We start from the raw sequence: 49804 nt of genomic DNA, 5'->3' as shown, positions 1-49804 counted from the left end.
GAAGCAAGGGCGGTCATAGAGGAGCTTGTAGGCGCGATAAATAAGCTACCTGTATCGAGACGCCTGAGCGCGAGGACGCTTATGTGGCGGTACGCCAGATAGCGGATAATGCGCGTTTTGAGATACCGCAGAGCAAAACCCAGGAGTGGTTTGATGTGGTGCGGGATTTTTAAAATTTATCCGAAGCGGCGCATGGTTGAAATTTATCCGAAGCACAGCGCGGTTTAAATTTATCTAAAAAGCGACGCCGTACGGCAAAGCCCACGCTTTTGCCGCTTTGAGCGTATTTTGCTTTCTTGAGCTAAAATTTAGAGAAAGCCAGCGATCGGCTCAGACTGCAAAAAGGCGAATAAATTTGCGAACATTTTGCAATTCGCCTGCTTCAATGCAGATTGAGCTTTGCACGGCTGCGGCAAGTGCTTCGCCCGTCCGCCGTAAATTTTAAAATCTACGCGCCAAGCTTTTCGTATCTATGAAAGACACTTTGCCAGCCAGCTCAAAAGCCTGCCTATAGCGCGGTTTCATTCATATTTTTAGTCTTATATTGCCTCGCTTCTATTTTCATGCTCTTGCTACTTAAATTTAACGTCTAGTGTCTTAAAATTCTCGCTGCACGCCGAAATTTATACGCATATCTCTAGCTTTCGCGGTTAAATTTTAAATTTCATCCCCGTTTATCTCATCCGCAAGTTTTAAAATTTTAGCCTGTACCGCCTCAGGAGCGTAGATATTCATCCACTCTATCCCATTCGAAGCGCTAAAAAGTACGGCGATCTGTCTATCGCTCATCGCGCGCTTGGCAAGCTTGGTCGCCGCTGGGCTGTTGCCCATATTTGGCGTTTCGTCTATGCTTATCTCGGCGCAGCGGCGTAAAATAGGTGCCAAATCAAACTCTCCCTCGAGCAAAATAATAACCGAGCCTCGCCTAAAACTGCAAGCGTTCCAAAATATTTCGGCGCCGTTTACGCATTCTCGCGAGAGATCGAGGCGAAATTTACCCCGCTCGCGCACGAGAAAACTAAACTCGCTCAAGTTTAGCGGGTGCTCCACGCTACCGAATGCCCCCACGATGCTATCTTTGCGGCCGTTATAGACGTAGGCGGCGAGCGCATTTTGCAGTAGCGGCGCGATGATCTGATCGTGCGCGCTCGTATGGTCGTCATCTCTGGCGCGGTCTGGGATCTTTACGAAAAACGGTTTGAAATACTCCATAAACGCTCCTTGAGCCTATAAAATTTGCTCGCTTTTGCTTTTAAATTTAGCGCTTGCAGCGGTTAAATTTAGCCTGCCGTCGCCGCATTTTCGGCTCGTTTTCAGCCGTCTCCGTTTTAAATTTTAAAATTTACGCAGGCTTTAGCAGGCAAAATTTTTAAGTGCTGTTTTTCTAAAATTTTAACGCGTTTTTTAGAACGCTGTGCGTTTAAATTTACCGCCCTAAAATTTCAAATTTATCGCCGTGCACCGCGATCGCTTCGGCGTTATTTATCGGCACCAATTTTAACTTGCCGCCGTAAATTTTTAAAATTTCAGCCGTGCTTTGCACGAAGGGCTCCTCGCCGTAGTGTACTACTGGATAGAATTTAACAAGATCTAGCCCGGTTTGCGTTGCTACTGATTCACTACCACTCGCATTGTCCATCGCGCTCGCGTACTCCACGCTGGGAGCCGCGATCATCGCGCCTGCCGACTCACCCACGTACACGAGCTCGCCGCTTCGGACGCGATCTGCGATGAGGGTTGCTAGACCTTTCTTTTTAAGCTCGCGCAAAAGATAAAAGGTGTTGCCGCCGCTTACGTAAAGCACCTGCGCTGCGCCGATCTTTGCCTTGGCTTCGGCCTCGCTTGCCTTGGAAACGTCTAAAATTTGAACCTCAAAGCCCATTTTGGCAAATGCCTCTTTCGCCTCGTCCACGTAGTCTCGGTACTCCTCGACGTTTGCGGCGGTCGGGATAAAAAGCACCTCTTTAGCGCGGATATTTTGCCCGGCATAGTCCTCAAAAAGCGTCGCCGCACCCGCAAAATAGGAGCATAAAAACATCTCTATCATTGTTTTTCCTCTCAAAAGGCCGAAATTTTGCGCTATTTTAGCTTAAATTTTATAAAATCACCGAAAATTTAAACGAAGGAGCGAGCGTGAAAAAAATGTGGGAGGGGCGCTTTAGCGAGGCGAGTTCGGCGCTTTTGGAGGAGTTTAACGCCTCGATCGGCTTTGATAGGGCGCTTTGGCAGGAGGATATTGCAGGCAGTAAGGCGCACGCTCGGATGCTCGGCGCCTGTGGGATTTTAAAGGCTGAGGAGAGCGAAAAGATCATCGCCGGGCTTGACGCCGTGTTTGAAGAGATAAAAAGCGGTAAATTTGAGTTTAAAACCGCCGACGAGGACATCCACATGGCGGTCGAAAAGCGCCTAAGCGAGCTCATCGGAAGCGATCTTGGCGGTAGGCTGCACACCGCGCGCAGCAGAAACGATCAGGTCGCGCTTGATTTTCGCCTCTACGTGCTTAAAAGCGGCACTCAGGTTGCCGAAAAAATCCGCGAGCTAGTAGAGGCTCTGCGAGATATAGCTAGCAAGCACGCAGACACGCTGATGCCCGGCTACACGCACCTTCAGCACGCCCAGCCCGTGAGCCTTGCCTATCATTTGCTAGCTTACGCGTTTATGTTTCGCCGCGACTACGAGCGCTTTGCTAGCTCACGCGAGCGAAACAACCTCTGTCCGCTGGGCTCCGCCGCGCTTGCCGGCACGCCGCATCCGATAAACCGCGAGCTGGTCGCGCAGCAGCTGGGGTTTGCGGGAGTGACGCCAAACGCGATGGACAGCGTCAGCGACCGCGACTTCGCGCTGGAGATTTTGTTTAACGTAAGCGTGCTGATGACGCATGCGTCGCGCCTGTGCGAGGAGCTCATCTTGTGGAGTTCGCAGGAGTTTGGATTCATCACGATCAGCGACGCGTACAGCACGGGCAGCTCGATCATGCCGCAGAAGAAAAACCCCGACGTCGCCGAACTCATCCGCGGCAAAACGGGGCGCGTAAACGGCAATCTCGTCGCGCTGCTAACGGTGATGAAGGGCTTGCCGCTAGCTTACAACAAGGATATGCAAGAGGACAAGGAGGGCGTTTTTGATAGCGTCGCCACTGCGCTTGCGAGCCTTGAAATTTTAAAACAGATGTTAAAAACGGCTAAATTTAACGAGCAAAATATGCTCGCGATGACCAGGTGCGGGCACCTCACGGCAACTGATCTGGCTGATTATCTCGTGCGGGAGAAAAACGTGCCGTTTCGCCGGGCGCACTTCATCACGGGCAAAGCCGTGGCGTTTGCGGAAAATTTGGGCCTAGATTTGAGCGAGCTAAACGCGCAGCAGCTTGCTAGCGTGGATGAGAGCTTGGACGCGGACGCGGTTAAATTTCTTGATCTAAACGCTTCTAAGGAGGCGCGCAAGTCGCAAGGAGGCACGGCAAATGAGAGCGTGGCGGCACAGATTGAAATTTTAAACGAGTGGCTGAAAGGGTAAATTTAAGAGCCTAAGAGCGGCGAAATTTTAAAATTTAGCGCTCGTAGCTTTGAAATTTCGTAGCCGCAACTTTAAATTTTAAAATTCGGCGAGCTCGACGATCTGTGCGGACACATACACGGGCTGGGCGGGATTGGCAAGCGGTGGCGTGTTAGCTGTGCGCGGAACGGGCTTTGTGACGAGATTTCGAAATTTCAGTCGCAGACTGCAAAGTAAAATTTCAAAAGCAGGGCTCGAACAAAGCGATGAATTTAAATTTGACGCTTCGCCTGCGAGATAAAATTTTAAAAAATGTGCCGCCGCTAAGCTGCCTAAACGCAACTAAAAAGCGCGAGCAGACTTTGCGGGCGAGTTTTTTTAATCGGCGTCGAGGGCGGCGCGGAGTAGAATTGAATTTGAACTCAAAGATTAATTACGGCGGATCGGATTTTTTCGAGAGCGGAATTTAATCGAAGCAAATTTAAACATGGAGGGCGTTTTGATATATTTGGTGTCTAATACGAGATTTGATCATCCGCAGGTGAGGCAGCTTGTGGTCTGCAAGATAGAATTTCTCAAATTTAGCCTGCCTGCGCAGACGGGCGCGCTAATTTTTACCTCCAAAAATGCGGTGGCGGCGATAAAATTTAATGAAATTTCGCCTGATTTAGATACGCCCGTTTACGCTATCGGTGAGCCGTGCGCTGCGGCTGCGCGCGAGTTTGGATTTCGCGATATCTACACGGCGCAGCACGGGCACGGAAATGAGTTTGCCGCGGAGATCGCGCCGCTCCTGCAAGGCGCAGACGCGCTGTATCTGCGCGCGAGGCAGACGGTATCGAAGCTGGAGCAGATCCTGTCTAGCGCCGGCGTGTGGCTGCAAAGCGTGATCGCCTATGAAAATTGCGTCCTTGGCCTGCCTGCCGCCGCAAAGCCGCCGCAAGGCAGCACGCTGATTTTTACCTCGCCTAAAAACGTGCGCGGATTTACCGCAAATTTCGGCTGGGACGGGAGCTACAAGGTGATCTGTATCGGCAAGACGACGGCGAGCGTTTTGAGCGAGTTTTGCGAGCCGATAATCTGCGAAAGAATGTCGATAAAATCCTGCGTCGATCTGGCGCTTTTGCCATAGTTTAAGCAAATTTAGACTATAATTTTGCCCAAGCCTGGGTGAAGCGAGAGCGTTTTATATGAGGGTTCAACATATTTGTATAAGCGACGACGTGAGAGGTCCGTGTGACGCGGCTCGGCTCGAGCTTTTTTAAAGTTACGGGTTGCGACCTAGAGATTTTTCCTAGTTGCAAGATTGGCTTTGTTTGAGCCGATTCTTTTTACGCAACGCTCACTTGGGTTTTTTACGTTACGGAGGCTTCATTGAATATCCTAATAATCGGCGGCGGCGGTAGAGAATACGCGATCGGGCTAAGACTTCGCGAGGATAAAAACGTTTTAAATCTGTATTTTGCTCCGGGAAACGGCGCTACAAAGGCGCTCGGTAAAAATTTAGATTTAAAAGATTTTAATGAACTCGCACTTTTTGCTAAAAACAACGACGTAGCCCTTACCGTCGTAGGCGCCGAAGAGCCGCTTACAAAAGGTATCGTGGATATTTTCAAAGCGCAAGGCCTCGCGATATTCGGTCCCAGCGCTACTGCGGCGAAGCTTGAGGGCTCTAAAGCCTATATGAAGGACTTTCTGGCGCGAAATCATATTAAAACCGCAAAATTTCTAAGCAGCGACGATCTCTCCGAAATTTCAAAATTTATCGATACTCTAAACGGCCGCGTAGTGGTCAAAGCGGACGGCTTGTGCGCGGGCAAAGGCGTCATAATCGCAAATTCCAAAGATGAAGCTAAAAAAGCCGCTGCGGATATGCTAAGCGGCGAAAGCTTCGGCGAAGCGGGTAAGCGCGTTGTCGTGGAGGAGTTTTTAGAGGGCTTCGAGCTGAGCTTTTTTGCAATCTGCGACGGGGAGAATTTCGTAAGTCTGCCCGTAGCGCAGGACCACAAAAAATTGCTTGACGGCGATCTGGGCCCGAACACCGGCGGCATGGGAGCCTATGCGCCAAGCCAGCTAGCGGATGCCGCGCTGATAAAAAGAGTGCAGAGCGAGATCGTAGCACCCACGCTAAAAGGGATGAAGCAGCAGGGCGCGCCCTTTTGCGGCGTGCTGTTCGTGGGGCTTATGATCGTGGGCGGCGAGCCTTACGTACTGGAGTACAACGTCCGCTTCGGCGATCCGGAGTGCGAGGTTTTGATGCCGCTAATTGACGGAAATTTGAGCGAAATTTTATACAACGCCGCCGTAGGCAAGCTAAGTAGCATAAGTTTAAAAGAGCGATTCGCGGTGGGCGTCGTGATGGCTAGCGAGCGCTACCCTTACGGTTCTTCGCAGCCTGCTTTGATCGAAGTCGGCGAAATTCCCGCGAGCGCGCATATCTGCTACGCGGGCGTGAGCGAGCGGGAGGGGCAGATTTACGCTAGCGGCGGGCGCGTTTTGGTAAGCGTGGGCGTCGCGCAGAGCCTAAAGCAGGCGCGCGATGCGGCTTACGCGCTGTGCGAAAATATAAAATTTAGCGGCGCGCAGTATAGGCGCGATATCGCGCACCAAGCCTTAAGAGATAAAATTTGATCGTCGCTCCGCTTAGCAAGCGCGTAATCGCGTTTAGTATTGACGAAGCGGTGAGCGTAACGCTTTTTGTGGTTGTGCTATTTGCTATCGACGAGCCAGAGCTTGTCGCAGCGGCGCAGAGCGGAAGCAATCTTGAGGTACAAAAGATCGTGTCGAAATTCATTTTGCATTACGCGATAATAAAATTTTTATATCAGGCGATTTTTGTCTATCTATACGGCGCGACGCTAGGCAAGCTTGCGGTTAAAATTTATTGTGTCCGCGCTGACGGCAGCTCTATGGATATCGCTACTGCAGCGATCCGCGCGGCGGTTAGGTTGATAAGCGAGATGATCTTTTATATGGGATTTTTGGTAGCGCTTTTTACGAACTCGCGTCAGAGCCTGCATGATATGGCGGCGAAAACATTGGTGGTAGAGATTGAAAAAGAGTAAAAAATTTAAAATTCTAGCGCTTAGTTTTAGCGCTCTTTTAGCAAGTAGTGCGAGCGCAAAGGTCCAAGACGTCGAGCTTATAGCAGATAATGTCGAGAAAAACGGCTTTTTGACGGAGGCGAGCGGCAACGTAACGGTGTATTCGCAGGACTACTTTATCACCGCCGATCGCGCTACATACGACGAACAAAACGGCATCATCGAGCTTTTCGGCAACGTCAATGCGATGCGCGGCAGCAGCGAGACTACGCGCGCGCAGCATGTCAAAATCGATCTGAAAAACGATAAGCAGCAAGCCGACGTAAATTTTATGATGGACAAGGACTCTGAGCTTTGGATGCAAAACGACGCGAGCTGCAGCGATAGTGAGTATTACCGCGTGGAGGGCTCCAGCGTATCTAGCTGCAACGTTACCGATCCTGATTGGCGCATTAAATTTAGTAGCGGCATGCTCAATAAAGATAGCAAATTCCTCCATCTTTTCAATCCAAGATTTTACGTAGGTGATGTGCCGGTGCTCTATCTGCCGTATTTCGGCTTCCCGACCGACCGTACGCGTCGCACGGGCTCGCTGCCTCCCGAGGCCGGCTACATCAGCAAGGAAGGGATTTACTACAAGCAACCGATCTATTTTGCGCCTTACGATAGCTGGGATTTTCAGCTCGATCCGCAGGTGCGCAGCAGAAGGGGCTTTGGCGTATACGGGACATTTCGATTTACGGAGTCGCCGTATTCTTACGGCGAGATTAGAGGCGGAGTTTTCGATAACTTCTCGAGAGCGCAAAAGCGCCTCGAATACAAAAACGAGCGCCATCACGGCTTTGAAGTTCAATACGATCGCAGCAAGCTCGCGACCTATCTGCTAGACGGCGATCTGCGCGAAAATTTATGGATCGACTTTACTCAGCTAAACGACCTTGAATACTACGATCTGAAGGCAAAGGGAGGTCTTGGCAACGATGCGGATAATTCGCTCGTAACTTCACGGCTGAATTATTATTTGACCGGTGACGAGCACTATTTTGGCGCTTACGGACGCTACTATATCGATACAAGCAAGCTAAACGCCGATAATACCTTCCGCAACGAAGATACCGTCCAAGAGCTTCCGACGCTGCAATATCATAAATTTAGCAATGATTTGGGGCTGCCAAATTTGATCTATTCGCTTGATGCAAAAGCGCGTAATTACACCAGATGGGAGGGCGCGACTGCTCGCCAATATGAGTTTGACGTACCGATTAGTATAAGTACGCCGCTACTGGCGGATTATTTAAATTTCGCCTTTACCGAGCGAGTGTATATGACCAATATCGATTGGCACGATAAATTTTACTACGCAAACGGAGATCTTGGCGAGGATAAAAGCACTTTCTACGCTAATCAATACACCGAGCTTTCGCTCTACACCGACGTAGCCAGGGCTTACGATAGCTTGTATCACACTATGAGCTGGAGGGCGGATTTTAGAATTCCAAGCTGGCAGCAAGGCGACATCGAGGATAGAATTTTAAAGTATCATCAGTATAAATACGACCTTGCTCGCGGCGCAGTAGATCGCTCACGGCTGGGTAACTTGCAAGACTCGCTTTATTGGGAGGATAACTTCTTAAGCGAGCTTAGTGACGAATACACCCACGAAAATGCAGCTTTAAGTATGACGCAGTTTTTTTATAATGAAGACGGACGTAAATTCTTACGCCATAGTGTCAAGCAGCGGTATGACTTCGACGATCATGAGTTCGATGATTTAGAACACCGCATCGATGCATATTTTGCAAATGGGCTAAATATCGGAAACCGCTTTACCTACTCGCATAAATATAAAAGCTTCGATAAGGTCTATACCTACGCCAACTACTCCAACGACGACTTTAGCTTTGGACTTAGTCACGCTTACGAATATGAAAAACTTAGCATGGAGCCTAAACGCTATACGAAAGATAACTACGGCATCGTAAACGCTTCGGTAAATTTGCCTAGGAATAATAAAATTTTTGGGCGTTGGGATTACGACTTGGAGCGATCTTATTCTAAAATGTGGCGCGTGGGACTTTCTCATACGCGCAAGTGTTGGAATTACTCTTTTGTGTATCAAGAGGATATTGAGCCTAAAAATACCAGTACTACGGGCTACAGCAAAGCAAGCAAGGAGCGCGGAATTTACTTTCTCGTAAATTTCTATCCGTTCGGCGGAGTAGGGTATGATTTTTCAGTAGATAGCGAATACGGAAGCGAAAAATAATGACGCCTAGAGCTGAGCTGATGTTTGAAAGCCAAATCAACGCCGCGATGAAACTCGCAGAAATTTTACCCGCTACCGTGATCAAAAACGAAAATTTTCTGATAATCGCTCAATCCCTGGAGTCGCTTCCTATCGCAAACCATCTTGCTCTAAAACTAGGGCTTGCTTATGAGTTTTTATTCACAGAGCCAGTTTTGGCACCCAATAATCCGGAATGCGCGATCGCGTGCGTAAGCGAAACCCAAGAGATCGTGATGGTAGATGAGCTCGTGCGAAGCTTCGGCATCAGCCTGGATTACGTTTACGGGCAGGCGAACAGACTTTATGAGGAGAAAATTTTAAAAAACATGTATAAATTTCGCAAGGGCGAGCTTTTGGGAAATTTGGAGAAAAAAAACGTTATCTTGGTAGATGAAGGGTGTGAGAGCGGGCTGACCGCGCTTACTTGCATAAAGACGCTCGTAAGCTTAAACGCCAAAGCGATCTTTTACGCCACGCCCGTTATCGGCAGCGATAATGCAGACGAGATCGCAATGCTAGTAGATGGAATTTATACTGTTCACAAGATCAGAGATTTTGTGAACGTGGATTTTTATTACAAAGAAAAAACGCTCTCAAGCGCGGAGGAGATAATGCAAATTTTAAACAAATGCCCGCTTTATCTGCCGTTTCACGAGACTAACAAAAACAAGGAGAAAATTAATGCAGTGCAAAATTGAAGTAAATGGCAATACCGAAATTTTCGATATCGACAAAGTTGCGAAACAAGCCGCGGGCGCGGCGCTTTTGCGCGTGAAAAATACCGTCGTGCTGGCTACCGTAGCGCGCGAAGAGACGCAGGTGCAGGAGGACTTTTTGCCCCTTACCGTGCAGTATATCGAGAAGATGTACGCGGCGGGCAGAATCCCCGGAGGCTACATCAAGCGCGAGACCAAGCCGGGCGATTTTGAGACGCTAACCAGCCGCATCATAGATCGCTCGCTGCGCCCGCTCTTTCCAAAAGGCTATGCATATCCGACGCAGATCGTAGTTTACGTGCTATCGGCAGATCCCGAAGTCGATCTGCAAGTCGTCGCTCTTAATGCGGCGTCCGCGGCGCTATATCTTAGTGACATCCCGATTAAAGCGCCCGTTTGCGGCGTGCGCATAGGCTATCAAAACGGAAATTTCATCTTAAATCCGAGCAACTCCGCGCTTAAAGCTAGCGCGCTCGATCTTTACGTAGCCGGCGTCGGCGATGAGCTTTTGATGATCGAGATGCGCTCCCTGCCGCAGATTAATGGCGGCGCGCAGCAGATGAATGAATTTAGCGAAAATCTGATGGTAGATGCGATCGATTTTGCCGCAAAGGCGATAAGTGCTGGCTCAAACGCTTACGAAGAGGCCTTTTTGCCGCTTAAAAAGCCCGATGCAAGCCTGGAGTACAAGCCCGAGATCGAGGATGAGGATATCGCGGATTTTATCGACGCAAACTACAAAGACGCCGTCAAAGCGGCGATCAATCAGATGGCAAAGAGCGAACGCGCTACCGAACTAAACAAAATCGTGGATCAAATTTTAACCACCGAGGCTGCGGCGCAAAACGAGTGGAGCAAAGAGGTGATCTCTAGCGTCATCGGCAAGTATAAGCGCGGCATCATCCGTACGCAAATCATCGAAGATCGCCGCAGAGCCGACGGACGCGCGCTTGATGAGGTGCGCCCGATCAGTATCGAGACCAATATCCTGCCGTGCGCGCATGGAAGCTGCCTATTTACGCGCGGGCAGACGCAAGCTCTTGTCGTTACCACACTGGGTGGCGATAGCGATGCGCAGCTAAGCGACAGCCTAACGCAGCTCGAGCCGATCAGCGATAGATTTATGTTTAACTACAACTTCCCGGGCTTTTGCGTAGGCGAAGCAAGCCCGCTTAAAAGCCCGGGCAGACGCGAGCTGGGACATGGAAATTTAGCCAAAAGAGCGCTATATCCGAGCATCGATCTAAACTCGCCGCAGTCTATCCGCGTGGTGAGCGAAATTTTAGAGAGCAACGGCTCAAGCTCGATGGCTTCGGTCTGCGGCGGCGCGCTATCGCTTCGGGCGGCGGGCGTGCCTACGCTAAAGCTCGTCGCGGGCGTCGCGATGGGCTTGATTTTTGAGGGCGAAAAACACGCCGTACTAACCGACATAATGGGACTTGAGGATCACGACGGCGATATGGATTTTAAGGTCGCGGGCACCCATGAGGGCATCACCGCGCTTCAGATGGATATCAAGCTCGGCGGCATCAGCCTGGAGGTTTTAAAAGAGGCTCTAGCGCAGGCAAAGCAGGCTCGCGCGCATATTTTGGGTCTTATGGAGCAGGCGGACGCGGCGATCGTCATAAATGAAGATGTGCTTCCGAAGCTTGAAATTTTTAGTGTCGAGGCGAGCAAAATCCCCGACATCATCGGCCAGGGTGGCAAGGTCATCAAAGAGATCACCGAAAGCTTCGGCGTAAATATCAATCTGGATCGCGAAAAGGGCGAGGTCAAGATCCAGGGTGCCAAAGCTAGCGCCGTATCGGGCGCGAAAGAGAAAATTTTATCGATAGTTTCAAATTCTCGCGATTTTCGCAAGCCGCGCGGTGAACGCAAAGAGGTAAAATTTCAGATCGGCGAGGAGTTTGACGGCGTGGTGCAAAGCGTGCTGGATTTCGGTACCTTCATATCGCTACGAGACGGCGTGGACGGGCTACTGCGCGCTAAATTTATCACGACGCCTTACAAGGCGGGCGATGTGGTGCGAGTGCGCGTGACCGATCAGAAAGGCACTAAAATTTCACTGGAATTAGCTTAAAATTTTAATAGGAGCGTAAAGATGCAGCTTAAAAAGATTTTTTTCCCTATCGGCGGCGGCGAGGAGCTAGCCGAGCGCATACACGGAGCGCTGCTCGTGAATAAATTTTTCGGTACGCACATCAACATAATGGCGTGCCAGCTCGATCCTAAGATGATCTACAATGTCCGTATGACGCTAAAAGGCGGCGTACTGATGGAGGAATTTTTAAAATCAGCGGGCGATGAGATGAGGGCCGAGCGCGAGGAGATCAGGGCGATCTTCGACGCCGAATGCGCTAAGCTCGATTTGGATCAAAACGACGACGATCACGTCCCAAATAGCGCCGCTTTGAGGCATATGGTGGGCATTCGCTCCGAGCTGGTCGAGAAATACTCCAAATATTGCGATTTGGTGCTGGTTTCGGTGCCGCCTACGGGCTCTATTACCGGCACGTTCGAGGCGGCGGTCACCAAAAGCGGCAAGCCTTGCATCGTCATACCGCGCAAGCTGAAGGAGTTTAGGGCGGATAAAATTTTGGTCTCGCTTACCGGTACTGCGGCCTCTGCGCGAGCGCTTGATAATTGGCTGGAGCTTTTGCAGCGCGCCAAGTCCGTCACCGTCATCACCGCAAACCACTACCTCCAAGAGGGCATCCCCGAAACAAAGCGCCGAATAAGCGATTATTTGGCTCTGCACGACGTTAATATCGATGCTTTCGAGACGCTAAACGCAGACGGCAAGATCCCGGGGCAGGTGCTGCTAGAGTACGCCGACGCGGGCGATTTCGACCTCATCGTCGCGGGCTTGCACTCAGACAGCGGCATCAAGGAGATCTTCTTAGGCGGCGCGTCGAAATACTTCCTGCAAAAGACCAAAATTCCGGTTCTAATGTAGCTTGAAGCTTAGACGCCGTATCGCGGCATATCGCCGCACCGCGTCTAGGCTTAAGTCGGCTTTTAAGCGCCGCAAGCTAAAGCTTAATTTTAATCGGCTCGTCGTGACTTTGCTAGCCCGCCCGCAGATCGCGCGGTTTGTCATTTTGCGGATGGGTTGAGATTAATTTTGCCGCTAGCTTTGCTGACGAGCCGCGTTTGCTTTGCTACGGCTAGAGAGCAAGTATATCCGCAGCGAGCGGAGTTAGCGGTCGCAGCAAGCGCGCCGGTCTATCTTTAAGCGCGGCGAGTTTGGAATTTCTATGCTTGCCGTTTTCGGCTGCGTCGCTAAATTTTGCATAAAATTTGAACTTGAAATTTCTGCTTGCACGCTAAATTTTAAATCTCAAGGAGCGTAGATGGCATTTGAAAATGCAATCATCACCAAAGAGGATGATGAGAAGTATGGATTGAGGGAAATTTACTACAAATATAATCCATACTATGAGACTTTTATTAATGAGCTCGATTGGACTATTGATCGAAATGCAGATTGTTGGCTAATGCCAGTATATAGTTTTCCTGATCCAGACTATGATCATGCAAGCCTTGCTAAAGGCATTTGGATTTTATATCATAAAGGTGAAATTATTGAAGTCACATTGGATTATATATTTGATGAAGGTAAAAAGCTTCATCGAATTTGGCAACTTTTGGAATTGACTCCAAAAACCACAAATACTCTTTCTAAAAAGGATATAGTAGCTTTACTATTCAAAATTTTGAAAGTTTATGGCTATGCCGGAACATGGCAAAAAGAAAACTACACTATGGAACTCCAAGACTTAACCAATCGCGGTGCAAAATAGAGCTTTAAATTTAACTTCATTTTAGTCCCGCATAAAATCAAATTTCATAGAATTCTAAAATTTCGCAGAAATTTGAAATTCTAAAATTCCAAAATCCTATAATTTCAAAATTTTAAAATTCCCGCCCTAAAATTTCTTGTAAATAAAATTTATCAAAATCATCGACGCGAGCGCCTCTATGAGCGAGGCGATGATCATCGCGAAGTATATCTCTTGCGATATCGCGGCGGTGGAGTAAAAAAGCGTCGCCGTGGCGATGACGAGGGTTAACGGCATAGATAACGATAGCGCGAAAAGCACCGCACCTTTGCGCCCCAGAGTGCTTAAAAACGTAGCGCTCGCAAGCAGTCTGATACCAAACATCAGCGCCGCTAGGCTTACGGCAAAGCTCATCACTCCGGGCATAAGAAGCGCCTCCAGCTTGATCACGGCTCCGGTGTGTATGAAAAATATCGGCACCAAAAAGCCAAAGCCGAACGACGATAGTTTCTCGATGAGGTCGTCCTTGTGAGAGAAAAAGGTCGGCAGAAATGTGCCTGCGATGAAGGCGCCGATGACGACCTCAAGCCCCAAAAGCATCACTCCGGCGCAGATGAGGCAAAACAGCGCCATCGCAAATCGCACGTCCTTTTCGTTTTTGTCGTATTTGGGCATGATGACCGTTTTTAGCGCGGGGAACCACCAAAATAAAATTTCAAGCCCTTTAAAAACCGCCAAGGCTGCCACGGAAAAGCCCAAAAGCGCGCCGATATGAAGCGCCATCTCCACGCCGAAGCCGTTTTTAAGGTAGATGCCGCCCACTGTGAGGGCGGCGATGCTGATGAGCTCGCCGATCACGCCCGCGGGCATCGCGAGATTGAGCCACGCTTGATCCTTGCCGTATTCCTTATACAGCGCCGAAAGCAGCCCGACGCTCATCAGAGGTGCGGCGATGATAAGCATCTGCGGCAGTTCAAACACCCAAACCGCAAGCGCGCTTAGGATATAAAGTAGCGCCAAAAAGATTAGGATTAGCCGCAAAATTTTGCGCGGCATCGCAAGCAGCGCGCGGAAATCCACCTCGCAGCCCGCCAAAAACATAAGGTAGCAAAAGCCGATCTGAGCGGCTAGATCGAAGGTCGCACTTGGCGGCAAAAGCCCTAAATTTGCGGCTATGATGCCAAGCATTATCTCCATGGGCGAGAGCGGAATTCTAGCTAAGCTAGCCAAAAAGGGCGAAGCAAAAATCAAAAACGATAGCGCGATTAGGACGTAAATTTCATTCATAAGCTTTGGCCTCGCATCCTTTTAGATTTTCTCCGCACTGTTTTAGAATTTTTTCGCATCTTTCTAGCATTTTCTCTGGCTGCCCAGGGGCTTTTCGTATCATTTTAAGACTTCCTTTCGGGCGCTTTATAGTTCTTTGCGTTGCGAACGGAGACGAAATATGCGCAATTTCCGCTCTTGCACCACAACACAGGCAAATCGAAAAGCCGCTTTTTGCGCCCGCAAATCTCGCCCGGATTTAGCACGAGCACGCCGTTTTTATCCACCGCCGCGGCGAAAAAGTGAGTGTGGCCGTAAATTTTGATGGTTGAAATTTTATCCGCGCCGCGCTCGCACGGACCCCGATTTTTACCTTCGCCGCTTGCGTTAGGGCCAGAATTTGCGGTCAAATTTGAGTTCAAGTTTGGTGTGGCTAAATTTGCGCTCAAGTTCGGCGTGGATAAATTTACATTTAAACTCGGCGCCGTTAAATTTGCTGCGCGATCCGCACCGGAGCTTGCTTTTGAGTTCATATCCGAGCCCATATTGGCGGCCAAATTCGCGCTTGCATTTGAGTTTAAATTTGCGTTCGAGCACGAAGCGGGACCCGTGCCTAAATCTAAGTCTAAATTTGCATTTGAGTTCACATCTGCGCCCGCATTCAAGCCCAAGCTCGCATTTAGACTTGCGGACTGCCTACTTTTTAAATTTGCGCTCGCGCTACCTATGTTTTTAAAATTCGCATCTGTACGGTGCGTGCCATTTAAAATTTTATCATCGTCCGCAGCATTAAAATTTGAGTTTAAATTTGCCGAGCAACCCGCTGCTTTAGAATTTGTGATTAAAATTTCCTCGCGATCCGCTCCGCGGGTTGAGCCTAAATTTACGCCGCAGCTTACTTCGTCGTTAAAGCTAAAATTTTTGGCTAAGCCTGTGCCAAAATCCCTGCGAAAATTTACAGAGCGATCCGCACCCGCGTTTAAATTTAACTCGCTTGTTTCGTTTGGCGCCGCGGGCTCCTCGTCAAAGAGATAAAACGGATGGTACATTATTTTTAGTCGCAGCCCGGCAAACTCCGTGCAAAATGGCTCATCGTGCAGGTTAAACTCATTTTTTAGCTTCGCAAGCGCCTCGTCGTTGTTGCCAAGAACTGCGAAGTAGGGCTTGCCGCTTTGCTGCAAAAGCCTCAGCGTCTCGCTCTCGACGATGCCCTCTGCGTGCACGAGCAGATCCGCTCCGCGCGCGAGCAGCCACGCTATGGCGCTCGCAGCGACCTTTGTTTCGCGATGAGAGTCCGAGATGACGCCTATTATCAATCGATCTCTTCTTTAAGCTTGCACTGCGGGCACTCGGCAAAATTGCCTTTTTTCAGCTCTTTGCGGAGCATGTATGAGTTGCCGCACTGCGGGCATGCGCGCGCGATCGGCGCGTAGTTGCTCACAAAGCCGCATTTAGGGTAGTTCGTGCAGCCGTAGAATTTGCCGCGTCTGGAGAAGCGCTCGACGATCTCGCCAGTGCCGCAGCTCGGGCATTTAACGCCCGTGGAGACGAGCGGCTTTTTCTCCTTCGCCGCGCCCTCGATTTTGCGCGAGTATTTGCACTTCGGATAGCCCTCGCAAGCGATAAACTCGCCGTATCTGCCCTTGCGTTTGATCAAATTTTTACCGCATTGCGGGCATTTTTCATCCAGTACTTCGGGCGCCGCCTTCTCCTCGCTCGCCCCCTCGGCGCTAGCGTCCGCGTTTCGCGAGTATTTGCATTTCGGATAGTTCGAGCAAGCGATGAACTCGCCGAATCTACCCTGGCGCTTAAGTAGCTCGCCGCCGCAGTTCGGGCATGCTTCGCCGATCTTTTCGGCTAGCTTTTGGCTTGCGATCGAGGTTTTTCCTTTGGCGATCTCGTCCATAAAAGGGTAGTAAAAATCCGCTAAAATTTGCTGCCAGTCCGCTTTGTTTTCGGCGATGTCGTCGAGTTTTTCCTCCATTTTGGAGGTAAACTCGCTATCGACGATATTTTTAAAATTTTGCTCCAGCATCTCGGTGATCTTAAAGGCGATCTCGCTCGGCACCAGGTGCTTTTGCTCGATATTTACGTAGTTGCGCGCAGTAAGCAGCGAGATGGTAGGCGCATAGGTCGAGGGCCTGCCGATGCCGAGGCTTTCGAGCTTTTTGATGAGGCTCGCTTCCGAATAGCGCGCCGGCGGCTCAGTAAAGTGCTGCTGCGAGCTTAGGCTTTGTAGGCTCATCGCGTCGCCCGCGCTAAGGCTTGGTAAAATTTTATCTTTATCCAGATCGCCGTAAGCCTTGTAAAATCCGTCAAATTCTACCTTGCGTCCGCTGATCTTAAATGCGCCCGCTTCGCCGCGTACGATGATCGTTTGGATCTGCGAGACGCTAGGGCTCATCTGCGAGGCTACGAAGCGGTTATAGATGAGCGCGTAAAGGCGGTATTCGTCGCGAGGCAGGATTTTTTGCGCGAGCTCGGGGGTAAGCTTCAGATCAGTAGGCCTTATCGCTTCGTGCGCCTCCTGCGCGCCTTTACTTTTGGTGGCGTATGAGTTCGCGCTTTTCGGCAGATATTTTTCGCCGAAGCGCTCGCCGATTAGCTCGCGAGCCGCCGCGATCGCTTCTTTGGCGATATTTAGCGAGTCGGTTCGCATATAGGTGATCGCGCCGCCGTTTTTGGTATTGACGCCTTCGTAAAGGCTCTGCGCGAGGCTCATCGTTTTGCGCGGATTAAAGCCCAGAGCCGTGCTCGCCGCCTGCTGTAGCGTCGAGGTCATAAACGGCGGGTAGGGGTTTGTTTTGCGCGACTTGCTTTCAATACTCTCTACGCTAAATTTGTCTTTTTGCAGCGTCAGGACGATCTCGCTAGCTTGCGCCGCGTTTTTAACCGAGAGCTTTTCCATCTTTTTGCCGCGAAATTCCACGAGCTCGGCTTCCAAGTCCTTCTTAAAAACCGCGTCGATGCTGTGAAATTCTACCGGTTTAAAATTTAAAATTTCACGCTCGCGATCGACGACGATCTTGAGCGCGGCGCTTTGGACGCGACCCGCGCTTAAGCCGCGCTGGATCTTTAAATTTAAAAGCGGACTTAGTTTATAGCCCACGATGCGATCGAGCAGGCGACGCGCTTGTTGGGCGTTTACGCTTGCGATATTAAGCTTGCGCGGCGAGCTTAGCGCGTTTGAGATCGCGCTTTTGGTGATCTCGTGAAATACGATGCGCGGCAGATCCTCCGCCTGCTTGCCGATCGAAGCTGCGATATGATAGGCGATCGCCTCGCCCTCGCGGTCCTCGTCCGTCGCGAGGTAAATTTGATCCGCCTTTTTGGCGAGCGTCTTTATCTGCTTTACGATCTGATCGTGATCGGCGCTGATTTCGTATTCGGGCTCGAAGCTTTTATCTTTGATTTTGATGCCGAAGCGTTTTTTAGGAAGGTCGCGGATATGACCTTTAGACGCGATTACGTCGTAATCGGCGCCTAAGAAATTTTTGATAGTTTTGGCTTTCGCGGGGGATTCTACGATGATTAAATTTTTCATTGCTTAATCCTTTAGAATTCTAGGCAGCGTAATGCCCTTTTGGCTTTGGTATTTGCCCTTTTTGTCGCAGTAGCTCACCTCGCACGGCTCATCTCCTTGCAAAAACAAAACCTGCGCGATGCCTTCATTCGCGTAAATTTTTGCAGGCAGCGGCGTGGTGTTGGAGATTTCAATCGTGATATGTCCTTCAAAGCCCGGCTCAAAGGGCGTTACGTTTACGATGATGCCGCAGCGCGCGTAGGTGCTTTTGCCCAGGCAGATCGCAAGCACGTCGCGCGGCATTTTGAAGTATTCGATGGTGCGCGCTAACGCGAAGGAATTCGGCGGCACGATGCAGACATCGCCCTCAAAATCCACGACGTTTTTTGCGTCGAAATTTTTAGGATCGACGACCGTTCCGCCGACGTTTGTAAAAATTTTAAATTCGCGCGCTACGCGTATGTCGTATCCATAGCTCGAAAGCCCATAGCTAACGACGCCGCGGCCGATATTTTCCTCGCAAAAGGGCGCTATCATATCGTACTGCTGCGACATCTGTCTGATCCATTTATCGCTTTTTAGTCCCATAAAATTTCCTTAAAATAATCAAAATTTTTCGCGCATTATAGCAGCAAAATAAAATATAATAAAAATTTTATGCTAGAATTTTGCTTAAATTATAAAAATTTTATCACTTTTTAAGGAGCAACTATGGGACTACTCAAGAAATTTGCGTTTATTACGTTTTTTATCGCGTCATCTTTGGCTGCTGCGAAGCCAAATATTTATATTTTAGCTACCGGCGGTACGATCGCGGGAAGCAGCGCAAGTGCCACGGAGGGCAACTATACCGCAGGCTCTAAGGGTGTAGAAGATATCTTATCGGCAGTGCCGCAACTGGGGGATTTAGCTACGATTAAAAGCGAGCAAATTTCAAATATCGGCTCGCAGGAGATGAACGATGAAATTTGGCTCAAGCTTGCAAACCGCGTAAGCGAGCTGCTTACTAAAAACGACGTCGATGGAGTCGTCATCGTGCACGGAACCGATACGATGGAGGAGACGGCGTATTTTTTAAGCCTGGTAGTAAAATCTAAAAAACCGATCGTTTTGGTGGGCGCGATGCGAAACGCCGATTCGATGAGCGCGGACGGCCCTTTGAATATCTATAACGCCGTAAGCGTCGCGGCAGATAAAAACGCTCGCGAAAAGGGCGCTCTTGTAGTAATGAACGACGAAATCCACGCCGCGCGCGAGGTTACGAAAACAAATACTACTAACGTTGCGGCTTTTGCCTCGCCGAATTCCGGCAAGATCGGCACCGTAAATTATGGCGTCATAAATTTCTATATGGCGCCGCTTCGCAAACACACCGTCGCAAGCGAGTTTAATATCAAGGACCTCAAAGCCTTGCCGCGCGTCGATATCATCTATGGACACGCGCAAGATAGCGGCGATTTGGTCGATGCAGCGGTGCAAAAGGGCGCTAAGGGTATCGTAGTCGCCGGCATGGGAAACGGAAATTTATACCCCGATACGGAGGCTGCGCTTGCAAAAGCTAGCGAAGCGGGCGTGATAGTCGTGCGCTCAAGCCGCACCGGTAGCGGCTCAACTAGCGTAGGCTCAGAGGTGGACGACGCTAAGCTCGGCTTTTTAACCGCCGATAATCTAAATCCGCAAAAGGCGCGCGTGCTGCTGATGCTGGCTCTTAGCAAAACGAGCGATAAAGCGAAAATTCAGAGCTTTTTTGCGACACATTAACACATAGGGCTTCGCGTGGATAGAATTTCGGCGTGAGGCTTTAAAATAATATTTCGGTATAAAATTTTAAAGAAAAGCAAGGCACGGAATTTTCGCGCTCGGGACTTGGGCGTAGAATTTCGGTCGTAAAATTAAGTGCTAAATTTAAAGGATTTAAAATCATCCTGCGCTCTTACGGCAAAATTTCGTGTTTCGCTTGCGAAGTTCGAGCTTAAAATGGACGAGGCAAATCTCGCTCCGTAAATCCTTAAAATCAGCCCGCAAATTCTGTCGTAAATTTCGCTTTGCACTTCTTAAAAGTCCCGCAAAAATCCATTTAAAGAAACAATTATAAAAATTTAGCTAAAATTTCGCAAATTTTTTCAGGAGAAATTTATGACAAAAGCAGAAATCAAAGAGTTAATGGACTTTTTCGGCGAAAAGCAAGGCATTAACGAGCTAAAAATTAAAGATAAAGATTTTGAGATCGAGATAAAAAAATATGGCCCATGCGGTGGGAGCACGCCTCAGCTCGCCGCACCGGCACCTGCCCCGCAACTTGCTGCGCCTTCGGTAAACGTGCTCGTGGGCGATAAGCCCGCCTCAAAAGGCGCGATGGATACGATCGACAGCCCGATGGTAGGTACTTTTTATAAAGCGCCAAGTCCCGGTGCGGCAGAGTTCGTAAGCGTGGGCCAGGTCGTGCATAAGGGTGATACAATCGGCATAATAGAAGCGATGAAGATTATGAACGAGATCGAGGCGGAATTCGACTGCCGCATCAAAAAAGCTCTCGTCGAGGACGGACAGCCCGTCGAGTACGCTATGGCGCTGTTTGAGGTCGAGAAGCTATGAGGGAGCTTAAAAAAATTCTAATCGCAAATCGTGGCGAGATCGCTCTGCGCGCGCTTCGCACGATCCAAGAGATGGGCAAGCAAGCCATCGTCGTGCACTCTACCGCCGATCAGGACGCGCTTTACGTCAAATACGCCGACGCGTCGGTCTGTATAGGCGGACCACGCAGTAGCGATAGTTACCTAAATATCCCCGCGATCATCACGGCGTGTGAGCTAACGGAAGCCGACGCGATATTTCCGGGATACGGCTTTTTGAGCGAAAGTCAAAATTTCGTCGAAATTTGCGCCAAGCATGGCATTAAATTTATCGGCCCGAGCGTCGAGGCGATGACCTTGATGAGCGATAAGAGCAAGGCTAAGCAAGTGATGATGCGCGCGGGCATTCCTGTAGTGCCTGGCAGCGACGGCGCGATCGCAAGCGTCGAAGAGGCACGCAAGCTAGCCGCCGAAATCGGCTATCCGGTCATCATTAAAGCCGCAGCCGGTGGCGGTGGGCGCGGAATGCGCGTGGTCGAGCGCGAAGAGGATATCGAAAAGCTCTTTTGGTCGGCAGAGAGCGAAGCGATGAGCGCGTTCGGCGACGGCACGATGTATATGGAAAAATATATCACAAACCCCCGCCACATCGAGGTTCAAGTCTTAGGCGACGAGCATGGACACGTCGTGCATATCGGCGAGCGCGACTGCTCGATGCAGCGCCGCCATCAAAAGCTAATCGAAGAGAGCCCAGCCGTAATCTTGGATGAGCCGACGCGAAAAAGCCTGCACGAAACGGCGGTTCGAGCAGCTAAGGCGATCGGATACGCAAGCGCGGGAACGTTTGAGTTTTTATACGATAGCAAGGATAAGAAATTCTATTTCATCGAGATGAATACCCGTCTGCAGGTAGAACACACCGTAAGCGAGATGCGAAGCGGGCTCGATCTGATCGAGTGGATGATCCGCATCGCGCAGGGCGAGAAGCTACTGCCTCAAAGCGAGATAAAATTTAGCGGGCATGCGCTTGAGTGCCGCATCACCGCCGAGGACTCCAAAAGCTTTATGCCAAACCCCGGCAAAATCACAAAATACGTCGCTCCGGGCGGCAGAAACGTGCGCATGGATAGCCACGTCTATGAGGGCTACTCGGTGCCGCCTTACTACGACAGCATGATCGGCAAGCTCATCGTCCACGACAGGGACCGCGAGCGCGCGATTGCGAAGATGAAGGTCGCGCTAGACGAGCTCATCATCGGCGGCATAAAATCGACGCGCGATTTTCACCTGATGATGATGAACAACCCCGATTTCTTGAGCAACAACTACGATACGAACTACCTAGCCAGGCATTAAATTTAAAATTCCGAGGGATGAAATTCTCTTGGAATTTTAAAGTTTTATTTGAAATTCTACATTTAAAATTCCGCTTTAAATTTTACATTTAAAAATCTACTTGCAATTTTGTTTTAAAATTCTATCGCGATATGCTTTAAATTTTGCTATTAAATTTGCCGCTAAATCTAGGTGAAGATGCGCGAGATACATCGTCGCACGTGTTTTACGGCTATATAAATGCTGGACTCGGTTTAAATTTTACATTCCGCGGCGGTTGAAATTTAGACGTATGTTTCGCTGCCGCAAACGCTCGTTTTCGTCTGCGCAATTTAGCGTTGATTGCGCCGCTATAGTATTTTGCTTTCATCCACACTGACCGAGTTAAAATTTAATGCCATGCACGCGCTCTATTATCTATTTCGGTGATCGGCTATCGCTGCGTGCGAGAGCGGTATAAAATTTACCGCACGAGCCATCAATGCACGTTCTGCATAAATTTTATCGCGCTCGCCGTTGAGAGTATGAAAAAAGTAGTATCGAGCCATAGAGTTTCGATCATCGCGCCGCATGCGCTTGAGAAATAGCGCCCTGCTTTACGAGCGTAGCGCGCTAGGCCTTTAAACCGTCAAATTTCAACTCCCGAATTCCTCGTAAAATTTATTTAGATAATCAGCGTAATAGAAGTTTTGATTTCTAGCATCAAATTTGCCCGCCAGCTCCAAAGCCGTCTTGTAGTCGTTCTCATCGCCAAATGCGCTAACGGCGATGAAAAATCGTAGGTCGTTTAGATCGTCGTTGCTATCGAGTATGGCGTGCGAGTGTTTACGAGCTAAGCTTAGAGCCATCTCGCGCTCATCCAGCCTAACGGCGATCTCGATTAGCGGTGCGATCTGATTTATAACGCGAGGATTTGATTCGATTGTCGCCGCGGCTTTTGGCAGCAGGATTTTTGCCTCCTCTATCTTGCCCGTCTTTATCATGCTAAAAAGTATCGGCGCGTAGGTTATGTGCGGCACCTCGGAGCAGGTTAGCTCGCCCGAGAGTATCGGCGCGGCAAGCTCAAGCGCCGCTTCGTGCTCGCCTGCAAAATTTAAATACGCGATCTCATCGCTGGCCTCGCACGCCTCGCAATCACCCATGTCGTCTTTGGCGAGCTTTTTCCACAGCTCATAGTTTGCCTTCGCCTCCCTGGCATCGCCCATATCGATGCTTTGGTTCATCAAAGCCTTGTAGTATGAGGCCGGCGAGAGCTCCAAGCGCTCGTAGTAAAACAGCATCGCCTCGTTCACCTCGTCTATGAGCTCTTTTTCGATCATGGAGCTTTTGGCGACGCCCGAGACGATCCATTTAAATTTCCACAGGCAGTCCGTAAAGTCGTTAAAATTCGGGTATTCGCTTTCTTTTAAATTTTGCGCGATGTAGCCCGTGAGCCACATTAGCGCCCTCGTTCTTAAAACCGCGCCGAATTTTTCAAATTCATCGTTTAGCACAAAGTCGCAAATTTGCGCGGCAAAGTCAAAATTTTCCGCCTCGATGGCGCCCTTTATCGCATCAAACAGATACTCCTCTTTATCCGCCAGCCTATCAAATTGCCTTAGCTTTTCATAAAGCCCCTCTAGCGAGCCCTGTTCCATCCTTGCTCCTCATTAAATTTTGCGATAATTATATCCGTTTAGTCTGAAGTTAAGCAGGCGCGTCGCGATTTTAAAGCCTAAAAGGCAAAATGAAATTTAAACGCTATTTTAAAACAGCTCTGCTCGCGCCGTTTTAGCGCCCTATTTGCCGCCGCGATAGATAAATTTCAGCTTTGTTATATAAATTTAATATTAAAATGCCGTATTCATAAATTTTTTAAAGAAGGGGATTTATGGACATAAACATGCAGCGCCTTAAAAGCGAGTTCGAGCAGATAAGCCGCTTTGGGGCTTTGGCGGGCGGCGGGCTTACGCGGCTTGCATTTTCGCGCGAGGATAAAGAGGTGCGCGACTTCCTCATATCGCTACTTCAAAAAGAAAATTTCAAGATCAAAATCGACGATGCGGGCAATATTTTCGCTAAATTTAGCGGCGTTAAAAATCCCGATCTGCCGCCCGTAAGTGCTGGCTCGCATATCGATAGCGTGCCGCAGGGCGGCTTTTACGACGGCACGCTAGGCGTCATGGCCGCTTTGGAGGCGATCCGCACGGTGCGAGATAGCGGAGAGAGGCTTGCGCGACCGCTGGAGCTCATCGTCTTTGTTTGCGAGGAATCAAGCCGCTTTAAAATGGCGACCGTAGGCAGCAAGATAATTAGCGGCAAGCTCTCGCAAGAGCGGCTAGGCGAGCTGAAGGATGGGGACGGAATTTCGCTGTTTGACGCCATGGAGGCTTTCGGGTTAAATCCCGCAAATTTAAAAAGCTGCGTCCTGCCCAAATCCAGCTTTCATAGCTATATCGAGCTTCATATCGAGCAGGGGCCGGTATTGCAGCGACGCGGCATCCCAGTAGGCATCGTCACGGGTATCGCCGCGCCCGTGCGATACGAGCTGCGGATCGAGGGCAGAGCCGATCATAGCGGCGCTACGCCGATGGATATGCGCTGCGACGCCCTAGTTTGCGCTAGCGAGATCATTTTAAGCGCGGAGAGGATCGCAAAGGAGGGCAAAACCACGGTCGCGACGACGGGCTATGCAAACGCGCTTCCCGGCGTGCTAAACGTGATCCCGGGCTCCTGCACGCTAGGTCTTGACATACGCGATATAGATGGGGATGCGCTCAGGGCAGCGGACGATCGAATTTGCGCCGCGATAGATGAAATTTGCGCTCGCAGAGGGTGCAGATTTGAACTAAAAAATCTCATCAAAGATCGCCCCGTAAAGCTAAGCGAGGAGATGATAGATCTGCTTGAGAGCTGCGCCGGCGAGCTTAAAATTCCAAGCCTAAGGCTTCCTAGCGGCGCGGGACACGACGCGATGAATATGACGGAGCTTGCAGATCGCGTGGGGATGCTTTTCGTGCCGTGCAAGGACGGCATCAGCCACAACGTAAACGAAAGCATAAACTGGAACGACGCCTTCGCCGCTACGAAGGTTTTAGCCGCGGCGATGTTAAACTTAGCCAAAAAATAAAGGAGAGAAGATGGATGCTATCGCACAAAAAGTAGAGGCGCTCAAAGGCGAGATGATCGGGGATCGCAGGTTTTTTCACTCGCATCCCGAGACGGGCTGGTTTACCTTTTTTACGACCGCGGTTATCGCAGATCGAATGCAGCGCTTGGGCTATGAGATAAAGCTCGGTCGTGAAGTGGTAAATGCTGAAGCCAGGCAGGGCGTAGGTAGCAAGGACGCCTGCGAGAAGGCGAAGCAGCGCGCCAAAGAGTTGCTAAACGCAGATCAGATGAAATTTCTTGATGCGATGGAAGATGGGCTAACGGGCCTAGTGGCACAGATCGACACGGGGTGCGCGGGCAAGACGGTCGCTTTTAGATTTGATATCGACGGCGTGGACGTGACCGAGAGCACGGACGCGGATCACCGCCCTTTTAAGGAGGGCTTTCGCTCTGATATTAGCGGCATCACGCACGCGTGCGGGCACGACGGGCATATCACGATGGGGCTTGCTTTAGCAAAGCTGATCGCGCAGAATTTGAATGATTTTAGCGGTAAATTTAGATTTATCTTTCAAACCGCCGAGGAGGGTACCAGGGGCGCCGTAGGTATGGAAGCTGCGGGCGTCACCAAGGGCGTGGATTATCTGCTGGGCGGTCATATCGGCTTTCAGGCGACCACTATGAGAGGCATCATCTGCGGTACCAAAAAGCTGCTTGCGACCACTAAATTTGACGTAAATTTAAAGGGTAAGTCCGCTCACGCCGCGGGCGCGCCGCAAAACGGAGCCAATGCTCTGCTTGCCGCAGCCGAGATGGCGCTTGATATGCACGGCATCACGAGGCACGCAGACGGCGTCACGCGTATCAACGTCGGCGTACTGCGCGCGGGCGAAGGACGCAACGTCATCGCGCCCAACGGCTATCTTGCGTGCGAGACGCGCGGCGAGAGCACGGAGCTGAATGAGTTTATGAAGGCTAAGTGCATGGACATAGTGGAGGGCGTTTCTAAAATTTACGGCGTCAGCTACGACGTGCAGGTCACGGGCGGTACCGCAGGCGGCGATAGCGACGAGACCACCACGCAGCTTTACGAGGATGCGGCGAAGGCATCGCCGTTTATCGACGATGATAAAATCGTAAGGGAGCTAAATTTCGGTGCGTGCGAGGACTTCGCGCACTTTATGCGCTCGGTGCAGGATGCGGGCGGCAAGAGCGGATATCTGATGATCGGCACTACGCTTGCGGCGGGACATCACAACGGTAAATTCGACTTCGACGAGGATTCGCTACTTGCGGGAGTGGACGTTTATCTGCGCTGCGCGTATAAGCTAAACGGCAAAGTTTAAGGAAGGCGGTATGAAAAGAGCACTACTTCTAAGCGCTTCTAGTTACAAAGACAGCGGCTATCTGAACCACTGCAAGGGGTGGATCAAGGAATTTTTAGGAAGTCTTTGGGAGGATGAAATTTTATTCATTCCGTTTGCTGGCGTTAGGCGCACAAGCGAGCAATACGAGCAGAAGGTCGCAGACTGCTTGGAGAGTAACAATATCAGATCGATCCACCGATTCGCCGATATGAAAGCCGCCGTCAAAAATGCCAAATCGATCTGCATCGGCGGCGGCAATACCTTCGTGCTGCTAAATGAGCTTTACAAATTTGATCTTTTAGGCGCGATCAAAGATGCCGTGGACGGCGGTACGCCGTATTTTGGCTGGTCTGCTGGCGCAAACGTCGCGGGCAAGACGATGATGACTACCAACGACATGCCGATCGTCTTCCCGCCCTCGCCGGTAGCTCTGGGGATCTTTCCGTATCAGATCAATCCGCATTTCATAAGCGGTAAAATTTCAAACCACAACGGCGAGAGCAGGGAGGAGCGGCTGGAGGAGTTTTTGATCGTCAATCAAAACGACAGCGTCTATGCTATGCCCGAGGGTAGCGCGTTTTTGATAAACGGAAACGAGTGCGAGGTGATGGGATATGCGGACGTGCTGAAATTCGAGTATAAAAAAGAGATCTCGCGCATCGCCGTGGGAAGTAAATTTAAAATTTAAAAGGAGTTATCGTGGAGACACTTAGGTTACTTTTGGCGCTTGCGGGCATCGTCGCAGTCGTCGCTTTGCTAATCATGAAAAAGGAGACCAAAACCGTGCTTATCGGCGTGGGTTTGGTGCTGTGCGTGCTTTGTCTAAAGCCGCTGGACGGGCTGGGCGCCTTTACCTCGTATATGACTAAAGCAGGTCTTATTAAGGCGATCTGCGCCAGCATGGGTTTTGCCTTCGTGATGAAATTTACCGGCTGCGACCGCGCGCTCGTAAATTTACTAACCAGACCTCTTGGAAATATCGGATTTTTATTGATCCCTATCGTCGTGGCGCTTACGTATTTCATTAATATTGCGATCCCCTCCGCTGCGGGCTGCTCGGCTGCGGTTGGCGCTACGCTGATCCCCGTGATGATGGCTGCAGGCGTTAAGCCTGAGATGGCGGGCGCGGCGGTGTTTGCGGGAACTTTCGGTAGCGTTTTAAGCCCGGGCTCGGCGCACAACGTATTTGTCGCCGATATGGTAAAGGCGCACAACCCATCCTATACGGTTCAAGACGTCATCGGGGTGCAGTTTTCTAGCGCGATTACCGCTTTGATCGTGGTTTTGATCGTAATGAGTATAACGGCGATAGTTTGCAAAGACTACACTAAGGGGGTGAATTATCTCGCACAAAAGGAGGGCGACGCAAATTCCGCCGCGTCAAATTCCGCCGACGGTTCAAATTTAGACTCGCAGCCTCAGAAGCTAAACGTCTTGCACGCGCTTATGCCGCTAGTGCCTTTGGTGATCTTAATCATCGGCGGTACGTCCAAGCTCAACACGATCTCCTTTCTTAAATGGACCAAGATGGGCGTCGCCGAGGCGATGCTACTGGGCGCTATCCTCACCATCGCCGTTACTCTAACCGATCCTCAAAAAATTACGAAAGAATTTTTCAAAGGTATGGGTAGCGCGTATGCCGATATCATGGGTATCATCATCGCAGCGGGCGTCTTCGTCGCGGGTCTTAGCGCGTGCGGGGCGATCGATTTCGTAATCGAGTGGCTGAAGGGCGAGCAGGGCTACGTAAAATTCGGCGGCACCTTCGTGCCGTTTTTTATGGGTGTCGTGACAGGCTCGGGAGATGCGGCGTCGATGGCGTTTAACACCGCCGTGACAGTGCACGCCGACGCGTTAGGTTTTGAGCAAGATAAGCTCGGTATGGCGGTTGCGATAAGCGGCGCGCTAGGCAGGAGCGCATCGCCGATCGCGGGCGCTTGCATCGTTTGCGCGGGACTTGCGATGGTAAGCCCTATTCAGATCGCTAAAAGAACGGCTCTAGGGATGTTTCTATCCGTCTGCGTCATCGCATTTGTCATTTTATAAAAGGCTCATTTGTGGATATTGTGCAGAGGTTTTTAAACTACACCAAAATTAACACCACCACGAATAGGGTCGCGGGTGCGGCGGGCATAATGCCCTCAAACCCCAAGGAGCTTGAGCTTGCAGAGCTCATAAAAAGCGAGCTCGAAGCTCTGGGCATAAAAAATATAAGCCTTAGCGAGAGGTCGATTTTGATCGCTAAAATTCCCTCAAATTTAGACACGCCCGCTGCGAGCATAGCGTTTTTCGCCCATCTTGATACCAGCGCCGAGCAGAGCGGCGACACCAAAGCGCAGATCGTAAGATACGAAGGCGGCGATATCTGCCTGAATAAAGAGCTTGGGATCTATCTTAAAGAGAGCGAAAATGAGGAGCTGCAAGATTATAAAGGAGATGAGATCATCGTAACGGACGGCACCAGCTTGCTAGGTGCCGACGACAAGGCGGCGATCGCAGCGATCGTGGATGCGCTGGAATTTTTCGTCCAAAATCCGCAGATCAAGCACGGCGAGATAATCGCTTGCTTCGTGCCGGACGAGGAGCAGGGCTTGCTAGGCGCAAAGGCGCTGGATATAAGCAAGATAGGTGCAGACTTCGGGTATTGCCTTGATTGCTGCGGCATCGGCGAGTTTATCTACGAGAACTGGAACGCGGGCGATTGCGTCGTTATCTTCAAAGGCCAGTCCGCTCATCCGATGAACGCCAAGGGTAAGCTCGTAAATTCCTTGCTTTTGGCGCATAAGTTTATCTCGCTGCTGCCCGCGGGCGAGGCGCCCGAATACACCGATGGCAAGGAGGGCTATTTTTGGGTCAAGGAGCTTAGCGGCAACAGCGCAAAGACAGTCCTAAAGATCGATGTGAGGGAATTTGACGAGAAAAGATACGAGCAGCGTATGGAATTTTTACAAAAGACGGCGGACGGGCTTCGCGCGATCTGGGGCGATCGGATCGAAATTTCGCTAAACGATCGCTATAAAAACGTCTATAACTTTTTGAAAAACGACGATGCGCCGGCGATACGTTTTGCGAGGCAGGCTTTTAAAAGCCTAAACATCGAGCCCAAGATCAAGCCTATGCGAGGCGGCTACGACGGCGCCGTCATCTCCGCAAAGGGGCTGCCGTGCCCGAACCTCTTTACCGGCGGGCATAATTTCCACTCGATCTACGAATACCTGCCCGTAGGCTCTTTAAAAGCGGCGAGCGAGGTGGTTAAGCGGATTATAACGTTAGCGGCAAAAGAGGCGCGAGCTTAGCTAGGGCGCTTTCTACTCCGCGCGCAGATTTGATTTTAATTTAGCTCGTTCATTCCGCCGCGAAATTTTACTCTGCTCGGCGGAATTTTATCTAGCGGACGGGATTTTGCTAAGCAAGGCGGAATTTCGCTTTACTAAGCGGAATTCTGCGCGGCTATGAAATTTTGATTTGCTCTGCTGAGCGCGCGGTTTGGCTAGACAAAAGGCGCGTTGTAAAATTTTGCCGCGCCCCGTGCTTTACAGCCCGCTTATTGTCGCGTCTTTATGCTATTCGCAGACGGTGCGACTGCGCATTTTTGCAGCCTGCACGACAAGCTGCGGCAAATTTTATATTTCGACGATTTAGATGGCTAGCAGACACGCCGTATCGACCGGTAGAATTTTATTCTCGCGGCAGGCAGAGCGGACGTTTTTAGCGCAAGTGAGATCTATTTTTCGGGGCGACACAGCGTCGTAAACGGGTCTTAAAAATGGCGCGGAATTTCTTTAAATTAAAATTTTGCTGTAATGCTGGGCTCGCGCTGAATTATCTATAAACCGCACGGGCTAAATTTAAGCACTCCGTTTAAAATTTCATCGCAGCCTTCTTTATTCTAAAGGCGCAATGTGTACCCCAAAAAAGCCTAAATTTAAAATTTAGCCCCAAAACCCAGCTTGGTTTTAACTTAAAATTTTTTACCCGCGCTCTTTGCGCCTAAATTTCTTAAAAATTCCGCGTACTCCGCCGCGCCTTTTTCTATCTGCGTGACGCTACTTTCGTAATCCACGCCGGGCGTCTCCTCGGCGCCGTAAAACGCGAAAAATCCGCGCCAGTCTGCATGAAAATAGTAGCGGAATGCCGGCTCAAACGGCGCTAAAATCTGCTCCATCGTGAAATGGTACCGCCTGCTAGGCGCGTAGTCGGCGCGCTTGATGCCCGCGCTCACCGCCAGCGCCACGGCGCGCCCGCGCATGCCCTCGCTTGTGCGCCCATAAGCAAATCCATACGTCATCGTCGCATCAATCCAGCTTTTTAAAATCGCGGGCAAGGAGAAATTATGCAGCGGAAATTGCAACACCAAGGCGTCGTGAGCTTTGATTATCGCGCGCTCGCGCTCGCCGTCTATCTCGCCGTTAGGATACTCGCGCGCCAGGTCGCGCACGGTGAAGCTTTGCGCGGCAGCCTCTTTCAAAAACCGCTTGTTTATGATCGAATTTTTAATGTCCGGATGAGCTAGGATGATTAAGTTTTTCATATTTTTCCTTTAAAATTTTGGTTTGGGGCGATAAAATTTGCCGCCAAAATCGCACTTAGAGCTCTGTCTAAAAATTCAATTTTCAAATGAGAAGCAGAATTCTAAGGCAAAATTTCAAAGCCAAATTTTAATGCCGAAGCTTCAACGCTTAAATTTGACGCCGAAATTCCATAACAAATTTCAGCGCATAAATTTCATATATTAAAATTTAGCGCCCAAATGCGCCGGAGTTCTGCTTCAAAATACCACTTGGCGCTTTATTTCCCCGCAGCTAGCAGATCCGCGAGCACCTTTGCGGCGTGATCCTTTGCCTTGACGCTTTTATAGACCTTTAAAATTTTGCCGTCCGCGCCGATCAGAAAGGTCGAGCGCACGATGCCCAGATACTCGCGCCCGTAGTTTTTGCGCACCTGCCACGCGCCGTATAGCTTGGCTACCTCGTGCTGCGGATCGCTCAGCAGGATGTGCTTTAGGCTTTGCTTGGCGATGAAGCCCGCGTGGGATTTGGCGCTGTCGGGGCTGATGCCGATGATCACGCAGTCTGCGGCGATGAAATCATCGTACGCGGCGCTAAATTCGCACGCTTCGGTCGTGCAGCCGGGGGTGTTGTCCTTGGGGTAAAAATACAGCGCGACCTTTTTTCCCGCAAAGTCCTTTAGCGCGACGCTCGCTCCGTCGGCATTTTGCAAGCTAAACTCGGGTGCCGCATCTCCCGCTTGCAGCGTGATTTTGCGCTCGCGATCCTCTGCGCTGAACTCGTCTTCGATCTGTGTTTTTCTCTGCATATCGTTTCCTTTTTTTTGAAATTTTCGGGCTCGTCGCCCAAATCGCGGCTAAATTTTAATCTTTTTTCATAAATTTATCCTTGCTTGGATGAAATTTTGCCCCGCGCGACAGCTGCGCGCGCATTGGACGGATTGTAAGTAAGATCGTTTTAGACGAGGGCGAGCGTGGGAGCTTACTTTGCGGCACGCGTAAAAACATTTTGTTGCACATGCCTTGAGGCAGTATGGTACGAGAGCGCTTAGTTATCTATCGTGCCACGCAAATCCCATTCCTCACAGGCAAAATAACGCCTTGCTTTCCAACTCCTCTTAATCTACTTTTAGCTTTTTAACGATATGATTCTGTAAATTTTAAGAAAGGAAATAAGATGAAAACGCTCGTGATCTTATCACATCCCAATTTCGCCGCATCGCGTGTGAACAAAGCCCTATCGCAGGTCGCAAAGGGCGCTGCCGGCGTAGAGGTGCGTCATTTGGAGGGACTTTACGGCACCGATACTGCGCGTATTGACGCCCGCGCAGAGCAAGACGCGCTATTGGGCGCTGAGCGCATCGTATTTTTGTACCCGATGTACTGGCTAAACGTGCCGCCTATGCTAAAAGCCTATATCGACATCGTCTTTTCGCACGAGCTGGTGGGTTCCGGCGCGCTTAGGGGCAAGGTTCTGCAGCTCGCGCTAAGCGCTAGTACGCCGCTTAGCGAGTACTCCAAACAGGGTGCTATCGGCTTTAGCTTGGATGAAATTTTAACACCGCTTAAGATCGCAGCAAACTACTGCGGGATAGACTTTGCTGTGCCGTTTGTCAGCAGCGGGTTTGAGCCTGGAGAGTTTGGCGACGATGCCGTAGATGCCGCAGCCGCACGCTTTGGTAAGCTCTTGCGAGGCGAGTTGAGCCCCGGCGAGTATCAAATTTAGCAAAGCAAGTGCTCGCTACCCGTGGCTACGAGCTGAAATTTTACAAGAGTGATTTTATTCGCGGAATCTACGCCTTTTAACGAGCCGATCGGTAAAAGCTCAAAAAACGCTCGGATTTAGGGCGAGGCGATCGGTTCGATGATCTGTCCGTGCTGCTATGATCTAGATCGACTCACTCTTGATGTGGATATCTACACGAGGATCGGTCTACCGAGCAAAGTAGCGCCGCAGCAAACGCGTAAAATATGAAAGCGCATTGCTATAAGCGAGCGGGCAGAGTGAAGAGGAGCCCGCGTTTCATAGATATCTCGTGCTAGTGGGGCTTGCGTGCTACATGGATACAAAGCCTGCGCGAAATGCGCACTGCGGTAAAATAGGGTAAGACCGCTCTTGGTGTGATTGGGGTTGGATGTCGCGCGGAGTGTATCTGTGCGCATGGGAGGCAAGAGCACCTATGGCGCGATTTGAGCTGCTACGAAATTTGATTTATCAAAAAAGATTTTTGAAGAAGGAGCAGAATTTATAAAATTTCGCTCCTTGATTTTGTGATGTTTAAAGCGTGCACATCGGTTCGCACAATGCAAGATTATTTCACGCCGACGATGATTTGAGTAGCTTTGATGATTGCGGTTACTTCATCATCTTTTTTAAGCGCTAAATTTTTAACCGATTCGTTTGTGACGGTTGCGCTTAAATTCTCGCCGCCGGCGCTTCTGACGCTGATCTCGGCATTTACCGCGCCCTCTTTAACGGCGGTGATTTTGCCCTTTATCTGGTTGGTCGCGCTTAAGCGTAGATCGTTCTCACCTTTGGAGATGATGACGCTTGGGGCTTTGAATAAAAATACCGCCTCTTTGCCGGCTTTTAGATCTAGACCTTTTTCAGAATCGGTCGTGACGGTCGCTTTTAGCACATCGCCGCCCTTAGTTTTGCCTACGATTAGCGAGTTTACCGCACCTGTTTTTACCTCTGTGATCACAACATTAAGTTGATTTCTTGCACTGATTGCCATTTTTGGCTCCTTCTAAAAAATATGGGCGAATATTAGCGGCAAATTCTTAAATGAAATTTAAAAATGCCGGATGTAAGAAATTAATTTAGTTTGTTGCGAAATTATATTGATTGCGTCTTTAAATTTACAGTCCGCGTAGCAAAAAAATGAATTTAAAAAATTAATCAAGTTTTAAATTTGCATATATAAATTTGAGCGATTTTGTTTGGATTACGACCCCGCTTTTTGTAAAATTTCAAAATTTTCGCGGGATTGCGGCGTAAATTTCGCCGCTCGGTTTGCAAAACAGCGCCTTTAGCGCACCTTGTTTTGCAAGAAATCGCGCAAAATCATCGCGTGGTTGCACTGCTTGTCCTTTGCGGCGTATAGCAGAGTAACTAGCGGCTCATCTTTGACCGCCTTCAAAAACTCCTCCACGGCGGGATTTTGCGAAAGCTCAGCCAGATAAAGTTCCTTAAAATGGGCGAAATTCTCGGGCTTGTGCGCGAAAAGCTTGCGTATCTCGGTGCTCGGCGTTATCTCTTTCGCCCACATATCGATCGGCAGCGCCTCTTTTTTCACGCCGCGCGGCCAAAGCCTGTCGCAAAGCACCAAAAATCCGTCGTTCTCGTTTAATTTCTCATAAACGCGTTTGATTTTAAATTTTGTCAAATTTTACTCCTTTAAATTTTTATCAATCTTTGATGAAATAATCGCCGTCGAAGCTTACGAGCGAGTACTTGCGCTCGCCCCCAAGCGCCTCTACGAGCTCAGGCACGCTAAGGAACGTGAGGCTGTCGGCGCCTATAAATTTGCAAATTTCATCCGTGCTCATATTTGCGGCGATCAGCTCGCGCACGCTCGGCGTGTCGATGCCGTAGCGCTCGGGATACCTCAGCTCCGGGCTTGCGATGCACATATGCACGCGCGCCGCGCCCGCATGGCGCAGAAGCTCGACGATCTTTTTGCTCGTGGTGCCGCGCACGATGCTATCGTCCACGACGACGACGCTCTTGCCGTGCAGTGCCGCCGCGATCGGGTTTAGCTTGAGTTTGACCTTCAAATTTCGCACCTCTTGCGTCGGCTCGATGAAGGTACGGCCGATGTAGTGGTTGCGCACGATCGCCATCTCAAAAGGGATTTTGCTCTCTTGCGCGAAACCCAGCGCCGCCGGCACGCCGCTATCGGGCACGGGCACGACGAAATCAGCTTTTAAACTCCCGCATTTTCGCGCGAGTGCAGCGCCCAGTTTTTTTCTGACCTCATATACGTTTTTGCCCTCTACGACGCTGTCGGGGCGCGCGAAGTAGATGTATTCAAACGCGCAAATTCTAGCCTCCGCAGCTTTTAAAATTTGAACCGAGCTAAACTCATCCTTGCCCTCTTCGAAGATCACCATCTCGCCGGGCTTTACGTCGCGGACGAACTCGGCTCCTACGAGATCAAACGCGCAGGTCTCGCTCGCGACGATGTAGCCGCCGTCTTTGAGCCTGCCGATGCTGAGCGGACGCACGCCGTAGCGATCGCGCACGGCAAACATCTTCGAGCGGCTCAGGATCAGAAGCGAATACGCGCCCACGCACTGATTCAGCGCCTCGATGATACGGTCTTTTAGATGCTCCTGCTTGCTGCGTGCGATGAGGTGCAGGATATTTTCGGTATCCATGTTGGACTGAAAGATCGCCCCTTCGCTTACGAGCTTGCGGCGGATTTCGTCTTTGTTGATCAAATTTCCGTTATGAACGATCGAGATCTCTCCTAGCGCGTAGTTGCCAGCTACCGGCTGCGCGTCCTTTAGGCTATCTGCGCCCGCGGTGCCGTAGCGGTTGTGGCCGATCGCGATGTTGCCCTTTAAAATTTCAAAGCTCGCGGGGCTAAAAACCTCCGTCACGAGCCCCGTGGCTTTGATCGTTTTGATATGATGATTAAAGCTCGAGCTGATACCGCTTGCCTCCTGGCCGCGGTGTTGCATGGCAAAAAGCCCGTAATACGCGGTTTTAGCCGCACCTTCAGAATTTATGACTCCCACGATTGCGCACATTTTCTAACCTCTTAAATTTTATTTTTTAGAAATTTATCTATATTTTGTTTTATCATTGACGGCTTGCCGTCCGGCATGTTGCCGGCTCCTCATCAAATAGATCGGCTGAAATTTTAAACCTCTCGGCGATATTCGCTCTGCCTTTGGCGTAGCTGCTGAATAGACCCTTTGTAAATTCCAAAGCTTTCAAGCTCGGGCTTGGGCTCGCGCAAAAAATTTAAAATTTCATCTTTGATTGGCATTTTTTCCTCTTAAATTTAGCCGCAAACGCTAGATTCCTAAGCAGTCGTCGATGCCGTAAAGCCCGCTATTTTGCGATGCTAGCCAAACCGCGGCCTTTATCGCACCTCTGGCAAAGGTCGCGCGCGAAGTCGCCGTATGATTTAGCTCGATGAACTCGCCCTCGCCGTAAAACCCCACGGTGTGGCGCCCGACGATGTCTCCGCCGCGTAGCGACATCACGGCGATCTCGTCCTTGCCGCGCTCGCCGATGAGCCCGTCGCGACCGCTTACGCGCACGTCCTTTAAGTTTAGCTCGCGTGCGCTTGCGGCACTCCCAGCAAGGCTCATCGCCGTGCCGCTCGGGGCGTCTTTTTTGTGGCGGTGGTGCATCTCTAAAATTTCGCAGTCAAAATCGCGCAGGCTCCTGCTAGCAAGCGCTACGAGTTTGTTTAGCACCGCGACGCCCAGGCTCATATTCGTAGCGTGCAGTACGGGCATCTTCGCGCCGCATTCGCGCAGTAGCCGCTCGCCCTCCTCGCCCAGAGCCGTCGTGCCGATGCAAAGCGGCTTTGGGTGCGAAAGCGCGAATTTCATTAAGCTTATCGCGCCGTCTCGGATTGTAAAGTCTATCACGACGTCGCAGCCGCTAAAAAGCTCGTCGTAGCTGCTCGTTACGGCGCAGTTTGGCGTATAATCAAGCGGAGCGACCGTGTAGATCACACTTGCTCGCGCCTGATCGAAATTTTTCAGGCATTCGTAGATCATCGTGCCCATTCTGCCACTTCCGCCGTGAATTCCTATATTTATCATCGCCGCTCCTTAAATTTTAATCCGCTTAGTATAGCCAAATTTTGCTTACACTATTTTTCAAGACCCAGGTTTAGCGGGATAAAGCTGTTTTGTTTAAGCTCCGCTTCGCTAGGTTTTTTGATCTCTATACGAGAGGCGCTTACGCCGCGCTGCACGAGTGCCGATTGCACGGCGGCCGCTCTAGCAAGGGCTAACTCATCAAGACGCGAACGGGTAAATTTCTGCGCTGCTATCAGCTCCTCCATCGCCTCATCGCCGCTAGCTTTGATGCCGTATTTGATCTTAAGCGCCGCTATGGCTTCATCCGTGGAGAGGCCTTGTTTATTGGACATCAGCGTGAGGGTATTTTGCAGCGAGCGCCTTTTAAACTCGTGAGTATCGAGTTTTTCGTTATACGCGGAGTTTAGGATGATCTTGAGTTCGGGTTTGGCTTTTGCGACCTTGGCTAAATCATCGATTTTAGAGTTTTCGCTGATTAAAATTTCACTGCTCGCCGCCTCAAAATCGATACTTTCGAGCTTTTTCGTATCTACGCCCGCGATCTTTCCCATAAATCTAAACGGACTTAACACGATGTCAGATAGCAGCTTTTTGACCGCGCCCCAAACGAGCGCGCCGTAGCTAAATTTCGGATCGCTTAGCGTGCCGCTTAGAGGCAGGCTAATATCGATCTGATCGTCGCTATCCTTTAGGATCGATACGACTAGGCCGATCGGAAGGCTCAGCGCGTCCTTGCTCTGCACCTCTTTGCCGAGCTCGAAGCGGTCTAAATTTAGATCATTGCTTGCGTTTAGCTTGCCATCGTCGATTTTGTAGGCAAGTTTTAAATTTAACTTACCGCCCGCGATTTCATTGCCGATATATTTGGCGGTATAGGGCGATGCGGGCACAAGCGGAATCTCCTTTAAAACGACGTTTATATCGCTTTTGCGTTTAAAATCCAGCGGATAGGCGCGCGCCGTGATGCTTGCCAGCCCGCTTCCACTTACGAGCGAGCTAAACTTAATATCCGCCGCCCGCTTCGGGCTGATCTCGCTGATGCTTGCTTTCATATCGCTGATGCGCAGTTTAAAGGGCGCTGCTAGGCTTTCGTCGGTGAAATTTAAACTTCCGCCGTTAAGCGAGATATTTTTTACGCTCCACGCAAAGCTTGTCTTGCTTTTTGCGGGTCTGCTAGCCGCAGCTTGGGCGGGCTTTGTAGTCTGCTTTAGCTGCGCGGCGGGCTTTATTAGCGAAGTTAAATTTAAACGCCTGTCTTTATTTAGCGAGATATTTGCCGAGGGTGAGCCAAGAGTGATCTTATTTAGCGTGAGGGAGCTTGGACTCAGCGCGATTTGCGCGACATTCAGCGACGCGAGGGAGAAAATTTTATCCCTACCCGAGCTTAGCGCCAAGCCCTTGCCTGAAAGCTTTGCTTCGAGCGAGAAGGCGTTTGAAAGCTTCAGCTGCCCTTGCGTAGCGAGCTCGCCAGCGATGGAGCCCGTGATAAATTCCGTCGCGTATCTGTTAAAGACGCCCAAGTTCGGCGCGTTTAGGCTGAAGTTCACGCCTATATTAAGCGGCGCGATGCTAGCCTTGCCGTCCGCGTTAGCGGTGATCTCGCCCGTGATAAGGCTTGCTTTTATACCGAAAGGCTCGGCGAAATTCGAGCTTAGCCCGCTTAGCGTGGCGCTGAAATCCTTGATCTCGTGCACGTTGTTTTTGACGATAAAGCTCTCGCCGATCTTAGCCTTTGCGCCGGTTACGGAGGCCTCGCTGATCTTAAATTTTAAAACGGGACTTTTAGAGGGCTTTTTAGAATCTGAATTTGCGCCGCTTGCCGTAGAATTTGCATCCGCTTGGTTTGAGGCGCTAGAGCTTGCCGTTTTTTTGAAGCTTGCGGGATTTTTAGAGATCGCGCTTAAGATCGCCAGATCGTTTATGCTTTTGGCGCCGTTAACGCCCACTTCCGAGTTGAAAAACGGCTCGTTTAGCAAAATTTTATCCACGCCCAGATCGAGATCCGCGACGTTAAATTTCACCCCTTGCACGCCGAAGCTTTCAAATCCGCTAAAAATTCCGTTTTTGTTTGCTATTTTGGAGTTTGAAATTTTAGCAAACTTCAGACTTGCGCCGTTTTGCATGCCCTCTTTGTCGTAGCTAAATGCGCCCAGCTCGGTTGCGGCGACCGAAATTTTATCGCTGCGTGCTAGCGTAATCTGCGTATCCGCGATACTAAAGGCGCCAAAACCCGTATGAAGGGCCGTATCGTTACCTTCGGCGTTAAATTTTAAGAAATTTTCCGTGATTTTAGTATCGTTTGAGACGACCGAAATTTGCGGGTTTGCAAAGCTTGAGCGGTTTAGATCTACGCTTTTTACGGCGGAGTTTAGCCGCAAGTTTGCCCCCGTTTTATTAAAATCCAGCGCAAAATCCGCGACCCGTGCGCCCTCAAAACCCGTGGAAATTTTGGTTTCGTTCATATCGTATTTTGCGCCTGAAACTAGCACTTGCGGGATTACCACTTTGCCTGAAATTTCATTCGAGATGTCCGTATTCAGCTCAAAGCTCGGGATTTTCAGCGAGTCTAGCGAAATTAAGCTTTGATCTTGCAAAATTTCTAGGCTTTGCAGCTCGAGCTTTGAGTTTTCAAGCGCAAATTTTATATTTTCATCGATGCTCAATCGGTAATTCAGCTCGGCGGAAAGGAAGCCGTTTTTAAACCGCACGCCGCTAGGATCGAGGTATGATAGCCAAAACGGATCGATTTTCAGTCGCGAGATATCTACCTTGCCGTGTAGACGAAGAGGCGCCAGGTCGATGGCTCCATCGAAGCTCAGCGCGTCGTATGTACGCGAAACGGCGCTTAAATCGTGCTCGCCGATCGTTTCATCCTTTAAATTTAGTCCGTTGATCTCATAATTTAGCTCGGTCGAAATGAGCGAAAATGGCCTTTTTAGGGAGTTATCGACGTAGCCCAGAGAGCCGCGCTCGATCTTAAAATTATTCAGCGTGACGTTGAAGCTGGAGTTTTCATCCTTGTTTTCGCTCTTTTGCTCTGAAAGTAGCGGCTCAAAATTGAAGGTGCCGTTTTGCTCGCGCTCGACGTGAAATTTAGGGGATTTAAGATGTAAAATTTCTACCGCGAGAGTCTTTTTAAAAAGCTTTGAAAAACCGATTTTTAAATTTATCTCATCGGCGCTAAACAGCGGCTTAAAGGTGCTAAGCTCCGGCTTGGTAACGTTTAGCTCGTAGGTAAAGGGGTTAAATTTAGCATCTTGCACGCTAAAGCTTGCTCTGCCCTCTAAAATTTTAGGCAGCGCCTTTTCGATAAAAAGCGGCACGCCGAAAAAGCCCGCAAGCACGTAAAATAGCGCAAATCCGCCCAAGCCGCAAGCAAACTTACGCCAGTGTTTTATAAAAAAATTTTTCATTTTTCCGCTCATTAATTTTGATAGCGTAAAATTATATCCAAAAATTTCGTGCAAAGGGTTAAATTTTGCTGGTTCACATCTGCTGCTCGGTCGATTGCGATTATTTTTTGCGCCGCTTAAAAGAGCTCACGCAAGAGCCGCTAATAGGCTATTTCTACGATCCAAACATCCACCCCTATGGCGAATATGTTCTTAGAATGCACGACGCGAAGCGGGTTTGCGAGAATTTAGGGATTAAATTTATCCCGGGCGAGTATGATTTACAGGGCTGGCTAGACGGCGCGCGCGGGCTTGAAAATGAGCCCGAGAAAGGCGCGCGCTGCGAGTTTTGCTTTGATTTTCGTATGCAAAAAACGGCCGAGCTCGCGCTAAGTTTGGGCCAGCGTAAAATCACCACGACTCTTCTTATGAGTCCCAAAAAATCGCACTCTCAGCTCTGCGCCTCGCTACAGCGCATCTGCGAGCGCTGCGGACTGGAGTTTATCGCGCCGGATTTTCGCAAAAACGGCGGCACGAACGAGCAGTTTGCGCTCGCGAAAAAAGACGCGCTCTATCATCAAAACTACTGCGGCTGCATCTACGCGCTTGCGGCGCAGCGGAATGATCAGCAAAGGGTTGAGCGAAATTTGGGCGGAAGTCTGACGGCGGATTTGAAGCAAAATTTAGCCCAAGGCGCCGAAATTTACGAGCTAATGTCGTTGATCGATCGGCAAATCCTGCCCGCTTCGGTAGAGGAGAAGTTGAAATTTTACAAAAAGCTTTGCTCGCTCGAAAGAAAAGGTGTGAAATTTAGCGTGCTGCGCGATCGGTTTTTAAACTACCGCCTGCTCCGTGCATGGATCAAATTTGACGGGCGTGTAGTGCCCTCGTTTGTGCTATTTGGCTCGCATTTTACGCGCGAAAACGTAAAATTTAGGATAGAGCGCGAGTGCGAAATTTTTTGCAGTGACAAAGGCGAGATTAAAATTTTAAACCTGGCGAAATTTAACGAAATTTCAAGATCAAATTTCAAAAGCGTATCCGAAATGCTAAAAAATCCGCCGAGTCTCGCGCGCCAAAATAAAACTCGCGTCGCCCTGTGCGCTGCGGGCTCGCTCTCGCCGATCATCGTCACGGACGAGATAAGAGCCGCCAAAGTTCAAATTTACGGGCTCTCGCGCATATTTTTAGATGTTAGGGAAATTTTAGTAAGAATTTGATAAGATTCTAAAATTTCTAAAAAAGGCAGATCAATGATAGATATAAACGAAATTCTCTCCATCCTACCTCATCGTTTTCCGTTTTTGCTGATAGATCGCGTCGAAGAGCTCAGCATAGGCGAAAGCATCAAGGCCTATAAAAACGTAACCTACAACGAGCAGATCTTTCAGGGTCACTTCCCAGGCCATCCGATCTATCCGGGCGTAATGATAATCGAGGGCTTAGCGCAGGCAGGCGGCGTGCTGGCGTTTAAGAGCATGGAGAAAGACGGCGCCAATTTAAGCGATAAGGTCGTGTATTTTATGAGTATCGACAACGCTAAATTTAGAAACCCGGTCCGCCCCGGCGACAAGCTTGAGTATCGTATCAGCGTAATCAAACACCGCGGACGCATCTGGGTGCTAAAAGGCGAAGCCTACATCAACGACGGCGCCACACTGGCCGCGCAGGCTGAACTTCAAGCGATGATAATGGATAAATGATGGCTAAAGTTCACCACACGGCGATCATCGAGGACGGCGCGCAGATCGGAGCCGAGGTTGTGATCGAGCCGTATGCTTTCATAAGCGCGCAGGCTAAAATCGGCGACGGCTGCACGATCAAGCAGGGCGCGCGCATCATTGGCGATACGCAAATCGGCGAGGGCTCTAAAATTTTTTCATACGCGATCGTGGGCGAAATTCCGCAGGATATGAGTTTTGAAGAGGGCGAGCGAACGGGGTTAGTCATCGGCAAAAACGCTACGATTCACGAGTTTTGCACGATCAGCTCGGGCTCGCATAAGGGCGACGGATTTACGCGCATCGGCGATAATCTATTTATGATGGCGTATTGCCACATCGCGCACGATTGCGTGCTGGGCAGCAACATAATCCTAGCCAACAACGCCACGCTCGCAGGTCACGTCGTAATGGGCGATTATGCCGTTATCGGCGGGCTTACCCCCGTGCATCAGTTCGTCCAAATCGGCGAGAGCTGCATGATCGCAGGGGCTAGCGCGCTTAGTCAGGACGTGGTGCCGTTTTGCCTAGCCGAGGGAAATCGCGCCTATATCCGCGGGCTAAATTTAACGGGCATCCGCCGCCGCTTTGATAAAGAGACGGTCGAGACGATAAATCGGGCGTATAAATTTTTATTCAACCAAGGCGGGGGCTTAAAGGAGCAGGCGCAAATTTTATTAAACGAAACGAGCGATCAAAACGTGCGCAAGATGTGCGAGTTTATAATCAACACAAAACGCGGAATTCCGCTAGATAAGGGTAAAATTTAATGGCAAATAAGTGCAGTTTTTGCGGTGAGACGGGCGCGGACGGGCGTCGTATCTATCCTAACGACGACGGTACGGCGGCTATCTGCAGCTATTGTATCGATATGGCATATGCCGCTATCCACGGCAGCGAGGGTCAAAATGAGGCGATACAAAATCAAAATAAAGAGATCGATTTCGAGGCTATCAAGCCAAAGGCGCTGATGGAAGTGCTAAATCGCTACGTCATCGGTCAGGAGCGCGCTAAGAAAATTTTTAGTGTCGGCGTTTACAACCACTATAAAAGAATTTTCAGACAGACCGACGCGAAGGGTGACGATACAGAAATTTCAAAATCAAATATCTTGCTTATCGGACCTACCGGCAGCGGCAAGACGCTTATGGCGCAGACCTTGGCGAAATTTTTGGACGTGCCGATCGCCATTAGCGACGCTACGAGCCTAACGGAAGCGGGCTACGTCGGCGAGGACGTAGAAAATATCCTCACCCGCCTTTTACAGGCTGCGGATGGCGACGTAGAGAAGGCGCAGCGCGGTATCGTATTCGTAGATGAGATCGATAAGATCGCGCGAATGAGCGAAAACCGCAGCATCACGCGCGACGTAAGCGGCGAAGGGGTACAGCAAGCACTTCTTAAGATCATCGAAGGAAGCGTCGTAAATATCCCTCCGAAGGGCGGTCGCAAGCATCCAAATCAGGACTTCATCCAGATCGATACTACTAATATCCTATTCGTCTGCGGCGGCGCGTTCGACGGGCTAAACGAGATCATCAACCGCCGCATCGGGCAGAACGTGCTCGGGTTTAACCAAACCAAGCGCAGCAAGAAAGAGAGCTTAAATTTGCTAAATATGGTCGAGGCCGACGATTTGGTGCATTACGGCATAATTCCCGAGCTCATCGGGCGCTTGCACGTAGTGGCTACGCTAAATGAGATCGACGAAAAGGCTATGGTTAGAATTTTAACCGAGCCGAAAAACGCGATCTTGAAGCAATATCAAAAGCTCTTTGCGATAGACGGCGCAAATTTAAAATTTGACGACGACGCGCTAAGGGAGGTCGCGAGCCTTGCGATCAAGCGCAAAACCGGTGCGCGCGGACTTCGCAGCATAATCGAGGAGATCATGATTGATATTATGTTTGATCTGCCTGAGCTTAAGGGCTATGATGTCATCATCTCCAAAGAGGTCGTAGACGGCGTATCCAAGCCGATACTTGTAAAACAAAATTTAACTGCATAAAGGGGATAAATGTTACTTGATTCGATTCTAGGATTATTTTCTAGGGATATGGGTATTGATCTAGGCACGGCAAACACGCTCGTGCTGCTAAAAGATAAAGGCATCATCATCAACGAACCGAGCGTCGTCGCGGTACAAAACGAACGCTACGGCAAGCAAAGGATCATCGCCGTGGGTGCTGAGGCTAAAGAGATGCTCGGGCGCACTCCGGGCGATATCGAAGCGGTGCGCCCGATGAAGGACGGCGTTATTGCGGATTTTGATATGACGGAGAAGATGATTAGGTATTTCATCGAAAAGACCCACAAGCGCCGCTTTTTCGTAAGCCCGCGCATTATCATCTCGGTACCTTACGGGCTAACTCAGGTCGAGCGCAAAGCCGTGCGAGAAAGCGCGATGATAGCGGGTGCGCGCGAGGTTTATCTAATCGAAGAGCCGATGGCTGCGGCAATCGGTGCGGGGCTTCCGGTAAATGAAGCGCGCGGCTCGCTGGTCGTAGATATCGGCGGCGGTACCACCGAGATCGGCGTCATCTCGCTAGGCGGTATCATCAGTGCCAAATCTGTCCGCGTTGCAGGCGATAAGATCGACGCTAGCATCGTTAATTACGTCAAAGAAAAATATAGCCTGCTTATTTCGGAGCGCGCCGCCGAGGAGATCAAGATCAAGATCGGCACGGCGGTACAACAGCAAAAAGATCTTACATACACGGTCAAAGGAAAAGACCAAATTAGCGGGCTTTTAAGCTCGGTCGATCTTACGAGCGAGGACGTAAGAGAGGCGATTAAAGACTCGATCAGAGAGATTGCCGATGCGTTAAAATTTGTCCTTGAGAGCATTCAGCCCGAAGTCGCCGCCGACATCGTCGAAAACGGCGTCGTGCTAACGGGCGGCGGCGCGCTCATTCGCGGATTGGATAAGTATCTAAGCGACACCGTAAAGCTTCCGGTTTTCGTCGCGGACGAGCCGCTGCTTTGCGTCGCAAACGGCACGGGAAAAGCCCTAGAAGAGATCAAATCGCTAAAACAAGCGGCAAATGACTAATCTCAAACTCCTCCTCGTCGCGGTTTTGCTGGTAGCCGTTTCGCTTACGTTCGGCTCGTATATCCACGGCAAATTTATCGGATTTGCAGGAGGAATTTTAGAGGTTTATTACGGCGTGAGCGATCGGGTAAAAAGCGCTGTAAACGAGCATTTTAACCAGGCAGAGACGATCAAAGCTCTACGAGAAGAAAATGCCGAGCTAAAAAAATCGGCGATGCTGCTTAGTACGTTCGCGGGCGAGCTGAATAAAATTTTGATCGATAAAAACAGCTCCGTCTACGAGCCCAAAGTTCAGCTCGTAAAGGCGCTGAGCTATGCAAATCTAAACGACTACAATAAATTCTTCGTAAATTTTGAAAATTTTAACCCAAACAAAATTTACGGCCTCATCAGCGAGGGCAAGACCGCAGGAATTTTAGTAAATAAAGATGGGCGCCCGCTTGCGATCTTACAGCGCGACGAAAAGAGCAATTTCTCCGTTTTCATAGGAGATACCCAAATTCCTGGCGTCGCAGGCGGCGAAAATAACGAGCTCGTGGTTAGATACATCCCGCAGTGGCTCGATCCCAAGGTAGGCGATGAGGTGCTTACCAGCGGCAAGGACGGAATTTTTTTTGCCGGCGTGCCGGTAGGGAAAGTTAAAGAGATTCAAAGCGGGAAGCTATACAAAAGCGCCGTCGTAGAGCCCTACGTGAGCTCCGAGATGCCGGCGTTTTTGTATGTCGTTACAAAGGAAAATTGATGCCCAAAATAGATGATATTAAGACGATTTTACTGATCGGCAGCGGTCCGATCGTAATCGGTCAGGCGTGCGAGTTTGATTATAGCGGCACGCAGGCTGCCAAGACGCTAAAGAGCCTCGGATACCGCGTAGTGCTAATAAACTCTAACCCCGCTACCATTATGACCGATCCCGATTTTGCCGACGCTACCTATATCGAGCCGATCACCAAAGAGAGCATTTTGCGTATCATAAAGCGCGAGGGCGTCGATGCGATCCTGCCTACGATGGGCGGACAGGTCGCGCTAAACGTCGCGATGCAGGCTTACGAAAGCGGCGAGCTAGCGGGGGTAAAATTTCTAGGTGCCAACCCTGAAGCGATAAAAAAGGGCGAGGATAGAGTAAAATTTAAAGAAGCGATGATTAAGATCGGAATGGATCTGCCTAAATCCAAATACGCCTACAATATCGAAGAGGCGATGGCTGCTGCAAATGAGATCGGCTTTCCGCTCATTATCCGCGCCAGCTACACCCTAGGCGGCGCGGGCAGCGGCGTGGCGTACAATATCGACGAGTTTAAAGAGGTCGCGCAAAACGGGCTAGATGTAAGCCCGATAAATGAAATTTTGATCGAAGAGAGCCTGCTTGGATGGAAAGAGTTCGAAATGGAGGTGATCCGCGATCATAAGGACAACTGCATCATCGTCTGCTCGATCGAAAATTTCGACCCGATGGGCGTGCATACGGGAGATTCTATCACGGTTGCGCCCGCTCTAACGCTCACCGATAAAGAATACCAGGCGATGCGCGACGCGAGTTTTAAAATTTTGCGCGAGATCGGCGTGGATACGGGCGGATCAAACGTGCAGTTTGCGGTAAATCCGCAAACGGGGCGGATGATCGTCATCGAGATGAACCCGCGCGTAAGCCGCAGCTCGGCTCTCGCGTCTAAAGCCACGGGCTATCCGATCGCCAAGGTCGCTACGATGCTAGCGGTGGGCTTTAGCCTGGATGAGATCAAAAACGACATCACCGGCACGCCCGCGAGCTTCGAGCCGGTGATCGATTATATCGTGACTAAAATTCCGCGCTTTGCGTTTGAGAAATTCCCCGGCGCAAACCCCTATCTCGGCACTGCGATGAAAAGTATCGGCGAGGTGATGGCGATCGGGCGCAGCTTTAAAGAGAGTATCCAAAAGGCGCTGTGCTCGCTGGAGAAGGGCTACTTCGGATTTGTAGAGCTAAGCTTAAGCGAAAAAGATCTCATCTTCGGGCTTCGCAACGCGCAGCAAGATAGAATTTTATACATCGCTCAGGGCTTTAGAGCGGGCATGAGCGTGGATCAAATTTACGAGCTTAGCAAGATCGACCGCTGGTTTTTGAGCCAGATCGAGCAGATCGTAAAATTTGAAGAGCGCATCGATATGGAGATCATCAACGACGCGGCGCTTCTAAGACAGGCCAAGAGCTGGGGCTTTAGCGATAAGATGATCGCAAATTTGATCAACAAAAAGGACAATCTGGGCCTTACGCAAAACGACATCCATTTTGCCTGCGCCAGGCAGGGCATCGGCCTTGAATACAACGAAGTAGATACCTGTGCGGGCGAGTTTGCGGCGCTTACGCCCTATCTATACTCCAGCACCAACATAACGCCCGCCATCGCAAGCCGTAAAATTTCAAAAGATAATAAAAAAGTCCTCATCATCGGCGGCGGTCCGAACCGCATCGGGCAGGGCATCGAGTTTGACTACTGCTGCGTGCACGCCAGCTACGCTCTGCGCGATATGGGGATCACCACGATAATGTATAACTGCAACCCAGAAACCGTCAGCACCGACTACGACACGAGCGATATTTTATACTTCGAGCCGATCGATTTTGAGCACGTTAGAGCGGTCATTGAGGCTGAAAGCCCCGACGGCGTGATCGTGCATTTCGGAGGCCAAACGCCGCTAAAGCTCGCCAAGCGCCTAAGCACCGTAGGAGCCAAGATCATCGGCACGAGTGCGCGCACGATAGACGTAGCGGAGGATCGCAAGAAATTTAGCGAGTTCATCGCAAGTATCGGCGTTAAGCAGCCCAAAAACGATACCGCCGTAAGCGAAGCCGAAGCGATTGAAAAGGCCGCAGCGATCGGCTATCCGGTGCTCGTGCGCCCTAGCTACGTGCTCGGCGGTCGAGCGATGCGGCGCGTACATAGCGAAGCCGAGCTTAGGCAGTATATGAGCGAGGCGGTGCGCGTGAGCAACCACTCGCCCGTGCTGATAGATAAATTTTTACTTGACGCGACCGAGCTTGACGTCGATGCGATCTGCGACGGGCGCGACGTATATATCGGCGCGATAATGGAGCATATCGAAGAGGCGGGCATCCACAGCGGCGATAGCGCGAGTATCTTGCCACCGCTTAGTCTAAGCGCGGAGATGATCGATCTGGTAAGTCGCCAAACCAAAGAGATCGCACTAAATCTCGGCGTCGTAGGGCTTATGAATATTCAATTCGCGATTTTTGAAAACGAGCTTTACATTATCGAGGTAAATCCGCGCGCGAGCCGCACCGTGCCGTTTGTGAGCAAAGCGAGCGGAATTCCGATGGCTAAGGTCGCTACCCGGGTAATGTGGCAAGGGGGTCTGCGCGAGGCTTTAAAATTTTACGACGAGTTCGGCGTGCTGGTCGAAGAGAAGGGAATTTTAAAGCCGCGTATTAAAAACCATATCTGCGTCAAAGAGAGCGTTTTTCCTTTCAACAAGCTTGCGGGCGCGGATCTGATCTTGGGGCCTGAGATGAAAAGCACCGGCGAGGTGATGGGTATCGGCGAGAGCTTCGCCAAAAGCTTCGCCAAATCTCAAATCGGCGCGAGCAACGCGCTTCCAAGCGGCGGCAAGGTATTTTTATCGCTCGCCGATCATGATAAAGTGCGCGCCGTGGAGCTTGCGCAGGCGTTTAAGCGCTTGGGCTTCAGCCTCGTCGCGACCGGCGGCACGCACAAGCTACTGGGCGAAAACGGCGTGGAGTGCGAGTTTATCTACAAAATCAGCGAGGGGCGCCCAAATATCGAGGATAAGCTCAAAAACGGCGAAATTTCGCTCGTCATCAACACCAGCGACAGTAAATCAAACTCTGCCGATGCGGCGAAGATCCGCCAGAGCGTGCTGAGGTTTAAACTGCCGTATTTTACGACGATGAAGGCGGCGATCGCCGCGACGCGCTCGGTTTGCGCGATCAAAGACGGCTCCGCACTCGAAGTAAAAACGCTGCAAGAATATCTGCGGGGAGAATAAATTTAGTGAAAATTGAGTTGGATATCGTTAAATTTAGCTAGTTATGAAATTTTAATAGCCGTATTTTCTGCAACTTCCCATATCTACTACTGTTTTGGAGGTCATGACATCATTAATAAAATTCTGTGCAACCCCATATTTTATACCGCTCTCTTTAAGAGCAGACACTTCGTTGACTAAACCACAAAACCATTTTTCAGTTCCTCTATATATAGATTTTTTCTGTGACGCATTCATTTGTTTTACTCTTTTTATTACTTCGTCACTATTGGGTCCAGAATATAAAACGTAACCGCTTTGAATTATTGTATTATTTTCGCATGTATTCAAAGTATACGTTAAAGTGTCGCTATGATTCTTGTTATATGCATTATCACTTTTAGCCGTAATATCATTTAAATATTGTAAAATTCGCTTTACCCTTTCGTTATCGCATGCATCATAGGCAAACGAAGTACTGAGTGTCAATATGAGAAAAAACATTATTTTACGCATGATAGAAGACCTTAAAAATTATTTATCGTTAGGAAATTCGCGCAAACTCGCTAAAGTTTTGCCTCTTTGCTCGTTAAGCTCAACGCATATTTCTAAAGCATTGGAGAATTTTTCAAATGCGGTTTTTAGTTTATTTGTATCTTCATTGTTACAACAAAACGACGTTAATTGCTTATCTCCCATATAGATATCTACTGAATTTTGCGGATATTGTGAATTCTCCATCTTCGTAATTCTTAGTTTTATTCCCTCAGAATATTGGGTGACGATGTTCATAACTTCAGATTTATCCGCTCTTTCTTTGATGATTAGTTTCAAAGTGATCTCCTTATTTAAAATTTAAATTATGATACCCCCCTTTTTT

Annotated in this window: 43 protein-coding genes; 26 read left to right on the top strand and 17 right to left on the bottom strand. The window is 49.9% G+C overall.

The annotated features are described in order from the left end of the window. Positions 1-657: 657 nt before the first annotated feature. Positions 658-1212 (bottom strand): hypothetical protein, encoded by a 555-nt coding sequence (locus tag Q0135_RS09715; protein ID WP_297990136.1) that lies wholly within the window; start codon positions 1210-1212, stop codon positions 658-660. 214 nt (positions 1213-1426) lie between these two features. After that, positions 1427-2047: a Type 1 glutamine amidotransferase-like domain-containing protein gene (locus Q0135_RS09710; protein WP_297990134.1), complete on the bottom strand. Its 621-nt coding sequence runs from the start codon at positions 2045-2047 to the stop codon at positions 1427-1429. Positions 2048-2142: 95 nt separating this feature from the next. On the opposite strand from Q0135_RS09710, the gene argH reads away from it, so the two are divergent. The 10 genes from argH (at position 2143) to Q0135_RS09660 (ending at position 13345) form a co-directional block, all read left to right on the top strand. After that, positions 2143-3516 (top strand): argininosuccinate lyase, encoded by a 1374-nt coding sequence (gene argH, locus Q0135_RS09705; RefSeq protein WP_297990139.1) that lies wholly within the window; start codon positions 2143-2145, stop codon positions 3514-3516. A gap of 133 nt (positions 3517-3649) precedes the next feature. Then, positions 3650-3796 carry a hypothetical protein gene (locus Q0135_RS09700; protein ID WP_297990132.1) on the top strand — a complete coding sequence of 49 codons (147 nt, stop codon included), beginning with the start codon at positions 3650-3652 and terminating at the stop codon, positions 3794-3796. 198 nt (positions 3797-3994) lie between these two features. Beyond that, a complete protein-coding gene (locus tag Q0135_RS09695; RefSeq protein WP_297990130.1) occupies positions 3995-4627 on the top strand; it encodes a uroporphyrinogen-III synthase in 633 nt (210 codons plus the stop codon). A gap of 242 nt (positions 4628-4869) precedes the next feature. Continuing rightward, the gene (gene purD / locus Q0135_RS09690; protein ID WP_297990128.1) at positions 4870-6126 is read left to right on the top strand and encodes a phosphoribosylamine--glycine ligase; all 1257 of its coding nucleotides are present in this window, start codon (positions 4870-4872) and stop codon (positions 6124-6126) included. Beyond that, complete coding sequence (locus Q0135_RS09685; protein ID WP_297990126.1) at positions 6123-6560, top strand: RDD family protein; 438 nt, start codon at positions 6123-6125, stop codon at positions 6558-6560. The genes purD and Q0135_RS09685 overlap by 4 nt, the downstream gene beginning before the upstream one ends. Beyond that, the gene (locus Q0135_RS09680; protein WP_297990124.1) at positions 6547-8805 is read left to right on the top strand and encodes an LPS-assembly protein LptD; all 2259 of its coding nucleotides are present in this window, start codon (positions 6547-6549) and stop codon (positions 8803-8805) included. Before Q0135_RS09685 ends, Q0135_RS09680 begins: the two co-directional genes overlap by 14 nt. Further along, positions 8805-9524 carry a phosphoribosyltransferase family protein gene (locus tag Q0135_RS09675; RefSeq protein WP_297990123.1) on the top strand — a complete coding sequence of 240 codons (720 nt, stop codon included), beginning with the start codon at positions 8805-8807 and terminating at the stop codon, positions 9522-9524. The genes Q0135_RS09680 and Q0135_RS09675 overlap by 1 nt, the downstream gene beginning before the upstream one ends. Further along, positions 9508-11622 (top strand): polyribonucleotide nucleotidyltransferase, encoded by a 2115-nt coding sequence (locus Q0135_RS09670; RefSeq protein WP_297990121.1) that lies wholly within the window; start codon positions 9508-9510, stop codon positions 11620-11622. Before Q0135_RS09675 ends, Q0135_RS09670 begins: the two co-directional genes overlap by 17 nt. A gap of 21 nt (positions 11623-11643) precedes the next feature. Further along, on the top strand, positions 11644-12498 hold the full coding sequence (locus tag Q0135_RS09665) for a universal stress protein (RefSeq protein ID WP_297990119.1): 855 nt from the start codon (positions 11644-11646) through the stop codon (positions 12496-12498). Between the two features lie 397 nt (positions 12499-12895). After that, the gene (locus tag Q0135_RS09660; protein ID WP_297990117.1) at positions 12896-13345 is read left to right on the top strand and encodes a hypothetical protein; all 450 of its coding nucleotides are present in this window, start codon (positions 12896-12898) and stop codon (positions 13343-13345) included. Positions 13346-13471: 126 nt separating this feature from the next. Here the strand turns inward: Q0135_RS09660 and Q0135_RS09655 are convergent, their stop codons facing one another. From Q0135_RS09655 to dcd, 4 genes are all read right to left on the bottom strand, one after another. Beyond that, positions 13472-14611 carry a cation:proton antiporter gene (locus tag Q0135_RS09655; protein WP_297943142.1) on the bottom strand — a complete coding sequence of 380 codons (1140 nt, stop codon included), beginning with the start codon at positions 14609-14611 and terminating at the stop codon, positions 13472-13474. 104 nt (positions 14612-14715) lie between these two features. Further along, positions 14716-15906 (bottom strand): metallophosphoesterase family protein, encoded by a 1191-nt coding sequence (locus tag Q0135_RS09650; RefSeq protein WP_297990116.1) that lies wholly within the window; start codon positions 15904-15906, stop codon positions 14716-14718. After that, the gene (gene topA / locus Q0135_RS09645; RefSeq protein WP_297990114.1) at positions 15903-18134 is read right to left on the bottom strand and encodes a type I DNA topoisomerase; all 2232 of its coding nucleotides are present in this window, start codon (positions 18132-18134) and stop codon (positions 15903-15905) included. Before topA ends, Q0135_RS09650 begins: the two co-directional genes overlap by 4 nt. Before the next feature lie 3 nt (positions 18135-18137). Continuing rightward, positions 18138-18701 carry a dCTP deaminase gene (dcd, locus tag Q0135_RS09640; RefSeq protein WP_297990112.1) on the bottom strand — a complete coding sequence of 188 codons (564 nt, stop codon included), beginning with the start codon at positions 18699-18701 and terminating at the stop codon, positions 18138-18140. A 174-nt stretch (positions 18702-18875) separates the two neighbouring features. Here dcd and Q0135_RS09635 point away from each other — a divergent pair, with 174 nt between their 5' ends. From Q0135_RS09635 to Q0135_RS09625, 3 genes are all read left to right on the top strand, one after another. Beyond that, entirely contained in the window at positions 18876-19874 is a 999-nt protein-coding gene (locus Q0135_RS09635) for a type II asparaginase (RefSeq protein ID WP_297990138.1), read from the top strand. A 375-nt stretch (positions 19875-20249) separates the two neighbouring features. Beyond that, positions 20250-20708, top strand: a complete 459-nt coding sequence (gene accB, locus Q0135_RS09630) for an acetyl-CoA carboxylase biotin carboxyl carrier protein (protein WP_297990110.1) — start codon at positions 20250-20252, stop codon at positions 20706-20708. Further along, positions 20705-22042 (top strand): acetyl-CoA carboxylase biotin carboxylase subunit, encoded by a 1338-nt coding sequence (locus Q0135_RS09625; RefSeq protein ID WP_297990109.1) that lies wholly within the window; start codon positions 20705-20707, stop codon positions 22040-22042. The genes accB and Q0135_RS09625 overlap by 4 nt, the downstream gene beginning before the upstream one ends. 614 nt (positions 22043-22656) lie before the next feature. Here the strand turns inward: Q0135_RS09625 and Q0135_RS09620 are convergent. Beyond that, a complete protein-coding gene (locus Q0135_RS09620; RefSeq protein WP_297990107.1) occupies positions 22657-23658 on the bottom strand; it encodes a hypothetical protein in 1002 nt (333 codons plus the stop codon). 233 nt (positions 23659-23891) lie between these two features. Between Q0135_RS09620 and Q0135_RS09615 the strand changes: the two genes are divergently transcribed. From Q0135_RS09615 to pepT, 5 genes are read left to right on the top strand one after another with little or no spacing between them, the layout of a single operon-like run. Then, on the top strand, positions 23892-25130 hold the full coding sequence (locus tag Q0135_RS09615) for a M20 family metallo-hydrolase (RefSeq protein WP_297990105.1): 1239 nt from the start codon (positions 23892-23894) through the stop codon (positions 25128-25130). 10 nt (positions 25131-25140) lie between these two features. Next, complete coding sequence (locus Q0135_RS09610) at positions 25141-26457, top strand: amidohydrolase (RefSeq protein WP_297990103.1); 1317 nt, start codon at positions 25141-25143, stop codon at positions 26455-26457. Between the two features lie 10 nt (positions 26458-26467). Further along, positions 26468-27166, top strand: a complete 699-nt coding sequence (gene pepE, locus Q0135_RS09605) for a dipeptidase PepE (RefSeq protein ID WP_297990101.1) — start codon at positions 26468-26470, stop codon at positions 27164-27166. Positions 27167-27177: 11 nt separating this feature from the next. Then, complete coding sequence (gene dcuC, locus Q0135_RS09600; protein ID WP_297990099.1) at positions 27178-28524, top strand: C4-dicarboxylate transporter DcuC; 1347 nt, start codon at positions 27178-27180, stop codon at positions 28522-28524. Between the two features lie 11 nt (positions 28525-28535). Further along, positions 28536-29774: a peptidase T gene (gene pepT / locus Q0135_RS09595; protein WP_297990097.1), complete on the top strand. Its 1239-nt coding sequence runs from the start codon at positions 28536-28538 to the stop codon at positions 29772-29774. 665 nt (positions 29775-30439) lie between these two features. Here pepT and Q0135_RS09590 read toward each other — a convergent pair. After that, entirely contained in the window at positions 30440-31009 is a 570-nt protein-coding gene (locus Q0135_RS09590) for an NAD(P)H-dependent oxidoreductase (RefSeq protein WP_297990095.1), read from the bottom strand. Positions 31010-31266: 257 nt separating this feature from the next. After that, positions 31267-31794 carry a thioredoxin-dependent thiol peroxidase gene (gene bcp, locus Q0135_RS09585; RefSeq protein ID WP_297990092.1) on the bottom strand — a complete coding sequence of 176 codons (528 nt, stop codon included), beginning with the start codon at positions 31792-31794 and terminating at the stop codon, positions 31267-31269. A gap of 368 nt (positions 31795-32162) precedes the next feature. Between bcp and Q0135_RS09580 the strand changes: the two genes are divergently transcribed. Then, entirely contained in the window at positions 32163-32711 is a 549-nt protein-coding gene (locus Q0135_RS09580; RefSeq protein ID WP_297990091.1) for an NAD(P)H-dependent oxidoreductase, read from the top strand. Between the two features lie 586 nt (positions 32712-33297). Here Q0135_RS09580 and Q0135_RS09575 read toward each other — a convergent pair. The 6 genes from Q0135_RS09575 to Q0135_RS09550 form a co-directional block, all read right to left on the bottom strand. Further along, entirely contained in the window at positions 33298-33723 is a 426-nt protein-coding gene (locus Q0135_RS09575) for a molybdopterin-binding protein (protein WP_297915305.1), read from the bottom strand. Between the two features lie 294 nt (positions 33724-34017). After that, entirely contained in the window at positions 34018-34374 is a 357-nt protein-coding gene (locus Q0135_RS09570; protein WP_297990089.1) for a DUF488 domain-containing protein, read from the bottom strand. Positions 34375-34396: 22 nt separating this feature from the next. Continuing rightward, entirely contained in the window at positions 34397-35743 is a 1347-nt protein-coding gene (gene purF / locus Q0135_RS09565) for an amidophosphoribosyltransferase (RefSeq protein WP_297990087.1), read from the bottom strand. Between the two features lie 113 nt (positions 35744-35856). Further along, the gene (locus Q0135_RS09560) at positions 35857-35985 is read right to left on the bottom strand and encodes a hypothetical protein (RefSeq protein ID WP_297990085.1); all 129 of its coding nucleotides are present in this window, start codon (positions 35983-35985) and stop codon (positions 35857-35859) included. Between the two features lie 28 nt (positions 35986-36013). Further along, positions 36014-36775, bottom strand: coding sequence for a 4-hydroxy-tetrahydrodipicolinate reductase (gene dapB / locus Q0135_RS09555; RefSeq protein ID WP_297990083.1), 762 nt, complete (start codon positions 36773-36775; stop codon positions 36014-36016). 50 nt (positions 36776-36825) lie between these two features. Next, positions 36826-40188, bottom strand: a complete 3363-nt coding sequence (locus tag Q0135_RS09550) for a DUF748 domain-containing protein (protein ID WP_297990082.1) — start codon at positions 40186-40188, stop codon at positions 36826-36828. Between the two features lie 65 nt (positions 40189-40253). Here Q0135_RS09550 and Q0135_RS09545 point away from each other — a divergent pair, with 65 nt between their 5' ends. Genes Q0135_RS09545 through carB form a run of 7 tightly spaced genes read left to right on the top strand, consistent with a single transcriptional unit; the run spans position 40254 to position 48945 of the window. Continuing rightward, positions 40254-41387: an epoxyqueuosine reductase QueH gene (locus Q0135_RS09545; protein WP_297990081.1), complete on the top strand. Its 1134-nt coding sequence runs from the start codon at positions 40254-40256 to the stop codon at positions 41385-41387. Positions 41388-41420: 33 nt separating this feature from the next. Continuing rightward, entirely contained in the window at positions 41421-41870 is a 450-nt protein-coding gene (gene fabZ, locus Q0135_RS09540) for a 3-hydroxyacyl-ACP dehydratase FabZ (RefSeq protein WP_297915899.1), read from the top strand. After that, the gene (gene lpxA, locus Q0135_RS09535) at positions 41870-42658 is read left to right on the top strand and encodes an acyl-ACP--UDP-N-acetylglucosamine O-acyltransferase (RefSeq protein ID WP_297990079.1); all 789 of its coding nucleotides are present in this window, start codon (positions 41870-41872) and stop codon (positions 42656-42658) included. Before fabZ ends, lpxA begins: the two co-directional genes overlap by 1 nt. Then, on the top strand, positions 42658-43896 hold the full coding sequence (gene clpX, locus Q0135_RS09530) for an ATP-dependent protease ATP-binding subunit ClpX (protein WP_177386944.1): 1239 nt from the start codon (positions 42658-42660) through the stop codon (positions 43894-43896). Before lpxA ends, clpX begins: the two co-directional genes overlap by 1 nt. 9 nt (positions 43897-43905) lie before the next feature. Continuing rightward, positions 43906-44940, top strand: a complete 1035-nt coding sequence (locus Q0135_RS09525; RefSeq protein WP_005869818.1) for a rod shape-determining protein — start codon at positions 43906-43908, stop codon at positions 44938-44940. Then, positions 44933-45682, top strand: a complete 750-nt coding sequence (gene mreC, locus Q0135_RS09520) for a rod shape-determining protein MreC (protein WP_297990077.1) — start codon at positions 44933-44935, stop codon at positions 45680-45682. Before Q0135_RS09525 ends, mreC begins: the two co-directional genes overlap by 8 nt. Next, positions 45682-48945, top strand: coding sequence for a carbamoyl-phosphate synthase large subunit (gene carB, locus Q0135_RS09515; protein ID WP_297990075.1), 3264 nt, complete (start codon positions 45682-45684; stop codon positions 48943-48945). The genes mreC and carB overlap by 1 nt, the downstream gene beginning before the upstream one ends. A 51-nt stretch (positions 48946-48996) precedes the next feature. Here carB and Q0135_RS09510 read toward each other — a convergent pair whose 3' ends face one another. Both Q0135_RS09510 and Q0135_RS09505 read right to left on the bottom strand, forming a co-directional pair. Beyond that, positions 48997-49440, bottom strand: coding sequence for a hypothetical protein (locus Q0135_RS09510; RefSeq protein WP_297990073.1), 444 nt, complete (start codon positions 49438-49440; stop codon positions 48997-48999). A gap of 18 nt (positions 49441-49458) precedes the next feature. Then, positions 49459-49758 (bottom strand): hypothetical protein, encoded by a 300-nt coding sequence (locus Q0135_RS09505; RefSeq protein WP_297990071.1) that lies wholly within the window; start codon positions 49756-49758, stop codon positions 49459-49461. Between the last annotated feature and the right edge of the window lie 46 nt (positions 49759-49804).

Origin of the sequence: uncultured Campylobacter sp., assembly GCF_937981295.1 — a bacterium.
Classification (GTDB): Bacteria; Campylobacterota; Campylobacteria; order Campylobacterales; family Campylobacteraceae; genus Campylobacter_B.
Note: the sequence above shows the minus strand (reverse complement) of the source record. Positions and strands in the feature narration are given on the sequence as shown.

Excerpts from the sequence above, each read along its gene's own strand:
- Q0135_RS09715 (WP_297990136.1), bottom strand. The coding sequence starts at position 1,212 with ATGGAGTATTTCAAACCGTTTTTCGTAAAGATCCCAGACCGCGCCAGA.
- Q0135_RS09710 (WP_297990134.1), bottom strand. The coding sequence starts at position 2,047 with ATGATAGAGATGTTTTTATGCTCCTATTTTGCGGGTGCGGCGACGCTT.
- argH (WP_297990139.1), top strand. The coding sequence starts at position 2,143 with ATGTGGGAGGGGCGCTTTAGCGAGGCGAGTTCGGCGCTTTTGGAGGAG.
- Q0135_RS09675 (WP_297990123.1), top strand. The coding sequence starts at position 8,805 with ATGACGCCTAGAGCTGAGCTGATGTTTGAAAGCCAAATCAACGCCGCG.
- Q0135_RS09670 (WP_297990121.1), top strand. The coding sequence starts at position 9,508 with ATGCAGTGCAAAATTGAAGTAAATGGCAATACCGAAATTTTCGATATC.
- Q0135_RS09665 (WP_297990119.1), top strand. The coding sequence starts at position 11,644 with ATGCAGCTTAAAAAGATTTTTTTCCCTATCGGCGGCGGCGAGGAGCTA.
- Q0135_RS09660 (WP_297990117.1), top strand. The coding sequence starts at position 12,896 with ATGGCATTTGAAAATGCAATCATCACCAAAGAGGATGATGAGAAGTAT.
- Q0135_RS09655 (WP_297943142.1), bottom strand. The coding sequence starts at position 14,611 with ATGAATGAAATTTACGTCCTAATCGCGCTATCGTTTTTGATTTTTGCT.
- topA (WP_297990114.1), bottom strand. The coding sequence starts at position 18,134 with ATGAAAAATTTAATCATCGTAGAATCCCCCGCGAAAGCCAAAACTATC.
- dcd (WP_297990112.1), bottom strand. The coding sequence starts at position 18,701 with ATGGGACTAAAAAGCGATAAATGGATCAGACAGATGTCGCAGCAGTAC.
- accB (WP_297990110.1), top strand. The coding sequence starts at position 20,250 with ATGACAAAAGCAGAAATCAAAGAGTTAATGGACTTTTTCGGCGAAAAG.
- Q0135_RS09625 (WP_297990109.1), top strand. The coding sequence starts at position 20,705 with ATGAGGGAGCTTAAAAAAATTCTAATCGCAAATCGTGGCGAGATCGCT.
- Q0135_RS09620 (WP_297990107.1), bottom strand. The coding sequence starts at position 23,658 with ATGGAACAGGGCTCGCTAGAGGGGCTTTATGAAAAGCTAAGGCAATTT.
- Q0135_RS09615 (WP_297990105.1), top strand. The coding sequence starts at position 23,892 with ATGGACATAAACATGCAGCGCCTTAAAAGCGAGTTCGAGCAGATAAGC.
- Q0135_RS09610 (WP_297990103.1), top strand. The coding sequence starts at position 25,141 with ATGGATGCTATCGCACAAAAAGTAGAGGCGCTCAAAGGCGAGATGATC.
- pepE (WP_297990101.1), top strand. The coding sequence starts at position 26,468 with ATGAAAAGAGCACTACTTCTAAGCGCTTCTAGTTACAAAGACAGCGGC.
- Q0135_RS09590 (WP_297990095.1), bottom strand. The coding sequence starts at position 31,009 with ATGAAAAACTTAATCATCCTAGCTCATCCGGACATTAAAAATTCGATC.
- bcp (WP_297990092.1), bottom strand. The coding sequence starts at position 31,794 with ATGCAGAGAAAAACACAGATCGAAGACGAGTTCAGCGCAGAGGATCGC.
- Q0135_RS09580 (WP_297990091.1), top strand. The coding sequence starts at position 32,163 with ATGAAAACGCTCGTGATCTTATCACATCCCAATTTCGCCGCATCGCGT.
- Q0135_RS09575 (WP_297915305.1), bottom strand. The coding sequence starts at position 33,723 with ATGGCAATCAGTGCAAGAAATCAACTTAATGTTGTGATCACAGAGGTA.
- purF (WP_297990087.1), bottom strand. The coding sequence starts at position 35,743 with ATGTGCGCAATCGTGGGAGTCATAAATTCTGAAGGTGCGGCTAAAACC.
- Q0135_RS09560 (WP_297990085.1), bottom strand. The coding sequence starts at position 35,985 with ATGCCAATCAAAGATGAAATTTTAAATTTTTTGCGCGAGCCCAAGCCC.
- dapB (WP_297990083.1), bottom strand. The coding sequence starts at position 36,775 with ATGATAAATATAGGAATTCACGGCGGAAGTGGCAGAATGGGCACGATG.
- Q0135_RS09550 (WP_297990082.1), bottom strand. The coding sequence starts at position 40,188 with ATGAAAAATTTTTTTATAAAACACTGGCGTAAGTTTGCTTGCGGCTTG.
- fabZ (WP_297915899.1), top strand. The coding sequence starts at position 41,421 with ATGATAGATATAAACGAAATTCTCTCCATCCTACCTCATCGTTTTCCG.
- lpxA (WP_297990079.1), top strand. The coding sequence starts at position 41,870 with ATGGCTAAAGTTCACCACACGGCGATCATCGAGGACGGCGCGCAGATC.
- clpX (WP_177386944.1), top strand. The coding sequence starts at position 42,658 with ATGGCAAATAAGTGCAGTTTTTGCGGTGAGACGGGCGCGGACGGGCGT.
- Q0135_RS09525 (WP_005869818.1), top strand. The coding sequence starts at position 43,906 with ATGTTACTTGATTCGATTCTAGGATTATTTTCTAGGGATATGGGTATT.
- mreC (WP_297990077.1), top strand. The coding sequence starts at position 44,933 with ATGACTAATCTCAAACTCCTCCTCGTCGCGGTTTTGCTGGTAGCCGTT.
- carB (WP_297990075.1), top strand. The coding sequence starts at position 45,682 with ATGCCCAAAATAGATGATATTAAGACGATTTTACTGATCGGCAGCGGT.
- Q0135_RS09510 (WP_297990073.1), bottom strand. The coding sequence starts at position 49,440 with ATGCGTAAAATAATGTTTTTTCTCATATTGACACTCAGTACTTCGTTT.